The sequence below is a fragment of the Moorena sp. SIO4G3 genome, assembly GCF_010692305.1.
GTDB lineage: Bacteria > Cyanobacteriota > Cyanobacteriia > Cyanobacteriales > Coleofasciculaceae > Moorena > Moorena producens_A.
The window spans coordinates 1-56,242 of the sequence record NZ_JAAHIG010000023.1 but is presented as its reverse complement, the minus strand read 5'-3'; the positions used below and the strand labels follow the sequence as shown (position 1 = coordinate 56,242).

The following is a 56,242-nucleotide window of genomic DNA, read 5'->3' as shown; positions in this document are numbered from 1 at the left end:
CCGATATTTTGGTGTGTGCTGCGCATCCAAGAACGAGGTGCACAGCCTATATTGGGAACTCAGCAGAAAAAGACTGTAGGAACTCTGCTCACCCTAATTGGACCTCTATCATTTTTCTATGGCATTGCTCGGATGATCCCAGTGACTGCCAAATTATTGGGTGCCACTAGCAACCCTGATATCACTGGTATCTTTCTGAGTCTTCTTGGTTTACTAATTACCGTCTTTGGTATAACTCTAATATTTTCTACCCCAGAACCCCACCTGAAACATAGCTCTGCTTTTACAGAGCGCTCTGAAGCTGACACTTCAGCCTCCTTATCCTATTTTGAGCAACTGCGGATTGTATTCAGTAACCAGCCTTTTCTATATGTGATTGGTATTTACCTGTGTTCCTGGTTAGGTGTCCAGTTAATCGGTTCTATCCTGCTTTACTTCGTAGTCAATTGGATGGGATTGCCCGAGTCTACCTTTCCCTTAGTCGCCCTTGCGGTTCAAGGTACTGCGTTATTAATGCTGTTTTTCTGGAAGATGGTCAGTGAGCGATTGGGCAAAAAAACCGCTTACTTTATGGGAACTAGTCTGTGGGTTATCGCTCAAGTTGGTATATTTTTGCTACAACCTGGTCAAGTTATCTTAATGTACTGTTTAGCTATTATGGCTGGTTTTGGGGTTTCTGTGGCTTATCTCATCCCCTGGTCGATGGTGCCCGATGTGATTGAACTTGATGAATTGACAACAGGTCAGCGTCGGGAAGGGGTATTTTACGGCTTCATGGTTTTGCTGCAAAAACTTGGTTTAGCCCTAGGGTTGTTTTTAGTCGGTATTGCCCTAGAGTGGTCAGGATTCATCTCATCTACTGCTGGGCAACCAGTCCCGACCCAACCTGATTCGGCACTGCTAGCCATCCGTATCGCTATTGGACCATTGCCAACCCTATTCTTGATTGGTGGTATAGTACTCGCTTACTTCTATCCCATCACCAAGGAATTTCATGCCCAAATTCTTTTGCAGCTACAAGAGCGTAATGCAACTACTAGGCAAGGGGAATAGGAATTGATCGGTTCTGTTAAGGATCTAGTTTGACTCAGGAGTAGTGTTCTAACTGGGGGAAATTTGCCAATCAATAGACTTCGCCGGAGTTCTCAGGCAAAAGGCTTGCATAAACAACAATTGAGGCAAACAGGATCATAAAACTACTAAGTATAGCAGGTCTAATGCCAATCAATCAATCAATGATGAAAAAGGTAGATGCATTATGGCTTGAGTCGTCGCAATTAGCCTAAGCAGCTCGGGCGTTGCTTAAGACGCCTGCCATTCCAATTCAGGCAGACTCTCCCAGGCTTCGACAAGCAGGTCATTGAGTAATACTCTTTGTGAGTGATCAAGCCAATCGTCTTCTGCTAAGACTTCGGCAGTTAAATCGTCAAGGGACTGTCCCTCTTGACGGGCAATGTGAATGACACCAGCAATCGCCATGACCACCAGTTCTTCATCAACTGGTTGTTGACGTAGGGCGACTATTTCTTGTGGACTAGCTGGAATGGGATAATTCATACCTAACAAACAAGGGCACCCTTGACTATAACTAAACTGAAATCAATGTAAAGTATTTTTACGAATATTAAACAAGTCGATACTTGGAAGCTTAGCGTATTTTCACTACTGATTACCTCCGTCTCTCCTCTTAATGACATTTGTGATCACATAACCCCTATGAAAGAGATTTTGTACGTAGAAATCCCTACACCAGACACCAAGACTGTCTGCCACTGGTTGCAACAGGAATGGCAGCCTAAGCTCGGGGATAAGATAATCACGCCGGATGGTATCCGTCTGCAATGGGAGACTACTCCTGATGAGAATTCTAATCACAAGACTACAGTTGTAGTTTCTTTGATTCCAGAAATCTCGATTTTTGTGTGGTCCGTCCAGCGAACCACCTACCTCAAAGCCTTTCGTTGGTCCGAAAAGCCCCTGAGCGGCGAAACGCTAATTCTAAGACAGCTGACCCAGAGTCTTCGGGATCAATTCCCGTACCACTATCCAGAACCACCGGATGTAGAGTTATCTGAGCAATCTATCTTTGAAGCATTAGCACCCTATTATCCTCAGACTGTGCACTTTTTCCGGAAAATGCCTAGAGGAGAATATGACCTTAATCGAGTTTATTGGTGGGAAAAGCGCTGGCGTGAGGGGGTTCGTAACCCCCAGCAGCCCAAGCAGGTCCTGTTTAAGGAGTTGAAGGTTGAAAGTTCCCAACAGTTGAAGGTTGGCCAGTTGCAGGTTGTTCGCGAAGCGTGGCCTTTTGGCCAAGGTTCCCAAAATAACCTTCAACCTTCAAACCTTCAACCAACTAACCTTCAACCATCTAACCTTCAACCATCTAACCTTCAACCATCTAACCTTCAACCAACTAACCTTGAAACAACTAACCTTGAAACAACTAACCTTCAACCATCTAACCTTCAACCATCTAACCTTCAACCATCTAACCTTCAACCGACTAACCGTCAACCTTCAACCTCTAAGTACGACGTAATCTACATCGGTGGTGCCTTGGGAGTGATCCATGCTGCAACAATGGCGCAGCGGGGTTATCGGGTATTGCTTATTGAGCGGTTAACCTTTGGGCGGATGAACCGGGAATGGAATATTTCACGGGATGAGTTTCAAAGCCTGATTGATTTGGGTTTATTTACTCCAACTGAGTTTGAAGGGATTATTGGTAGGGAATACGTTGATGGATTTAATAAGTTCTTTGATAGCAACAACCCACCCCACTTGAAAGCAGCGATATTGCACACGCCAACGGTGCTCAATATCGCCATTGATTCTGCTAAATTTTTGCAACTGTGTGGGAAAAAGCTCACCAGTGCTGGGGGAGAAATCTGGGATGAGACAGAGTTTATCCAAGCAACTATCACCCCAGAGGACGTTGTGGTGGAAGTGCAACACTTACCGACTAAATCTCACCGACAAGCGAGTGGTCGTCTGTTGGTGGATGCCATGGGAACGGCTTCACCAATTGCTTGGCAGCTCAATGGGGGTAGGGCGTTTAATAGTGTCTGTCCTACGGTGGGGGCTGTGATTGAGGGATTAGAGCCTCAGGTGTGGGATTCCGATTATGGTGATGTTCTCAATAGTCATGGGGATATTTCCCGGGGACGTCAGCTGATTTGGGAGTTGTTCCCTGGTGCAGGTGAGGAATTGACAATTTATTTGTTCCATTACCATCAGATACATCCTGAGAATCCCGGCTCTTTATTAGAAATGTATGAAGATTTCTTTACTATCTTACCGGAATACCGCCGATGTGATATTGAAAAGTTGGTGTGGAAGAAACCAACCTTTGGGTATATTCCCGGACATTTTACGGTCGGAAGTCGCGATCGCATTGTGGCCTTTGACCGACTGGTTGCCATTGGTGATGCTGCTTCCCTTCAGTCCCCCTTGGTGTTCACTGGCTTCGGTTCCTTAGTGCGTAACCTCTATCGCTTAACCGATCTGTTGGACACTGCCTTGCGGCACAATCTTTTGAGTGTTAAGGATTTAAATCAAATTCGCGCCTATCAAAGTAATATTGCTGTGACCTGGCTCTTTTCCCAAGGGATGATGGTACCAACAGGTCGTCATCTACCACCCCAGCGGATTAACGCCATGCTCAATACTTTCTTTGGGTTGCTGGCAGATGAACCACCGGAGGTACCAGATACGTTTATTAAAGACCGTTTCAGTTGGTTAACCTTTAATCGACTGGCACTCAAAGCAGCTCGGCGAAACCCTGCCCTCATCCCCTGGATTTTGGAAATGGCTGGTGCTAAGGATTTCTTGCTTTGGGTAGGCAGTTACTTAAGTTTTACTAGCAATGCCTTTGTCAGCGGGTTGCTCAAAGGTTGGTTTCCCAGTCTAGTTCGACGGTTACAGCCCTGGCTTGAAAAGCGTTATCCACGGCTTTGGTTACAGTTGTTGGCTCAAAGTTATGCCATCACAGCTGGGATGGGGCGTCCTGAGAAAATAAACCGTGAGCTCAAATTCCATTGAATACTTATCATTGAAGGTTATTCGTTAATGGTTAATTAACGAATAACCAAGAAGGAAGATGATAATGAGTCAAAGAAAGAGTTTAGTAATTATCTGTCTAATTTTAATCGCTGTGGTCGGTGTTGTCATTAATGTCAAACTTTTGCAAGTTTGGAACTATAACACTGAAGGACATGATATTTACTATAGCTGGGTAGAAGGGAAGCGAATTTTATCGGGGGAAAATCCCTACGCTAGAGTCTTATCGGGAAATATGAGAGAGAATCAGAAGTATGCTACCTATTTCCCCCTTTTTTATTGGCTTTCAGCATTAACTCAATTATTGGGGTTCCAAGACTACTCAGACTGGATTTCCCTATGGCGACCGATATTTTTAATGGTTAATATCGGTATTGCTGGTTTAATTTTCTATCATTTGTATAACCATAACCTCTTTATATTTGGCTGGTTTGCTGCTTTATTCTGGTTACTGAACCGATGGACAATTTATGTTAGTATCGACGGCAACTTGGATTTCCTAGCTATATTTTTTCTGATTCTTTCCCTGATGTTACTGCCGAAACACAAGTCTACAGCTTTCTTGATGTTTAGCTTGTCTTTAGCGATTAAACAAATTGCTATATTTTTACTACCACTTTATCTGATTTGGGCTTGGCAATCATCAGACGATAATCCTGTAAAGGATACCTTCATCGCTTTGTTGTTAATACTTGTTATCCCTGGGATCACGTCACTACCATTTATCTTATGGAATGCAGAAGGATTCTTTAAATCAATTCTATTTTCAGCCACTAGAAATCCAGACGGACATGTTAATGCTCCTTCCTTAGATGGGTTAATTACATTATCAAATCCTGATTTCATTGGTATCAAAGCTAAGTTGCCAATGGTATTGGTAATGAGTCTAGTATTTCTGAGTGCCATGAAGCGACAAATTGGCATCTATACTAGTGCTTTGCTGACCATGTCGGTATTTATTGAATTCAATTCAGTAATATTTAACCAATATTTTTGTTGGGTTGTACCTTTGTTGCCTCTCGCTAGTTGCGAGATACTTCTTAAGAAGTACGCCAAATGAGATATCCTTCTGTCAAACGCGATGCTCGGTACGAGCCGCTACGCGATTGGCCGTAGGCCACGCTACGCGATGCTCGGTACGAGCCGCTACGCGAACGCATCAAGATCCCAATACAATATATAGACTTTCCCTGTTGAGTGACAAATTTTGGTTTGTCCGTTGGGTCGAACATAGTGAAACCCAACATTGGCAATGGTTTTGTTCGGTTTAGCTACCGCTCCACCGCTACCTAAGTAAAACCGTTGATTTTAGGAGTAAAGTCAGTCAATCACCTCTAGCACTAGTCCCCTGCCCCCTCAAGGATGGAGCTATACAAACTTTCGTCCGCACCTCAAGGACTCAGAGAAAATCATTGGTGTGGTCAGCCTAAGTCTGGAAGCTTAGTTTGTGTAGTCACTACCTATCCGTTACATGCACCCATGCGTTGCCGCATTTATCCATCACCCTGTCAGCCGAAACCCTTACTTATACCGCACTTCGGAGGGATTAGTTATTTTTATACCAGATTTGTTAAGTATTGTGACCTTTCCCATGATATGATTACCTCTGGTTTGTGAAAACAAGCCAGATGACTGGACTAGCATTTGCTGCTACCGGTGAACTTGTCAGATGACCCTCTTGAGAAACCATTGACCATGGAGGAAAACACGCAAAAAAGTTACTTATCCCCTTCAACGAGTTCGTCAATGGAGGAGTATTACCAACTCAAACAAACTCTGTTGTTGGTCACCCTAGTCGCGACAGGGATTATTTTCATCTGTGTGTGGCTGGTTTACTCCCTCAACATTGCCTTAAATTATTTGATCGGGGCGTGTACTGGTATGGTTTACTTGAGAATGTTGGCTAAAGACGTAGAGCGGCTAAGCCAACAAAATAGGCGTCCGAGCATGGCTCGGTTTGCGGTTTTTATTGGGATAATTGTAGTAGCCAGTCAATGGCAAAAATTACAAATACTTCCTATATTTTTAGGGTTTCTGACGTACAAAGCCGCAATTATCGTCTATATCCTGCAAAGCCTAGTAAATCCTACCTCTAAGTAAGATTTATTTAAGTCGGATTTATTGGTAGGATAAACAGACGTTTCACCCTTGACAGAAATCTGGGTAAATCTCCAGAATGGAAATGATAAATGCTTTAAACGTTCTGAATTCTTTACCCCTTGCTTCCTTAGAAGTTGGTGAACACTTTTATTGGCGGATTGGCAATTTAACATTACACGGTCAGGTTTTTCTCACCTCCTGGGTAGTGATTGCTATTCTGGTAGTAGCTTCCCTTGCGGCAACTCGAAATGTCCAAATGGTTCCTGGCGGTATCCAAAATTTAATGGAGTACGCCCTAGAATTTTTGAGGGATTTAGCGAAAAACCAGCTAGGGGAAAAAGAATATCGCCCTTGGGTACCTTTTATCGGTACACTGTTTTTGTTTATCTTCGTGTCAAACTGGTCAGGAGCCCTAATTCCTTGGGGAATTATCGAGCTCCCATCCGGTGAGCTGGCGGCTCCTACCAATGACATCAATACCACCGTTGCTTTAGCCTTACTAACATCCTTGGCGTATTTTTACGCTGGTTTGAGCAAGAAGGGTTTAGGTTACTTCGCTGGCTATATTCAGCCAATACCAATCCTCTTGCCGATCAAGATTTTAGAAGACTTCACCAAGCCCCTCTCCCTAAGCTTCCGTTTATTTGGCAATATTCTGGCAGATGAACTGGTAGTAGCAGTGTTGGTGCTGCTAGTGCCTCTGTTTATCCCGTTGCCAATTATGGCGCTAGGTCTATTTACCAGTGCAATTCAAGCCCTGGTATTCGCTACCTTGGCAGCTGCCTACATTCACGAGGCAATAGAAGTCGAAGGCGAAGAACATTAAGGGATAACCTTAGTCATCGGAATCGCACGGTAGCCTTAAATTAGAAATAGTTGGAATTGATCACTCCTTCGGAGTTTCCTTCTGACTAGTAGCTCTGTATTTTGTTCTTTAATCACGGATAAGAAAAATCATCATGGATCCAATCGTTGCTGCTGCTTCAGTTGTCGCTGCTGCTCTTGCTGTCGGTTTAGCTGCTATCGGCCCTGGTATCGGTCAAGGAAATGCTGCTGGTCAAGCTGTAGAAGGTATTGCTCGTCAGCCGGAAGCTGAAGGAAAAATTCGCGGTACTCTGCTGTTAACCTTGGCATTCATGGAATCCCTGACTATCTATGGTCTGGTAATTTCTCTGGTACTGCTGTTTGCTAACCCATTTTCTTAGAACCTGATACTTTATGTAGAGACGTTGCAGGCAACGTCTCTACATGGTAGGTCTGATACGGTTAATTGTTCGGTTTTATTCCGATTTGGGATTTGTAAAAAATGTTTGATTTTGATGCTACTCTGCCTCTGATGGCATTGCAGTTTCTAGTTTTGACAGTCGTATTAAATGCCATATTCTATAAGCCACTGACAAAAACGCTGGATGAGCGTGACGAATACATCCGGAATCAGGAATCTGATGCCAAAGAACGCTTGTCTAAAGCCGAAAACATGGCTAAAGAGTATGAAGAACAGTTGGGTCAAGCCCGGAAGCAGTCTCAAGCTGTGATCGCTGCTGCTCAAGAAGATGCCAGAAAAATGGCAGCTCAAGCGGTTGCTGAAGCCCAACAAGAAGCTCAGGCTGAACGAGCAAAAGCTCAAGAAGAAATTGATCAACAGAAACAGCAAGCAATGGCTTCCCTCGAACAACAGGTGGATGATCTATCTCGCCAAATCTTAGAAAAATTGTTAGGGCCAGCGTTAGTAAGATAAATGGTGGCGTCTTGACCGCCTCACCCATATATTTACTAAAACTCCTAAGAGATTTGCGATGTGGGAGTACTGTCAAACTATTTCAAACTATTAATTATCTTGAGATAATTGTCTTGAGATAATTGTCTTGAAATAATTGTCTTGAGATAATTATCTTGAGAGTAGGTGGACAGGTCATAGCTTAGCAAGATTATGCGTTCAAAACAATTGTAAACGGATATGATGGGGAATTTAGTATTATTGGCAACAGAAGCTCATGGAGAAGGTGGTTTTGGATTAAACTTTAATATTCTTGAAACCAACCTAATCAACCTGAGTATTTTGTTGGGAGTACTCTACTACTTCGGAAGCAAATTAGTGGGAAACATTTTGAGTGAGCGACGCTCAAAAATTGAACAGGCCATTAAAGAAGTAGAAGCTCGTCAAAGACAAGGAGCCGAAGCCTTAGCAGATCAACAGCAGAAGTTAGCTCAAGCCCAAGTCGAGGCAGAAAACATTCGTGCTGCAGCAGAAGTTAATGCTAAAGCAGCTAAAGAGGCAATTTTGGCCGCTTCGGCTCAAGAGATTGAACGGATGAAAGAATCAGCAGTTCAGGATTTGAACTCGGAAAGGGAACGAGCAATGGCCGAACTACGCCAGCGAGTTGCTACCATGGCAATGGCTAAGGTTGATGCCCAACTCAGAGATACATTAGATAATTCCGCTCAACAACAATTAATTGACCGCAACATCGCTCTGTTGGGAGGTGGCTCATGAAAGGTGGTTTTTTGAGTGGCCAAGTACTCGAACCTTATGCAGAAGCGTTGCTCGATTTGGCTAAGTCCGATAACGAACTCAAAGGCAAACTCAGTGAGGATGTAGATACTCTGCTGAGTCTTTTGAAAGAATCGCCACAATTGCAGGAGTTTTTAGGCTCTCCTGTGGTCAGAGCTGAGGATAAAATCGGGGTCTTGCAACAAATTGCTGGGGACCAACTTCACCCCTACACCATGAATTTTTTAAGGATTCTAGTAGACCGTGGGCGCATTGCGTTTTTGGAAGGCATTTGCCTGAAGTACCAAGAACTTCTCAGGGAGTTAGATCAAACTGTTTTGGCTGAGGTCAGTTCAGCAATAGAACTTTCTGAAGCTCAGCAAGAATCAGTTCGTGAGAAAGTTAAGTCCCTCACGGGAGCCAATCAGGTAGAACTGGATACAAAAATTGACCCGGATGTAATTGGTGGTGTGATCATTAAAGTCGGGTCTCAGATATTTGATGCCAGTCTAAAAGGACAACTCCGTCGCATCGGTATGGCTCTGACGAGTTGAAGTACGTCACGTTGGTTGTTCGCCCCGTAGTCGGTGTAGGGTAAGTTAGTTGGTTCTCTGAGGGTTACCTTTTAGGGTAGGTTAGTTGCTTAAAGATTAACCCCTTGGGACATAACCTTGAACAGTCAACAGTCAACAGTCAACAGTTAATAGTTAACAGTAAACAATTAGTTAGTTAACGATAAAAACACATCATGATTAGCATTAGACCAGACGAAATAAGCAGCATTATTCGGCAGCAAATTCAAGGATATAACCAAGGTTTTGCGGTTTCCAACGTTGGAACGGTTTTGCAAGTTGGTGATGGTATTGCCCGGATTTATGGCTTGGAAAAGTGCATGGCTGGGGAACTGCTGGAGTTTGAAGATGGCACCGTTGGCATTGCCCAGAACTTAGAACAGGACAATGTGGGTGCAGTGCTGATGGGGGATGGTTTAAATATCCAGGAAGGTAGCTCGGTTACTGCTACTGGTAAAATTGCTCAGGTACCCGTCGGAGAGGCACTGATTGGTCGGGTAGTTGATGGCTTGGGTCGTCCCATTGATGGTAAGGGGGACATTCAAAGCACTGAATCCCGTCTGGTGGAATCCATGGCCCCAGGGATTATTGCGCGGCGTTCAGTTTGTGAACCCATGCAAACGGGAATCACCGCTATTGACGCTATGATTCCCGTTGGACGCGGTCAGCGGGAGTTGATTATCGGTGACCGACAAACCGGGAAAACTGCTATTGCTGTAGACACAATCATCAACCAGAAACAGGAAGATGTAATTTGTGTCTATGTTGCTATTGGTCAGAAGGCATCTACCGTAGCCCAAGTGGTGAATACCCTCCAGGAAAAAGGAGCATTAGACTACACTGTGGTCGTGGCAGCGAATGCCAATGACCCAGCTACTCTACAGTTCTTGGCTCCCTACACCGGTGCCTCGATTGCCGAGTACTTTATGTACAACGGTAAGGCAACCCTAGTGATTTATGATGACTTGTCTAAGCAAGCTCAAGCCTATCGCCAGATGTCCCTACTCCTGCGCCGTCCACCAGGACGGGAAGCTTATCCAGGAGATGTGTTCTACGTCCACTCCCGGTTGTTGGAACGGGCAGCTAAACTGAATGATGAACTGGGTGGTGGTAGTATGACCGCTCTGCCTATTATTGAAACTCAGGCTGGTGACGTATCAGCTTACATTCCGACTAATGTAATTTCTATTACTGATGGTCAAATCTTCCTCTCCTCTGACCTATTCAACTCTGGTGTCAGACCAGCGATTAACCCTGGTATCTCAGTGTCACGGGTAGGTTCTGCTGCCCAAACTAAGGCAATGAAGAAAGTGGCTGGTAAGTTGAAGCTAGAACTAGCACAGTTTGACGACTTGCAAGCCTTTGCTCAGTTTGCCTCCGACTTGCTAATTAAGGCACTCACCATCCAGGCTAAGGTTTTTAGATGGCGCAGATCGAGGGTAGCTGCTGTATTGACACAGAAAGTCTAACAGTTGATCATGAATTTGGGTAGAGTTGGACATGCTCCGATCGGCTGGTTGTGTAGTGACTCTAGCCTCGCATATCCCTCTACCCTTTTTGTACGAGTCTTGCCTTCGGTGTAGCGTGAGCAAAGGTCAATCGCTCTTTTCTACCAGTTATCTGGGACCTTCCCCTCAAAACCTGCATCCCATCACCCAGGCATAATCAGGCTTTGAGGCACTTGTGTCCGGCAGTCAGGTTGTCCACTCAGGTGAATTGCTGGACTTTACCCGAGTTCCGGCGAATACTTTACAGGACGTATGTAAAAGAGCAGACCTAGCTTTCAGTCGATTCATCAAAGGCGATTGTAATGGTAGTCGTAGCGGAAAACCTAGATTTAAAAATCAAGCTAGATACAGGACTTTAAAGATAGATGGGAAAGACTGTTTTTCTGTAGCTAGAATCGAGAGGAAATGGATATGGCTAAAGATAAGTAAACTCAAGGGCTGGCTCAAAGTACGACTACATCGTCCGCTGCCCGACGGGTTTAAGATCAAGAATATTCTAATCACCAAGAAAACCGATGGTTGGTACACAACCTTATGCTTAGAAGATTCTACAGTACCAGCGTTTACACCAGAAAGTGTTATTCCCACTTGGGATAATAGCATAGGGTTGGATGCGGTACTTTACGGAGACGATTATCTAGCAACATCTGAAAACACCAAGCTACCTTCACTTAAGTCTTACCGTAATAATCATTCTGATTTAGAAAAGGTACAGACAAAAAAGAATGCCAAGACAAAAGGCAGTAAAGCTAGAAGGAAATTGCAATCGCGTGAAGCGAGAATACATCAACGGATTGCTAGGAGCCGAAAGGATCATGCCTATAAAACAGCTCATGTTCTGGTTAGAACCGGAAAAAAAGTTTTCTATTACGAAAATTTGAACCTTACTGGTTTAAATAAACGAAATAAACCCAAGCCAGATGGGAAGGGTGGATATTTGCCTAATGGACAGTCCGCTAAATCTGGATTAAATAAGTCTTGGTTGGACGCAGGGTTTGGGCAGTTCTTTGAGGTACTGGACTACATAGCTGGAAAAGCTGGAGCAGTAACGAAAAAGTGTAACCCTGCCTATACCTCTCAGCTGTTAAGCTATCGAGACGAGTTTGTATTCACGGATTGCGACCTCCGCGAGTATTGGGATGAGCAAGAAATGTTATTGGTTGATCGCGACGTAAATGCTGCAATTAACCTAAAACGAGTGGGGCTGGGCGTGTTCCCCACTATAAAACGCCGTAAAGGGAATCCGGTTATAAATAGCTCTATAACTAATAGTACCTCAAAGGAAGTTTTAGTAGCTCTAAGGAGTGCTAGAAGCTTACACTTAACGGATAGTGAAGTGTAGGAACGTCACCTATGGCAAACAATTGGATCACCAAATTTAGTGATCATGACCGTAAGGGATACTTCTAGGGAGCTGTTATGAGATACTTCTAGGGAGCTGTTATGGGATTGACCACAGGTCACGCTACGCGAACGCAAAATGGTAATATTTTTATGGGATTGACCAAAAGTCACGCTACGGGATTGACCAAAAGTCACGCTACGGGATTGACCAAAAGTCACGCTACGGGATTGACCAAAAGTCACGCTACGCGATCGCATAAAAGGGATAGGTTTAGGTAGCTGCGTTTGCGATCGCAAAAAAGGGATGAGTCTAGGTAGCTGCTACGCGAACGCTAATTTTTTGTCACTAAGCCTGTTATATAGCTACGAGAAACGCTATAAAACACCACTACCCTTGAAACCTTACTCCTTTACTTGTGCCCTCTACCTTGCTTTCAGGCAAGGGTCTAAGTATTCAACTGGACATGATCTAAATATAGGATTGATTCTAAAAGGAAGCAGGGAGCTGTAGGAAAGAGATCCAAAGAGTTTTTGATGTTATGAGAAATCAGCAATATTGTTCATAACCTATTTATAAATGCTATAGCAATCCTAAATCATTTGTAAAATCACTGGACTTATTAAAAACTAGCTCCAACTCCTGTCCCTTCTGCCTTCTGCCTTAAAGCAGCCCATTTATTTCACGAATCAGATAGGATTGCTATATATACAAGTAGTGATTTTAGCTCCGGTTACCTTCACCAGACCGTAGACAAATCACTACATCTTTCCGACTACCCAAAGTCGAATAAAATGCCACAAAATATTTATGAAATAGTTCTATCGAAAATGTTGTGAGAGGACTCCCGCTCTAATCTCTGGAGGCGCGCTTTCTGTAGGCGAATTAAATTACGGGGTCGCGCCTCAATAAGCGCGGTGATATGAATCACGACCAATAAATTAACAACGCGGTAGCATAAAGAATTGAAAGTATCGTTGTATCTCATCTACCCAGATGATCATGTTTTGATAGACTTGTGTTAAACTAGATTCATGTTGACACTTACTTACGAGTACAAGCTAGTCCCGACAAAAAAACAGATCGCAATCATTGAAGAAATGTTAGTGGTCTGTAGAAAGGTTTGGAATTATGCCTTAAGGGAGAGAAAAGACTGGTACAACAGTAGAAAGTGTTCAATAAATTATTGTTCGTTACAACAAGAATTTATCATCTCAGCAAATGCACCGTATCCAGGATACAAAGAACAGTCAGCAAATTTAACCAAAGCTAAAAAGTCTAATCCTGAACTGAAAAGCGTAAACGCACAGGTTTTACAACAAGTGCTTAAGACGTTAGACAAAGCATTTACAAGTATGAAATCAAAGGGATATGGTTTCCCTCGATTTAAAAATAAGTATCGAATGCGTTCTTTTGTCTTTCCTCAGTTCAAAGCTAATCCAGTTGTTAATGATTGGATTAAACTGCCTCAGATTGGATGGGTCAAGATGAGATTATCACGACCAATTCTAGAAGGGGTCAAAATCAAACAAGTCAGGGTAGTTAGACGGGCTAGCGGTTATTTTGCAATGCTGTCTTTACAAAGTGAGGTCAGTGTTCCTGATATACCAGCACGAGGTCATCCGATAGGGATTGATGTTGGACTAGACAAGTTTCTAGCAACTTCTGATAATGAGCTAATAGAACGACCTAGGTTCTTAACCAAACTGCACAGTAAGCTGAAATTGCTACAACGCAGATTAAAGTTAAAGAAAAAAGGTTCCAAAAATAGACATAAACTCAATCGTAAAATAGCGAGACTTCATCAAAAGATATCAGATACTCGAAAAGATTTTCACTTCAAGTTAGCACATCATTTTTGTGACCAAGCTGGAATGATATTCGTTGAGGACTTAGATTTTAGAACTTGGGCAAAAGGGATGTTAGGTAAACATACCCTTGATGCAGGTTTTGGTCAATTCTTCATTATATTGGCTTGGGTTTGCTGGAAACGAGGAGTATATTTTGGCAAGGTTGACTACAGATATACCAGTCAAATTTGCCCAAATTGTGGGATGCATACAGGCAAAAAAGACTTGTCCGAACGCATTCACAAATGCTCCGAATGTAGTTTTGAAATTAACCGAGATGTTGCAGCGGCTCAAGTAATTTGTCAACGTGGTATCGCTGCGGTCGGGCAGATCGTGGAGAAAATTGACTGTGTAGGCGGGCTGTCGGGGGTTGGTAACAACCTAGATAAGTGCCATAAAAGCAGTAAACCCAGATCGTGAGGTTTGGGAATCCCTCGTTATAATCTCTGATTTAACGAGGGAGGATGTCAATGATCGACCAACGGGCCATAGGGAAGGGGAGAAAAGCTTGGGTCGCTACCATCTTCAAACCAGTAGTGTATATGACCTTCTATAAACTCGTCGCGGCTGATGGAACCGTTGCCATCAACATCAATGCTATCGAAAGCCTGATCGGCGCGGTCAGGGTCCTCTTCCCCGAAATATATTGCCAGATACTTCCGGTACTCTTTACTGGAGATCTCTCCGGAGTTATCGGTGTCGATGAGATCAAAAAAGACCTCGTTCTTGCGCCTAGCCACTTCCCGTGCCGATTCGACCAACGTCACTGCCTTCGCAGCGTTGGCGACGCACTCTTCTTCGCTGATTCTGGTGTTGCCATCGACCGGAGCCCCTCCAGCCATCATGTTCTTAAACAGGGCGCGAAACAGCTCCCGGATTTCTTGAGATCTCGACGGATCACCTCCAAGTTCGACCAACCTGTCTGCGGTATGTTCGTAGTCGGAGAGGGACAAGAATCCATCTCGATCGACATCCATGGCCTGGAAGAAAGTTTTCACCCTGGCAACCCAAACACTGGATGACAAAAACTTTTCTGGAGACATTTTTCCTAAATTCCGTAATAAAGCCGGGGTTATTATACCAGCCTCGACTGGGTTTTGTCAAAATGGTGCAGGTGGCTGGGATTAAACATTGAGGGATTTAGCCAGAGTCTAGGGAATTTTTATGCGATCGCAAAAAAAGGGATGGGTCTACGGAGCTTTGATGGGATTGACCAAAAGTCACCCGGGGCGCGTTCGCAAAAAAGGGATGGGTCTAGGTAGCTGTGATGGGATTGACCAAAAGTCACCCGGGGCGCGTTCGCAAAACCGAAAATCTAGTTTACCTAGCGCTTCTCATAATAATTAAATCCACAGCATTTTGTCCCGACTCCCTACTACCTACTCCCTAAAAGCCAATTGAGACATACTATGTGTCTTTGCTAGGACTATTAAAAGATTGATTATAGGGAAACAGAGTATCCAGTAATCGGTTCAAGCTCCCCTGCCCATGAACAGTAGGTTGAGTCTTCGGGGCTGGTGATTCTGTCTGCGACTCAGCGGTCGTCTCAGCCTCAATAGTCTCTGTTGTGTTAGTCTCTATAGTATTAGTCTCTGTTGTATTTGTCTGTGTATTATTAGTCTGTGTATTATTAGTCTCTATAGTATTCGTCTCTGTAGTCTCTGTAGCCACCGTATTACTAGTGGATGGCACTTGACCATTGACAGATTCCGTGGTAAAGCTGTTTTCAGGTACAGCTGATGACGACTCCTGAGGTTTCTGCTCCAAGGTATCAGGACTTGGTTGAGACTCTTCCGGTAATGGACGCCCCTTATCCCCCAACACCGACGCTGATGGCACAACTTGTAAGGATTCCACAGAATGATTCCAAATTGTCGTCAGGGAGCCAATACTAGCATTAGCGCCAATTTTTCCCTTCCCGACGACCAGAACCCCAGCGCCTAAACTCGCTCCTGATTCCACCTCCACAGTACCTTTGTGAGCATGAATAATTGCTCCCATACCGATACAAACACCGGCTGCAATCGTTATTTTACTATCTCGATCCGCTCGCAAAATTACCCCTGCTGAAATAACAGCACTAGGATCAATGCTCACATTTCCTTCCACGTATATATGAGAATTATTACTCAATTGAAGTTTAGGCAAGTGCATAATTTTTGGCACAGTAGACTTCGCCGCAGTTTTGGGGGTAAAGGGTTTTGGGTAAAGGGTTTTGGGATTAAATTTGACTCTAGCACTATCATTTTTGAGGGCTTCTTTACCGTTGCAAGAAGTCTAATACCTATCAATAAGCTGGTCTTGATTTAAATTAAATGGTTCTCGCAGCAAGGGAGTAGGGGGATAGGGTTTGACGGTTTGTTTTCTAAGGGATGCAGTACGGTATTGGGGCTTCTTCCCATCTCCCCACACTTCCCACACTTCCCACACTTCCCACACTTCCCTATCTGTTCCCTGTTCCCTGTGCTATGCTTATAAATTAAGGCTTTTGAATCAGCGTCTCTAGAACACGCCGTTTAGCTTTCGGATCAATACCAATCAACCGTACATACTCACCCGAATGTTGAACCAAGCAGGTTTCTAGACCTTCAACCACGTCTGAAACCCGAGTAGAGTCAATGGGGGAGCAACTCTGCCAAGAGCTGGTGCGGAATCGACGTTTATCCGCATGTTCAGTACCAATGCGATAACCTTGGGACAACAAGCTACGAATCTTATCAACGATATCTTGAGTCAAGGATGAACCAGAAACGCTGCTGCCATTGAATCCTGAGGATTGGCTTGAACGGGGAGTATAGCTACTACTAGGGGCAGATTTAGCACCAGAGTTTACCGTGTCCCCAGGTTTTTGAATAATCTTTTCCATCACCCGGCGCTTGGCTTTCGGGTCAATCCCAATCAGTCGGACATACTCACCAGCGTGGTCTGCCAAACAAGCCCCTAGGTCTGCCAAAGCCTGTGATAGGTTATCGGAGCTTATGCCAGGGGCACTCTTCCAGGAACTAGTCCGGAAGCGACGCTCATCAGCATACTCAATACCAATCCGATACCCTTGGGACAACAGTTGACGAACTAGATCATCGACTGATGAGTCTAAGCCATTGCTAGAGAAACCCGCAGTAGGTTGAGGAGCAGAGCTGTAGGGGCTGTAGCTTCTTGAACCAGATCCAGTGGAACTTCCAGAAACAGGGCCACCCGGTTTTTGGATAATCTCTTCACACACCCGGCGTTTAGCTTTCGGGTCAATCCCAATTAGTCGGACATACTCACCAGCGTGGTCTGCCAGACAATCACCCAAGGATTGGAGCACTTCTGATTCACGATCGGAGTGTATTCCGGAAGCACTCTTCCAGGAACTAGTACGGAAGCGACGCTCATCAGCATATTCAGCACCAATTCGGTATCCTTGGCCTAACAGTTGACGAACTCGTTGTTGAAGCTCTGAACTTAATCCTGTATTTGAAGACATTGATCTGAAAGATTTATGGGAACTATCAGGGCTACTATGACCATTAGAGTCAGCATTTTCAGCAATTTCCTTGCGGATGGGCATCATGCAGGAATCATCCTCTGCACACTGATAACCCGCCCGCAATGCATCATTGATTGCCACCACATGGTTAGCAAACGTTCTATCTTGCTCTTCTACATCCGGTAGTCGGTCAGCTTGCTGCTGATTAGTAATCACCGCTCCGGAAGGAACATATTTACCGGGAGGAATTTCGACATCCTGAACAAGGGCATGCATCATCACAATACAGCCCTTGCCAACTCTAGCATTAAACACCGTAGAGCGAAAGCCAATAAAGCAATCATCCCCAACATAAGCAGGACCATGAATCAGGCTCATGTGGGTAATCGATGCATCCTTGCCAATCCAAACTGAGTACTCTTCCTGGTCATCCCCAACAACCCGACCGTCTTCAAGACCATGAATCACAACACCATCTTGAATATTGGTACCTTCACCGATGTAAAATGGTCCCCCTTCATCAGCTCGAATCGAGGTTCCCGAGGCAATCAATACATTTGGCCCAATCTCTACATCTCCAATAATGTTGGAAAAAGAATGGACATAAGCTGTGTCATCAATTTTTGGTTCAGCCAGATTCCTTGACCAAGGTGTTGGGGGAGCTGCCTGGGTGCTAAATGCCATAGATGTTTTCCTCCTAATTTTTATTTGAGATACACTGTCATGAAATAGATTTTTGTCAAGCCCCACACTTGAGGATTGGGGGTTAGTTATTTCTGCTGCTCCCACTCGGGAATTGTAATCACGCAGAAATTGCTGGATTGTTAATAGTTAACCTCTACCGTTATGGCTTATCGTTACAAATAACTGCTTTGGAAAGCAAAAGGGTCCAAGTCAGAATCGAGCAATGGATAACAAGCCATAAGCTACTACCCAAAGCTACTACCCAAAGCCACTATTGTCAGAACCTACTCACTAATACTGGTCTTTTTTGCTGTAGAGCATGCTATTGTCCACACTGACCGTGTCAATAATCCCCACCACCATAGCGTCGATGGGACGCTTGTCACTCTCACCAACTTGCCGAGCCGCGCTGCCACGGCTGACTAGCACCCACTCATTTATACCAGCACCGACTATGTCAGCTGCTACCTCATACTTGGGCAGTGGTTCTCCTGCATCATCTAGGTATTGCAGGAAAAGGAATTTAGTTCCTCTAAGACTAGGATCTTTATAAGTACTAACGACCGTGCCTCGGACCTTGGCAATTTGCATTGACCTAACTTATTAACAGGACTTGGGGTGACAGGACTTGGGGGGAGATGGATTAGGGAGCAGTTATATGGCCAAGCCAAAACTAGTGGATCAAGCAATCTCTCCCCTCATGGTAAGCACATCCCCTACTTGACACCGGCATGTCTTGAATCTCAAATTGGCGGACGATTATGGACGGTTCATCGGACGGATGGCGTTAGTACTCTCCCGGAACTGTTCCACATCTTCGGTATAACGAATTGGTAGAACATACTCCAGGTTTTCGTGAGGTCGAGCAATAATATGGGTAGATAATACCTGACCTCCATTAACACGCTTAACGTTATCAACCCCAGCAGATACGGAAGCTTGCACCTCAGACACATCTCCCCGGACAATCACGGTTACACGAGCGCTACCAATTTTTTCATAACCCACAAGGGTGACACGAGCCGCTTTCACCATAGCATCTGCGGCTTCTACAACCGCTGGAAAACCAAGGGTTTCCACCATTCCCACAGCAATTGACATGAATTTTACTCCTAGACGTTTATCAAGATTTTGATCAACCCACGCGCTGACCACACGTGGGATGGTTGTGACGGCATATAAGCCCTTAAGCTAAACCTATAGTCACTGCATACCAACGAGTTCAGCACCCAAGCTTGTGCCAATTGCCTCTAGACTCTCTATGGTTTTTAGGAGCATCTTGGCTAGTAGCTACGGAACTGTTCCACAGCTTCGCTGTAACGAATTGGTAGGACATACTCTAAGTTTTCATGGGGACGAGCGATGATATGGGTGGATACCACCTTACCTCCATTCACCCGGTTTGCTGATTCTATTCCAGCAGATACGGAAGCTTGCACCTCGGAAACATCTCCCCGCACAATCACGGTTACACGAGCGCTACCGATTTTTTCATAACCCACAAGGGTGACGCGAGCGGCTTTAACCATCGCATCAGCTGCTTCTACAACAGCTGGAAAGCCCTCAGTTTCAATCATTCCAACAGCAATTGGCATTTCGCTTTTCTCCTAGTGGATTAGTCAAATAAGAGTGATGAACGCTCCCTAACTAACCTTGCAGTGTAGTTAGGGCAGTGTAGTTAGGGTTTCTATGGCATTGCAGATAACTGCAATGTTGCCGGGTAAATCGGCCTTTTCGATACACCGTCAGAACGTGAGCCGACCAAGCCCATTGCAGGTAGCTAACTCAGGTAGCTAAGTGTATTGGTCGTGCTTCTGTGCTTCCCTTGCTCCTGCCTTAATCCACCTCATGGTTAGTTTGGGGGGGATTAAAGGGTGGAGGGGGGTGTGGGTTTGCCTAACCAAAAGTGATTGTTTCCCTGGCCAATAGGCCACGCTACGCTAACACCCCGGCTGAAACAAAGATAGTAGACGGGGAATGCCCTCAACATCTTTGTTTAAACGACAACCAAAACTAAGCATAGAGAACCTTGGCGTATTTGACAATATAAAATATGATAATACTTCTTAATGAGAGACCTTAACGAAACTTAACACTCCGAGGGGGTCAGCTAGATTAGTTAACGAAAATTCACCGTTTTGGAGAATGGTTGCTTTTGTTTTATAATTTTTTTATAACTTTTAGATAAGTAATCCTCACTCAAGCCAGAATCTGAGTGCGGTCACCGAGTTCCTGGGTTACGACACGGGGAGCTGGGTCGCTCTAACCTGAATAAGCATAAATCGGTGGATAGATGGGTTGTCAAGCCTGATTTGACCTTTAATCCATTAGCTTGATTTGTTGTCAAGCCTGATTTGACCTTTAATCCGTTAGCTTGATCGGTTCTATAAAGGTTACTTGTCATGATGTCAATAACCACGGTTTATGATAAAAGTAAAAAAAATATTCGGTAAAAATATGCCGGGATTATGCCCAAGATAACCCTTAACTGATAAAGTTGTAAAAATACTAATGATTTAGGACAAATCACCATATTATTAGCTGTAAACCAAGGAAAATCGTCACTTTAAAAATCCGTTTGGGCTAATTAGTACCGATTTTTATTTAATTGATTCGATGAAATGATGAGGTCAAGGCGTGATGACTGAGTTGCTTACTCAGACTATTTGGGTAGTTCCTATTTACAGTTGGATTGGGGCATTTTTAACGATCCCCTGGGCAACAGGAATAGTGCGTCGTACAGGACCAAGACCAGCGGCTTACTTTAACCTGTTGATGACACTTTTCGCCTGCATTCATGGCTGGCTGATCTTCCAGGCTTCATTACAGGAAGCAGTCCAAGAGATACAGTTTCACTGGCTAATGGTTGCTGATATTGACATATCCTTTGTTCTGGAAGTCTCACCAGTGAGTACTGCAGCAATGGAGTTTATCACCAGCCTAAGTCTATTGGCTCAACTCTATGCTCTTGGATATATGGAGAAAGATTGGGGATTAGCTCGCTTCTTTGCCCTGATGGGATTTTTTGAAGGGGCATTGATTGGAATTGTCTTGAGTAATTCCTTATTCCTGACTTACGCTCTGTTGGAAATGCTCACGGTCTGTACTTTGTTAATTGTGGGTTTTTGGTATGCTCAGCCTTTAGCACTCAAAGCTGCCCGAGATGCTTTTTTAACTAAGCGTGTAGGAGATATCTTGCTGCTAGTTGGGGTGGTGACCTTAGCGACCTTTGCGGGAAGCTTAACCTTTTCAGACTTGTATACCTGGGCTTATTCAGCTAATCTACCGCCACTGGTGGGTAACTTACTGGGATTGGCTTTGATTGCTGGTCCAATTGGTAAATGTGCCCAATTCCCCTTGAATTTATGGTTGGATGAGGCGATGGAGGGACCTAATCCTGCTTCAGTACTGCGGAATTCTTTGGTGGTGACTTGTGGTACTTATGTGCTGATTAAACTGGTGCCGATCGTGACCATGATCTCACCGTTGACCTTATCAGTGTTAGTAGTTATTGGTACTATCACAGCACTAGGAACCTCACTGGTAGCGATCGCACAAATCGATATTAAGCGATCGCTTTCCCATTCCACCAGCGCTTACATTGGTTTAGTATTTATCGCGGTTGGAATGCAGCGCGCTGATATTGGTGTGATTTTACTGGTTGCCCATGCCTTTGCTAAAGCCCTGATGTTTATGAGCATCGGGGGGATAATCTTCAACACCAATAACCAAAATTTAGCTGAATTGGGGGGCTTAGGGTCAAAAATGCCCGCTACTAGCACTGCCTTTGCCGTGGGTATGGTTGGTCTGATTGGACTTTTACCCCTGGGTGGCTTTTGGGCAATGAGTGAAGGGATTAACGCCTTTTGGTTTGACGCCCCTCTTCTGGTCATACCCTTTCTCTTCGTTAACGCAGTTACTGCCTTAGGTTTAGTCCGAGTGTTTCGGCTAGTTTTCCTAGGGAAACCCCAAGCGAAGACCCGTCGAGCACCAGAAGTACCTTGGGCTATGGCTTTACCAATGGTAGCGTTAACCATACTGACATTGCTGGTACCAGTGCTAATACGTCCGATGGAATTGCTATCGGAATGGAACGATCTCAATCTCCTAGCGGAGGTAAGCTTGATAATCTCTGGTGTCGTAGGTTGCACGGCAGGGGCTTTAATTTACCTACCCAGAACCTGGTCGCGGTCAATTCGGATGCCGTTGAAATTGTTCCAAGACCTATTCGCCTATGACTTTTACCTCGACGAACTGTATCGTTACACCATCGTGTTTGCTGTTCTCTTATTTTCCAACATTACAGCTTGGATCGATAGATATATCGTTGATGGGTTAGTCAATCTGGTTGGTCTAGGAACAGTATTTAGTGGTCAAGGCCTAAAATACAGCGTTTCCGGTAAATCACAGTTTTATGTACTGACTATCCTTTTAGGAATCAGCTTATTAGCAATCTTCATCACTTGGCCCTTGAATCAGTGGTCTTTGAGTCAGTGGTCTTTGGAGCAGTGGTCTTCATTGATAGGTGATTAGTTGAACGCGCACGCGTGGCCAATAGGCCAAGGTTAGCAGGTTGAAGGTTAGCAGGTTGAAGGTTAGCCCGTTGAAAGTTAGCAGGTTGAAAGTTAGCAGGTTGAACGCGCACGCGTGGCCAATAGGCCAAGGTTAGCCCGTTGAAGGTTAGCAGGTTGAAAGTTAGCAGGTTGAACGCGCACGCGTGGCCAATAGGCCAAGGTTAGCCCTTTGACTGTTGAACCTTCAACCCCAAACAACCTTCAACCTTCAACCTTCAACCAAACAACCTTCAACCAAACAACCTTCAACCTTCAACCTTCAACCTTCAACCAAACAACCTTCAACCAAACAACCTTCAACCTTCAACCTTCAACCTTCAACCAAACAACCTTCAACCAAACAACCTGCAAATAAACAACCCCATAAGAACAGTTAGTAAAACAATGATGAGGAGACTGGTCGATTTATGCTGAGTGCCTTGATTTTGGTACCAATACTGAGTGCCGCGATAGTGGGGTTTTGGCCCGGGAATGTCACTGCTAAAGCAGCTCGTCAAGTTGCCTTGGTGGTTACTGGTGGTATTTTCCTCTGGTCAGTAATATTGATGACCATGTTTAACCCCGGTGACGTGAATCTACAATTTCAGGAAAATCTTCCTTGGATTCAGGTGATTGGTTTGACCTATAGTTTAGGGGTAGATGGTCTATCGTTGCCCTTACTGATCCTAAATGGTCTGCTAACCGCAATTGCTCTTTACTGCACAGATTCCAATCTCATTCGCCCTAGGTTGTATTATGCTCTGATGCTCTTGCTAAATGGCGCTGTTGCCGGTGCCTTCCTAGCTCAGGATTTACTGCTGTTTTTTATCTTCTATGAGCTGGAACTGATTCCCCTATATTTGTTGATTGCGATTTGGGGGGGTAAGCGCAGAGGCTATGCTGCAACCAAGTTTCTCCTCTACACAGCCCTTTCCGGAGCCTTGGTTCTAGCGTCATTCCTGGGCTTAGTGTTTTTGAGTGGTTCCTCTAGCTTTAGCTACGCCGAGACCAGGGAGCTAGCATCATTACTACCCGTTGCTCAGCAATTAATTCTCTTAGGAGCGGTTCTAATTGGCTTCGGGATTAAAATTCCCTTTGTGCCATTCCATACCTGGTTGCCAGATGCCCACGTGGAAGCATCAACCCCAGTTTCAATTCTATTAGCTGGTGTACTACTGAAATTAGGTACCTATGGTTTGTTGCGGTTTGGCTTAGGTTTGTTTCCGGAACCTTGGACAATTCTGGCACCTTGGTTGGGAATTTGGGCAGCAGTGAGTTCCCTCTACGGAGCGTTCAATGCCATTGTCCAGAAAGACATGAAAAAAATGGTGGCATATAGTTCTGTCGCTCACATGGCATACATTCTGTTAGCTGCTGCTGCTGCCACTAAGCTAGCGTTGGTATCCTCAGTTTTGCATATGATCAGTCACGGTTTAATATCAGCGCTACTGTTTTTATTAGTCGGTATCATTTATAAAAAAACTGGCTCACGGGATATCACTATCCTCAATGGTTTATTAAATCCGGAACGAGGTCTGCCAGTAGTTGGTAGTTTGATGGTGCTTGGTGTAATGGCTAGTGCTGGTATCCCTGGCATGGTGGGATTTATCTCTGAGTTTCTGGTCTACTGGGGTAGTCTCCAGGTATTACCAATCCCAACTATCCTATGCATGCTCAGCACCGGTTTAACGGTTGTTTACTTTTTACAACTAATTGGTGGAGCCTTCTTTGGTCGCCTGGCTACCCATTTAACTGATTTACCGACCGTTAAGTTCACAGAACAATTACCAGGGCTGGTTTTAGCCCTATTGATTGTGGTTCTGGGACTACAGCCAGGATGGTTACTTAATTTAAGTGAACCGATCACAGCAACTTTGGTAACGACACCACCGAATGTAGCTGTGAATGTATCAACCAATAGTTGAAGGTTAACAGGTTGAAGGTTAACAGGTTGAAGGTTAACAGGTTGAAGGTTAACAGGTTGAAGGTTAGCTGGTTGAAAGTTAGCTGGTTGAAAGTTAGCCCTTTGACTGTTGAACCTTGGCCAAAAGGCCACGCGCTGTCTTGATGCAGTCGCTCATGGCGCATGGGTCTGTGTGCGGAACCTGCGTCCGCACCGCTGTTTGCCCCGTGGAAACACCCTTTGGCGGCGCTGCATCACTTCGCAGCAAAGCGGGACGCGCGTCCATCGCGTTCAACCAAAAAACCTTCAACCCCTAAAAAACCTTCAACCTTCAACCCCTAAAAAACCTTCAACCCCTAAAAAACCTTCACCCTTCAACCCCTTTAAAAACTTCAACCCCTAAAAAACCTTCAACCTTCAACCCGAAACAACATTCAACCCCTAAAAAACCTTCAATCTAATTATTATGGTAGTTAGCCAAAAACCCAAACCAAAGCATCCCCTAGAGGAGTATATAAAGCGACTACAAACTGGTAGTGCCCTGCTATCGGATTCCCCAGAAAACCTGATGGAAGTAGTGGGTATACTTCACAGCTACGGCATTGTTTTAGATGCTTACTCCCGCAATCTTATCTACACTGCAGATCATCAATTTTTAGTATTTTTCCCCTTCTTTAAATACTTTAATGGGGATATTTCATTTTCAAAGCTTTTGCGTCATTGGTGGCACGACCGAATTAACTTTGAGTACGCCGAATACTGTATGCGCTCGATGTTATGGCACGGTGGTGGGGGCTTAGATAGTCATCTCGATACCGATGAATTTAAGCAGCGATGTGCCGAAGCAATTCAGGCAAAGTTTAAGAGCAATCCCTTGATGCTGGGAATGAACAAGCTATTTCCTGAATTCCTGCCCGAACAAGTGCGAATGCTTGCCTATACCAGTGGATTAGGGCAATTCTGGCGGGTGATGAGTGATATATTCATGTCCCTATCTCAGGGCTATGACGAAGGGGAAATTAAGTCGATTCCCCAAGTGGTAGACCATATTAAAGCAGGGTTAGTCGCAGCAGCAAACAAACCGATTACCTATGCCCCTCAGATTGGCGCTCAAAGGTATGAGATTATTCCCGAATCGGTTGGTTTGACTTTCTTGTCTGATACAGGAGTACCCTATGTAGAGGCAATTTTCTTCCGGGGAACACCCTTTCTGGGCACAGTATCTCTGAATGCCCAAGCCTACCAGATTTCCCCAGATCAAACCCGATTTACCTATGGCGCATTGTATGCTGACCCATTGCCGATTGGTGGTGCTGGAATTCCACCGACATTGCTGATGCAGGATATGAGGCATTATCTACCCAAGTATCTCAGCGATTTTTATATGCGATCGCATCGGGGTGAAATTGACTTGCGGGTCAGAATTTGCCAAACTTTCCAGAAATCTATGTTTTGTGTCACTACAGCTGCGATTTTGGGGCTAGCACCTCATCCCATGGATACCACGGATCCTGGTGAACTTGACGAAAATCGAGCCTATTTAGAATACTGGATGGATCGATTGATCCCCTCCCAATTGAGAGCAGCCAATGATCAAATGACCAACGCCTAAAACTGTCCATTACCCTGAACTACGTGTTTAAGGGTAGTGAGAGTCTCCAGGCTAATCATGCCGCGATGATGTCCTTTTTGGTTAGACATACCTAGAAACACGGAGTCTCCTGGTTGCGGATTCCGTGAAAATCTTGGTGAGGAATTAATGTAAACCGATGCACTATCTACACCTAAGGCAAACTGACGGCTTTCCTGATAAGAATCTGTCACCAGGCAGTCAGCATGACCGCTACTATATTGATTAATCCAAGCAATGCCTGACTCTATAGAATCTACCACTTTCAACGCAATAGTTTTGGTCAAATAGGCTTGACCCCACTCGGATTCTGCTGCCAAAGTCAATTGTTCAGGAAACTTAGCCACTAGATTGGCATCACCTCTGAGTTCAAAACCGTTTTCCTTCAGGTTATTCAACAGGGTAACTAAGGCAGAGGTTTTTTGATTCTGATTAATCAGAATCTTCTCAATAGCATTGACCGGATCCGGCTGACTGGTGTGGCTATCTAAAACTATATACCTAACCAGATCGAGGTTACCATTAGCAGACCAGTAAAGGTAGCAGTTACCCATGGCCGATTGCAAAACCGGTGCAGTTGATTGCTGGATCACCTGCTTGAGCAGGGTTGGTCGTCCGTGGGGAATTACCAAATTCAGATATGGATTTTGAGTGACCAAATCCCGAATCGAAGCTCCCTGTCCAGAGGGCAATAGTTCCAAACATCCCGTTGGCAAACCGACCTCATCCAAAGCATTTTGCAACGCTTGAGCAATCACCTGGTTAGACTGACTGGCTTCGCTACTGCCTTTGAGAATCAGGGAGTTACCAGTTTTGACACAAAAGCCTGCGGCAATTGCACCTAGTTCAGGAAATGCCTCATAAATTAGAGCAATCACTCCCAACGGCATTAGCTGACAGTAGGTCTGAGATTGGTCAGTTTGGTAAGAGGCGTTCATCACCCGCCGGATTGGATCAGATGACTTTCCAATCCTTTCCAGGATTGCGATCGCCATCTGTAGCCTTTCTGGTGTTAGCTTCAGCCAGTCCAAAATTAGATCTGGCACTGCCATGTCCCTACTGGTTTCCAGATCTAGGGTGTTAGCTTCCAAAATATCATCAAAGGAGTTTCGCATTCCTTGAGCCATGGCCTCGATGCCACGAGAGCGCTCTTCTCCCTTGGTGTTTGCCAATGCCCAAGAAGCATGGTGGACACTGGCCATTAAATCATGTAACTTCGAGGCCTTGCTCCCAGAGTCTGTGTTCATTGTTAGTTAACGCCGGTAAGCTAGCCAAACCATCATAGCCGGAAGTACTGCTAGGAGTACTGCCAGTAATGCCCAGACTATGATCCCTGGCCCTTTTTGGGAGTGAAGTGCCAAAGGCAACCAGACAATCAGCAGAACTAAGACAATACCCAAGGCTACAGGTAAGTAGCTTTCACCAAGACTACCATGGATTGTATACCAACGATGTCCTGTCCAACGCCAAGCTTTTTTATAGGGGTAGTGGGTGGATAGTTGCTCCATCACATAACCACTTTCGTCTACCACAAAAATTTGCTGACAGCGATTGCAGCCAAGGGCTTCTGTCAGTGTAATTGGCACTAAATGACCCCGACGCCGACAAGGGCAGGGATACTCGGAGTTTAAGTCAATCTTTTGACCCTTTTGAGATTGCACAAGCGTTATTAAAAACCAAAAGACATGTGGTTAGGTTTATCAAAAAACCTGGAATTGGTAGTGCTGCATGATTTAAATATTAGGACACTACAAAGCTAAGCGTGTCCCCATCTATTATATAATCTTATTCTTTAAGGTTATTGATGCACATTGCCACGGTTTGCCTCAAGTGGGATAACTGAGCTGAAGACAGGCTAAGCAAGGAGGTCTCTCTCCAGGCTTTACAGGTTTATTTACTATTCGTAAGCGGGTAACGCGATTCGAACGCGCGACATTCACCTTGGCAAGGTGACGCTCTACCACTGAGCTATACCCGCACCTCAACTTATCTCTTTATAGTATGTCAGATAAGCCAAAATTTGTCAACCCCTTCTACTGAGCTTTCAGATTCAATAAAATTAGGAAAATGTCCCAAAATTAACTCATATGTTAGGAATCAGGGTCAGATTCTGAAGCAATTGTCCAATTTGCCGAGAATGGTAGAGTTTGTTGCCCCAAAGTTCCCTGCTCAGACTCTTCATAGCCTAATATTGAATTTTGACCTCGAAAACTTCGCATCAGGTTAGCCATTTCTATGGCATTCATGGCATAATCCCAACCTTTATTGCTCTTGATTCCCGCCCGTTCTAGAGCTTGCTGCATGGTATCTACAGTTAGAATACCAAAAATAACAGGTACCCCGGTTTGAAAACCTGTGGCAGCAATGCCCTTGGCTACTTCAGCAGCGACATAATCAAAATGGGGAGTTTGACCCCGAATCACTGATCCCAAGCAAATCACTGCATCATAACGACCGCTAAGAGCAGCTTGGCGAGCCATCAATGAAATTTCAAAGCTACCCGGTACCCAAATATAGTCAACTTGAGTACCTTGGGGATTAGGATCAATGCCATGGCGTTTTAAGCAATCTTTACACCCGTCTAAGAGTTTACCTGTCACTAGGTCATTAAAGCGACCAATGATAATCGCAAACCTCAGGGAGGTAGATGATGTTAAATTTCCCTCGAAAACTGCCATGACTATCGCTGTAAAGGTTGGTTAAAGTAATAATTTGGGTCTAGCTGACGGAAATTATAACCTAAACCACCAAAAAGTTGAGGGCACCGACTAAAAGCACTAAAAGCACCCAAACCCCTGAACCAAGCCAAAGCAAGCGTTTTGATTGCTCCCAGTTCTGAGGTGTGGCATAAGCTACTGGTACACCGACTACCAAGACAAATGACAATAGGACTAGGGCAGTGAGTAATAGTTGGAATATAATAGTCATTTTCTGTGCTGATACCTTGACGCTAAACTTCTGTATTTTGATGCAGTCGCTCATCGGTGGAACCCCCAAGGCGGCGCTGCATCCCTAAAACTTGTTTAAAACAGGCTAATGCCTAGCTAAGCACTATAGATTTTACCAGATGGTTTTACCCTTTCTGCCAAAATTTGTTGCAATCAATCCCCTTTGAACTTTCCGATGCAGGTGATGAGTTTGGGGCGGGGGTGCGGGGAGTGTGAGGAGAGGGAATAAAGGGTTAAAAAAGTTTAAACTATTAATAGATGAATAGCCTTAATAAAGTAAATAGGTAAATAGGGGGGGATGGGGAGATGGGGAGATGGGGAGATGGGGAGATGGGGAAATGAAATTGATGTTTAGCTGTAATGGGCGAGATAGGGTACCCTAATGACTATGGATCTGATTTTGTGTCATACCACCGCTGACTTTGATGCCCTAGGAGCAGCTGTAGGACTGACTCGCCTCAAGCCAGGAGCAAAAGCTGTACTAACTGGGGGGACTGATCCGGCTGTAAGAGATTTTTTGGCACTGCATCGGGATGAGTATGCCCTGATCGAGCGCCGCTCTGTACAATTGGCTCAGATTAATTCCGTAATTATCGTAGATACTCAAAAACGCGATCGCTTAGGGAAAGCAGCTGAGTGGTTAGACTTACCACAGTTAAACGCCATTGAAATTTACGACCATCATCCCGTACCCCAAACTGATATCCCGGCTACCTATACACAGATTGAACCTGTGGGAGCAACCACCACGTTAATTGTGGAGCAACTACAGCAATCCCAAATCGAGTTAACTACTGCTGAAGCCACGGTGATGGCATTGGGAATCCATCTCGATACAGGTTCCCTGACCTTTGACCAGACAACACCAAGAGATGGGGCTGCTTTGACCTGGTTAATGGAGCAAGGAGCGAATATGCGTCAGATAGCTCAGTATGTTGATCCAGGGCTATCTCCTCAATTGGAAAAATTATTTAGGCAATCTCTAGACCTTTTGCAGCGACAAACCCACTTGGGTTACACCATTTCTTGGGTATTCCTAAACACTCCTGGGCATGTGCCTGGCTTATCGAGTTTGGCATCACGCTTACTAGAAGTAACTGAAAGCGATGCCCTGCTTTTGGGGGCTGAGTATAAACGAAAGTCAAAAGTAGAAACCCCACAACCGGCAGATTTACCAATTGTAAGGTTTCAGGTTGAAGGTTATTCACCGTTTCCGGTTAGCGGTTTAACGGTTGAAGGTTCTGAAAATTATTATAACCGGCAAAATTCAAAAATACAACCATATAGCCAAAATAACCTTGAAACTCAAACTCAGACTAACTTTGGCCAAAAGGCCACGCTACGCGAACAACCTTCTAACCTTGGCCAAAAGGCCACGCTACGCGAAGGACCTTTACCCCAAACTAAGCTCACTATAATTGGGCGGACCAGAATTGAGGGGACGGATTTGAACCAGTTGTTGCAACCCCTAGGAGGAGGTGGACATTCCCAAGCCGCTGCGGTTACCTTACGAGACTGTGATGCCCAGAAAATCCTAGAGCAGCTGGTAAACCAACTAAAAGACCAAATTCCCCAACCTCTGACGGCTCGGGATTTAATGTCCTCCCCCGTACGCACCATTCGCCCCAATACCAAGATTAACGAAGCCCAGAGAATTTTGTTGCGCTATGGTCATTCGGGGCTTTCAGTAGTAGACCAACAAGACCAGCTGGTGGGAATTATCTCCCGACGAGACCTCGATTTAGCCTTGCACCACGGTTTTGGTCATGCCCCAGTCAAGGGCTACATGACGAAGGATGTTAAGACCATTACTCCGGAAACCTCGATGGCAGACATTCAGTCCTTGATGGTTACTTACGATATTGGGCGTTTACCCGTTCTAGAGGATGGGCAACTAATGGGGATTGTGACCCGCACTGATGTATTGCGGCAACTGTTTCAGGAAGAGTTGAATGAAAAGCCGTTGAAGGTTGACGGGTCAACCCTGAAACCGGCCAACCTGAAACCGGCTAACATAAAACCTCTGTTGGCTTCGAGCTTGTGGGAACTTTTGACCATAGCTGCCGAGAAAGCTCAGGAGCGGGGTTGGCATCTGTACCTAGTTGGGGGAGCTGTCAGAGACTTGTTACTAGCGGATGGGAACAAGCCACTACTCCTAAATGATATAGACTTGGTCGTCGATGGCTTTCACCGCTCAGCGGATGCGATCGCAGGAGTAACCCTGGCCAAGGAACTCCGGAACATTTACCGTAACGTGCGCTTGGAAGTACATGGGTCTTTTCAAACCGCAGCCTTGCTATGGCATAATGACCCAACATTGGGCTCCCTTTGTGTAGATATTGCTACTGCTCGTACCGAGTTCTATCCTTATCCCGCCGCTAATCCTGAAGTCGAAGCTAGTTCCATTCGTCAAGACCTTTACCGCCGAGATTTTACCATCAACGCCATGGCAGCAAGGCTAACAAAGGTTAATCCCCAATCTCAATTGCCCCTGTTGGACTTCTTTGGGGGTATGTTAGATTTGCGATCGCATAAAATTCGAGTCCTACACGCCAATAGCTTCATTGAAGACCCAACCCGAATCTATCGAGCGGTAAGGTTTGCGGTGCGATTGGGATTTGAAATTGAACCCCAAACCAAGGAGTATATCCACTATGCCATTGAAAGTGGGGTATATCAGCGCACCCTAGCCGAAAACGCCAAAGTACCAGCACTCCAAACCCGACTCAAAGCAGAACTTAACTATATGTTGCAAGCCCCCTACTGGCAACCAGCATTGCAGTTATTGTCCTCATTGGGAGCGTTGCGGTGTCTTCATCCTACCCTGACCCTAGATAAACCATTATGGTGGCGAGTGCGTTTGCTTGGGCGCTGGCTACAGAGATTTGACCCCGAGCAAACCTTAAGGCACTGGCAGATGCGTTTGGAAGTATTAATTGCTGATCTAGCACCAGACGAACGGGTTAAGGTAGCCAAGAATTTACAGTTGCCCGTAGACAGTGTTGAGCGTCTTCAAAAACTTGAGGGATGGCAAGCCGATTTCCTAGAATCTCTACCAACATGCCAGCTCAACAGTCAAATCGTCCACATGTTGCGCCAGTATAAATTACCTACCTTAGTATTGATTGGGGTGTATAGTCCTAGAGCGATCCGACGTAACATTTGGCAGTATCTCACCACTTGGAGGCATGTCAAACCGCCACTGGATGGCAATGATCTCAGAAAGTTAGGCTATAAGCCAGGAGCACACTATCGGGAAATTCTGGATGCACTCTTAGACGCCACCCTAGACAGGGTGATTCGGGATCAGGCTGAGGCTAAAGCATTTCTGGCAATACACTATCCACCTCTTGACAAAAAATAAGGTAAAAGGTATAAAGGCAAACCGACAAAAGATAACTGATAATGCTAGAATTCATCCGGTCAGATCTATCCAAATTAACCGCCTACACACCTCATCCTGGGGGCGAGGAAGGGAAAACACCAGAATCAACGGTTCCCCTAGATCACCTCGATACCAATGAATGCCCCTTTGACTTACCAGGAGAGTTAAAGGAAAAATTGGCTTGGAGCTATCAACAGCTGATTGAAGCTAATCGATATCCCGATGGTGGACATGGGAAACTCAAAAATGCGATCGCAGAATACGTTAACGAATCTGCTGCCCTAGAAAAGGTAGTAACAGCAAACCAGATTTCCGTAGGCAACGGTTCCGATGAACTAATTCGTTCTATCTTAATTGCCACCTGCTTAGGAGGAGAAGGCTCGATCCTAATCGCTAATCCCACCTTCTCCATGTATTCTATACTCGCACAGACCTTAGGAATACCAGTAGTGAGTGTCGGGCGTCGGCAAGAAAACTTTGAAATGAAGATCGACGATGCCCAAGCAGCCATTGAACAGACCGTAACAGAAACCTCGACCCAACGACCACCAATACGAGTAGTATTTGTGGTTCATCCTAACTCTCCCACCGCCAACCCCTTGACTCTCCAGGAATTAGAGTGGTTGCGTGGTCTACCAGATAAGATTCTAGTAGTTATTGATGAAGCCTACTTTGAATTCAGCCAAGCATCAGTAGTCCAAGAATTAGCCGACCATCCTAACTGGGTAATATTGAGGACATTTTCCAAAGCATTTCGTTTAGCTACTCACCGTGTTGGTTATAGCATCGCTCATCCAGAACTAATTGCTGCTCTCGAAAAAATTCGCTTACCCTACAACTTACCCAGCTTTTCCCAAGCTGCTGCCATACTCGCTCTCAATCATAGACAAACTCTGCTGGCATCAATTCCCGAGATTATCGCTGAGCGAGATAAGTTACTAAAAGCCCTATCAGAACATTCAGCCTTACAGGTTTGGCCAAGTGCTTCTAACTTCATCTACGTGCGTCTAGCACAATCGGGCAACGAGTCTACTAGCAAAGACCTCAATCAGGTAACTCAGGCCATGAAAGATCAAGGCACCCTAATACGTCATACTGGAGGAGGATTGCGGATCACCGTGGGCTCTCCTGAGGAGAATACTCGTACATTGCAACGATTACAAGCAGTTCTCGTGTGATCTCTTCAAGTGTTTGTTAGAGAATTAAGGGTTTTAGCAATTTCTACCAGCTGAAACCCAGGAGGATAAACCCCCTCAGCTTTGATGCGCTCAATAGCAGCCGGTGGGATAGCCAAATTTAGCTTTCTAGCAACAGCTCTAACTATATCACCCCGGTCAATGACACCTGCCACAGTTCCTGCAGGAGAAAGTACGCTCAGACGCTTAATATTAAGCTCCTCTAAGCTGCTAATCACCTCCACCAAAGGTGTTTTCTCCTCCACTTTGGGAATTTCTGATAAAGGGCGCAGTATAGTTTCCAACGTCTCAGTGTCCCAACGACTACGCTCGACAAAATGTAAATCCTCAATTTTCACTAGCCCACGATAGCGTCCATTAGCTGCAGCGTAGTAGGGCATTGGGTTTTGCCTATCGGTTAAGATATACTCATCAGCAAAAGAACGTAAGGTCTGGTTGGCTTCCACCACCCGAAAGTCACGGGTCATGGCATTAGATGCCATAAGCTTAAGTAAGACTTCTTGTAAGGTGGTTAGCTGGTCATAGGCACTGGCATTGCGAAAAATAAACCAGCCAATCAGAGTTGGCCAAATGAATGACAAAGTACCCGTCAGCAGAGTCATTCCTAATCCCAAGGATAGGGCTACAAGCCCAAACCCCTTACCCGTTCTGGCAGCCCAACGGACACCTGTAAACAGATCCCCAGTTAGTTTCCAGACTGCTGCTTTCAACACTTGTCCACCATCTAAAGGTAGACCAGGAATTAGGTTAAATAATGCCAAGACTAGGTTGATTCTAGCTATCTCATTGGCGATGGTATATGCCCAAGCCGAGGTGGGTAATGTCAGAGTTAGCACATAAAACAGACCAAAGAGGATGAAACTTACTAATGGTCCTGCGATCGCTACTTGAAAGGCTTCTGCTGGAGTCTTCGATTCTCGGTCAATCGACGCAATCCCGCCGAATATAAATAGGGTAATCGAATTAACTTTGATGCCTTGGGAGAGGGCAGCTAGACTGTGACCTAATTCATGTAAAAGTACAGAACTAAATAACAACAGTGCCATCGCCAATCCAGCTACCCAAGCCAAAATCGACCCTAGGCTAGAGTCGAACTCTCGTGCATTAATCATCGTTACCAATAGCAAGATGAAAAACCACGATGGGTCTAAAAACAGTGGGATTCCGAATAGAGAGCCAACTCGCCAACCTGATAGCATCACATTTTCCTTCTCTGAGACCTTCCACCATACCTCTACTATCCAGGATATAGTAACTCCTCTATTCTGGGTTATGGCACTGCCACAGGCATCCGCTCACTCAGACGAGTATTTAGGTCTGCAAGTAGGTCATTGCCACTACGACGAGCTTCCCAAGGACCAGTGTTATATTTATCGATTATCCACTGCCCATTGATGAAATCTTCTGACTCAGCCAGGGTACCAATGTACTGGATGGGAGTCGATGAGCTGGAGATGTAGCGCTTAGTAAATTGGATGCGCCGTCCGATTACCTCACCACTTAGCTGGGCTTCTCCTAAGTAGCCGTCGTCCAAACTATTGCCAGTGATTGTATTCTTGCTTTGAACCAGAGTTGCTTCAAACCGGGTGGGTACTCCCCCTTGCCAGTAAGTTCCGAGCCAAGTGCCAGTTAAGTCTGCCATGAACACCAAGTTTTTGTGAGGAGTTAACTCACTATTATACTATAATTTTGGTATATATAGCAAATTTACATAGGTGCTGAGATTAAGAAGAAACCAAAACAGGGGGAAGGTACAGCTCATGGTAACTAGGAGGCTCTAGACTGAAGGATTGGAAAATATCTTAGGGATTCCCTCCAGCATTGGACAGGTAAAATTCTTCCAGAGTCTTGCTATACAAAGCTCCAGATTTATCATAATTGACGCTTAGTTGTTGTAACTCAGAGGGGGTAATCAGCCAATTAGCAGCAATGCTAAAGTTCTTGCCAATATTGACTTTATCAGGACAACTCAGGGAAATACCATCAGGAAAAAAGAACATTTTGTTTCCTGCCAAGGGCCAGTGTAGTTGAGTTGCTATTGGGTCAGAAACCTTTAAATCTGGGGTCATGGTCACAGAAGTTCCTTGCCAGTTACCACTCAGATTTCTCTCAGGTAATAGATTGATTTCCTTTGACCAATATTTACTGGGTAAGTCTGCTGCATCTTCACGGATACTTACTGTCCGCATCAAACTGCCATTACTATCATAAATAAGGGCAACACTATGTCTTATATCTTCATGTTTGAATAAAAATTCAGCCGGTTGAAACACCGAACCAGTTTCTAACTGTTTAGCTGACCATGTAGCTGCACCTTGTTCAAAGAAAAATGCTCTGATTGAATGTTTATCTAGCCTCCATTTTTTTTATTCTATCCTACCGTCAGCGTATGTATAACGATTAGTCTGATAAATTTCTGTTTGTTCTGGATTGCTGCGGAAGCTTCTCAGACTTTGAAATGATTCTATAATCTCTCCTTCAGGAGAATACCTTGTCCAAATACCATGCCAATCCCGCAAATGGTTGGCCGTGAAATTTTTCCAGTTTTGCTCTTTTAAATCCATTTTTTATCCCTCCACTAAAGTCCAAAAATACCCATCAGGAGCTATAAACGAGAAACTCCTCTCCCCAAACTCGTTATCATATACCTGGGTTACCTCAGTTGCTGCACTACTACTAACGCGCTGGTGGTATAAATTTATCTCCTGCACTCTAATAGTGTACAAAGAAACGCCTAAGCAACCTGGACGGGAGTGGCTATGCTTGTTGGGCAGATCTGACCCTTCAATCCGCATAATGTGCAAGCGCCCAGAACGCACCTGGGATAAATCCGTAGCTGAGGCACCAGGCGGTATGAAGTCAGTAGTGAACAGATGCTCTCCATTTTCTGGACCCTTTAGTTCGAGGATATGACGGGAAGCTTCACCGTATTGGCTTTCTCTACTATTTACCCCAAAAACCAAACCCAGTATCTGTTCGTAAAAGTCCAACTGCTCTTTACCACCTGTTACCACCATTCCTAGGTGAACGAACTCTGAGGCTTTGAAATGAGACTCTGGGTTAACAATTCCAGACAAGGGCATGGTGTAATCATGGCGTTCAAAAATGACTTGCCGTGTCAGGGGCTGGATTAGAACCATTTCATGTACACAAGGATTGGCTTGCATAAAAGGCTGGAATGGATCGGGACGATAAATCAAATTTCTCTGGGGTGGAACATAATATACAGGTAAGCCAGCAGCGATCGCATCTTCGGCATGATTAGCAACATTAAAAACATCCAAAGACAGCATCGCTCCCCAGCGGCTACCCAGCACTTTCAAGGGACTCAACCCTAATCCTTCATTAACCGGCTGCTCCCAAACCATCAAGCGGAGCAAACCCCTGTCTTTAAGTTGATTGTGTAGGCGATGCGATCGCAAACTGGAATTGACGCCATATAACTCATTAGCTTCCGTTGCACTGAGAGTACCAGATTGCCCTACACTAAAGCCAAACTGTTGCCAATACTCGATCAGAGTTGCTTCATCCTCTGCTGTTACACCGATGGCGAGTTCGTATAAACCACTAATGGATCGAGCGTCTTCTACTACCGTTGGTAATGAATTATCAGCCATGTTACTTTGATGTTTTTCCATCTTTTAAGATGTTATCTCATGAAATTCATTAGGGAAAAGTGAGAGAATTTTCCCTCCTGGTTATAGTGACGGATTCCCCTTTTTAAAAGACCGGGATTCACCAACCAATCCGTGATTATAAGAGATTCTCTATCATAGGCAGCCGTTTCTGGGAGACTAACAGTCACTCCATTGGAGAAGCGGACTATAATATTTTCCTGGGCTAATTCATCTATAGGTTTCCACTGACAATCACTGGCACTTGCGATAATTAAGTCTGGGGTTATAGTGGAAATTATACTCCCCTTCCAATTGTCAGAAGAAGTATAGTCTATCTCTTGAGGCTCTCCTCGAAAGAAGTCTAGTGTCTCCCAGATAGAGGTAACATGATGTAACGAGCCATCTTCGAGATACTGACAGGCGCTACTCAGTCCCAACCTTTCGTGTTTGAAACATGTCTCAAAATAATATAACTGACCCCGCTCAATCTTAGGTGTGTATCCCCAAGTCCAGCATGAGTCTAAGAAGGGAGTTGTTAGCTTCCCTTTTTTGTAAGGACCAAATGTTCTAGACTCACTCGTACCATCTTCATATCGATAGTGATTTTTTTGAACTACTGCTTCGCGATCAGGATAGACTACATAGCTCCTGACTCCATGAAAACGTTCTACTAACTCCCCATTCCCTGCCAGCCGAGTCCATATGCCATTCCAATCACCAATAGCCTGAATTTCTAAGAATTTTTCCCAGTTCTGACTTAATAAATCACTCATCTAGAACCTCCTGTGTTCCATTGCCAAAAACCTGAGGATTGCATCCACAAGCATAAGCAAGAGTCCCACCCAGCGCAAATCCGTTGCGCACTCCACTCTGTTTCACCAAAATTCTCCAAGACCGATAATGTCGGTCTAAAATCAGCTGATGTTACAATTATCGCGCTGTTCGCAGCGCTATAGTAAAGTTTGGAGGTGCTTTTGAATAAAATAAGCTGACCGCTGAATGCTGAATGCTTACATATTAGCAGTTATCAATCCTGAGGCTACAAATAATTTAACCACCAATACTTATGCTGACTTTTGAAATTAGCAAACCAATGACATATAGGATAAAGACTTATAATTATAATTAGCCAGATCAGATAAACATGGGGGAGACTATAACCATAATTTGCTGGCATAGCACTTTTATCTATAGCAATTCTACTACTTGTGAGGTACAAATTTCTGGTTTTTAGGGACTTCGGAGCAGGGACTGAGGCCGTAGGCCACGCTACGCGAACGGAGCAGGGAAGAGGGAAGAGGGAAGAGGGAAGAGGGAAGAGGGAAGAGGGAAGAGGGAAGAGGGAAGAGGGAAGAGGGAAGAGGGAAGAGGGAAGAGGTCAAAACTAATGTGTACCTCATGAGTCCTAGAAACGCTATAAGTAAGGTAGCATCACGGCTTTTATACCATACTTAGGTAGCGATAAAACAATGGCAGTAAAATGGATTACCCAAAGGTGAATAATATAAAAAAATAAAGGAACTCGTCCAAACATTATCAAGGGCTTAAGAAATCGAAATCTTTTAACTTCAAACCCATAAAGTATTAACAAGGCTAGACCAATAGTGATTAATAAGTACAGTAATGAAGGCGGATATTTATGGCAATCAACAAATGAAAAGAGTGTTTTAGTAAAATTACCTTGAAATGACCAAGGCTTGGGATCACCGTAAAGATTTATTCCTCGAATTATAAAAAAACTTAAAATTAAGCCAAACCCCAAGTTTCGCAACCAACCTATACGCTGATTTTTCTCGAAACTAACTACTTTTCCAAATGCATAGCCAATCGCCATTACACCAACCCAAGGGATGATAGGATAACCAATATAAAAGTAAATTGCTGGGGATGGCATAAACATTTTACGTTCATGAAGAAACGACCAAAGCCAAGTCAAATTCCCAAAATTGTCAGCCTGGATACCATCCAATAAATTATGTCCAGCTATAAGGATAATCCCAATTATGGCTATACTTCTAATTGGAAGATGAATCAGTGCAGCTAAAATAATCATAGACCAGCCAATTGCCCATAAAACTGCCATACCAAACAAAACTGTATGAAATGTCAATGCCAAACTAATTACTGTTAAGTCTAAGATAATTAGCCAAAGTCCACGAATTACAAGGAATTTAGATAGTTCTTTTGGGCTGTTCCTCCGTTTTAGAGAAAGATAGGCAGCAATACCTGCTAGAAAAATGAATGATGGTGCACATAAGTGCGTCACCCATCTAGTAAAAAATAAAGGAAGGTTTGATTGGTTTATATCTAAGGGATTAAAACCAGGGTTAGACAAAAAAATTCTTACATGGTCTAATGCCATTAAAACCATAACTAACCCACGTAATAAATCGATGGATACTAAACGCTTAGTTATGGGTTTGGCTTTTGTGTTAGGAGTATAATCATTTAAAGTCATGCTTTGCCAGTTTTGAAGGTGTATCCTAGCATGTTATCAAGTTAAACTTGAGCCTTTAAAAATATATCATGAAACCCAGTTCTGATTTATAATAACACCAAAAAATTATCGGATATATTTCCTAGTTTTCCCTATTGCCTATTGCTAGCATGCCTATTCCCTATTCCCTAAAACCCAGAGATTTGTACCTCATGAGTATAGCGTTTATAGGACTGATGAGGTAAACATTATTTTTTCCCTCTTGCCTCTTGCCTCTTGCCTCTTCCCTGCTCCGAAGTCCCTGCTCCGTTCGCGTAGCGTGGCCTACGGCCTCAGTCCCTGCTCCGAAGTCCCTAAAACCCAGATATTTGTACCTCATAAGTCGTAGAATTGCTATATAATAATTGCTATAAGAGTATCAACCCTTAACCGAACCAGCTAAAATCCCCCGCACAAAGTACCGCTGTAGAACAAAAAACACAATCAGTGGTACAATCATGGTGATAAATGCACCAGAGGTAAGAAGATGCCACTGCTGCCCACGATAACCGACTATATTTGTTAATCGGATCGTTAACGGGGCAACGTCTGGTGTAACTCCGAGATAGACTAAAGCAACTAGCAAGTCATTCCATACCCAGAGAAATTGAAACACGGCAAATGATGCGATCGCAGGCATGGATAGAGGTACAATCACCTGGGTAACTATGGTTAGATGAGACGCACCATCCACTGCTGCTGCTTCGATTAACTCCTGAGGCAAACTAGCAATATAATTACGCAATAAATAAATTCCTAAGGGCAAACCATAGCCTGTGTGCGCTAACCAAATACCTAATAATGTCCCGGAAAGTCCTAGATATCCGTAGACTCGCAATACCGGAATCAGAGTCATCTGTAACGGGACTACCAGCAAGCCAACTACTACCATAAACAGGACTTGGCGACCAGGAAATTTCATCCAAGCAAACCCGTAGGCAGCAAAAGTAGCGATCGCAATCGGAATCACTGTAGCGGGAATCGAGATAACCAGACTATTGAGAAATGCCTGTCCCATCCCTTCGGAGGTAATCACATCAATATAGTTACCTAGGTGGTATTGGGTGAAATTGAAGGGGTGTTGGAAGACTGACCACCAACCGCTTTTGAGCACATCATCTCGGTAACGTAGGGAACTAATGAACAAGCCAACAGTAGGTAGAGTCCAGATCAAAGAGATGATAATCAGGGTCAGATGAATCGGGATTTTCCAGAAGAATTGCTGTAGGTGTTGGGATTTTGCTACAAAGAGCGGTTTTGGTGCCATAGCTGGGTTAAAGTCATGTCTGGAATTAGTCTATTTTTTTACAAGATAAGCGCTTTGTGCAACCAATCCCACAACAGCAGTCGTTAAACAAGTGGGCAAAACAACTGGGCAAAACAACTGGGCAAGATGCGTTCGCGAAGCGGCTCCAAAGGAGCATCGCATCTCCCCAAGCCTGATATAATTTCAACCATAGCTATAACAGTTGCTTAACTCGGTAACGGCATCAGACTCGAATGGTAACTTGAGTAAGAATAGCAGCCATGACCCTATTCAGTTTTTACCATCAACGGCTGTTCTCCTGCTCTCGAAACCGACGGATATTGCTAATCATAACCGGAATAATAACTAGTAATAAAATAACTGCGATCGCACTACCTCGTCCAAAGTTCCGATAATTGAACATTTCCTTAATCATACGAGACGCAATCACTTCCGTATTTTGATTACCACCGGTCATCACCCAGACAATATCAAAGACTTTCAGCACCGCTATTACTACAGTAGTCACAACCACAGCAATAGTCCCTCGTATCATCGGAATAGTAATTTTCCAGAAGATTTGCCACTCACTAGCTCCATCTATCCGTGCAGCTTCGATAATATCTTTGGGGATACCTTTGATGGCAGCAGAGAGCAAAATCAAGCAAAACCCTGTCTGCAACCAAATCATAATCACAATCAGAGCATAATTATTAATAGAGCGCTCCACTAACCAACCTACAGGCTCAAATCCTAAACTGGTAATAATGCCATTGAGTAAGCCAATTTGTTCTGAGCCAGCTGGACGAAAAGCATAGATAAATCGCCAAATCACGCTAGCCCCCACAAAGGAAATTGCCATTGGCATAAAGATTATAGACTTGGCTACGGTTTCATAGCGTACCCGATCCACCAGCACCGCAATAATTAAACCCAATGCTACACTAAACCCTGTTACCAATACCAACCAAAGCACATTGTTACGAAAAGCGATTAGCATAGTAGGGTTGGTAAAGGCAAAGATGTAATTGTCCAGTCCCACAAAATTTTGCGATCGCTTATCCAAGAAGCTGATATATATAGTATTGAGGGTCGGCAGAATCAGGTAAGCGGTTAGTAATGCTAAAGCAGGGGCTAAGTATACCCAAGCCATAAAATGCGTTCGCCTAGCGTGACCTTCCGTCAATCGCGTTTTATTGGCTAGCTGATTTACCAAGCCATTCATGCCATATAATAAAGCTATCACCCCACCACAGCCTATGACAACGGCGAGAATGAAAGTAACTATTTTGAGCAATACCATCCTTTATTGCCTCATCACTTCATCACCTGATCACCTGATCACTTTATCACCTCATATATATCTCTCACCGAATCCCGTTTATTGCCATGCTCTAAGTTATAAAATTTATAATTTTTCTGCCACCGTTCTAGATCAGATGTAGATATTGATTTAGCGATAAGGTCAGTGCTTATTGCACGATCAACTACTTGTGGATCCGTTGTAAATACTCCACAATTAATTTGGTTAGTTGATAGCTTCCAATAATCCCTAAATTGATCTTTCCAATCAATGACTTGAGCCACTACCTTATTTCTATGCTTATTTCTTCTAGTTCTTTCGTGCTTTCCTGTCGCTTCAGTATCAATATATTTGGTTTCAATTAAAAATAAACCGTTATCTTGACTAAGATAAGCAAAATCAACTTTTCCTAAATTTGTATAGTCTTGGATTAAGGCTTTTTCAAACAACAGGAGCTTACTACAGTTTGGAAATAATGACTTGATCTTGAAAAATAGATATGCCTGTAAGAGAAGTTCTTTATCATAGGGGAAACCAATAACCCCTACAAAAAAACGTCTGATATCTTCTTCACTTTGTGGCTGTTCACCTTTACAATAGGAAACAAATTTATCAATCTGACTAGTATCCATAGCTTATTTATTCTTTAAACTTTAGTTTGACCTAAAGGTAGAATCCTAAATTTACGGTGTTGCTCAATTGTGGAAGACCCAAAGGTAATCGATAATCGGTAATCGGTAAGTGATCCAACTATACTTGAGTATCCAAACCCTATTCAGCAACGCCAAATTTATAGTAGTTACTGATATCCTACTATATCCTGCCTGCTTACACCCCAAGGGATTGCCGTTACAGCGGAGCGAAGCGCAATTGCTAATATTGTACTCAGAGATTTAATCGTAATTAATAGCTAAACCGCGCTATTGTCCCTTTGAATAAATGGCGACGAATAACTGAAAAGAATATACCAGGACTTTTGACGATATGATGATTAGTAAACTTGATTTGATATCAGTGTCTTATAGTTAAAGAGGGAGCAGGTCTTGCTTTGCTTAAACATTAGTACTATTTTCCAGTAGAGCAAGCAATTACCCATGAGGGGGCTATAGATAATGTACAAATATTCATCCAGGACTAGCTCCCCTGAANACCTCTTCCCTCTTCCCTCTTCCCTCTTCCCTCTTACTTCTTACCTCTTCCCTGCTCCCTGCTCCCTGCTCCCTGCTCCCTAAAAACCAGAAATTTGTACCTCACAAGTCGTAGAATTGCTATAAAAGAATATGTGTTTGTAATTCGTTAATTGACCCTTGGGCAATATTCAAAAATCTGATATATTCAGGTGTTGATCGTCTTCCGTACCCCTCTGCTATATTAGCTGGAATAGATGCTGCAGCTCTTCTTATTTGTTGCACCATACCATATAACTCGTCTTTAGGAAAGAGTTTAGTCAAAAAATAACACTTTTCTGCTATCTCCATACCTTTTTGCCAAATTTTTAAGTCTTTAAAATCATGTATTGCTGACATTTAAAAATCTCTCAATTTACTACTCTGTTCATTGTTACCCGTTCTCTGTTCCCTATGGATAGAGCTTTATAGACTAATAAGGTACACAGGATTTTTTCCCTGTTCCCTGTTCCCTGTTCCCTGTTCTCTCTTCCCTATTCCCTGTTCCCTGTTCCCTGTTCCCTATTCCCTGTTCCCTATTCCAAACTGAATCTCTAGTTAATTTGACTCTCAATAATCTCCTCAATCATTGCCTCTAATTCACCCATAGGAAGATTGAGGTCATCCAGCGTTACCTGAAATTGGACATAACGTTCATCTAGATCGAAAGCTTCTTCTAGGAAACCACCAAATCCACGGGCTCGTTTGTCTATTTCTAGGAAAACTTCTAAGTCTTCTGAGTAGAGAGAAAAAATGATTTCCAATTCATCCAAGTGACCCTGATACTTACCCATCGGTCGAAACTCGAACTCTTGGACGAATGGATATCTACCCCCGAAGTGAGTATTGTACTGACAATCGATTTCATGAAGTTGAAACCCTAGGTTTTCTAATGCATCAAATACCGCTTGCATTAAGGGGTGTGGATGTACCTCAATGTAATCGATGTCTTTTGGGTCAACGGCAATGGGAATATCTAAGCCAGTACGTAAATATACTGGTTGGCTGGTTAATGTCAGTGGTGTTTCCTCTGGCAGGGGAAACGAAAATGGAATAACTATTTCCTCTTTTGCCTCTAAGTTGAAGCGTTCCGAGAGGCGATATTGCATTAATATGCATTCCTCTGTGATTGCGGTATCTTCTTCTTCCCGCAAGTATTCCGTAACCACATAAATATAAATATCATCAATTTTCTGGGAAACATCTCCCCCAGTAATATAAACTTCCCCTTCTACCATTTCCCCAGGCGCTAGGGAATCAAAGTACAAACGTGTATCTACCTTTGCTGCTCCAATGCCAACCTGAGCTAATAGCTTTTTAAACATAGATTCTAGTTTTTTAGCTAACTTTGCTACTAGCTTAATCTATGATTCTGGAGTTTTAGGGAGTAGGGAGTCGGGAATCGGGAGTAGGGAGTGGGGAGATGGGGAGATGGGGAGATGGGGGAAATTTTTATTAAGGGTAATTATCCCGAAATGATATAATAAACTTTAATGTACTTCATCAGTATGATCAACTATATCTAGCAATAAATCATTATAGCGTTTCTAAAACTCATGAGGTACACATAATTGTTTGACTATTGGCTCTTGCCTCTTCTGTATTACCTGCTCCCTGCTCCCTGCTCCCTGCTCCCTAAAACCCAGATATTTGTACCTCACAAGTCGTAGAATTGCTATATCACTAATGCTATACTTTACTCGATATCGAACCCCTTCACCAGTATTTATAGGTCTTAACATACTCTCGAAAAGAAGGGATTGAGCCGCTGAAATTGGTTGGGCTTGAGGCAGATTAATTGGGGTTGGGGACAAATACAGTCAATCCCTTGGGAATACATTCAACTTTGATAGGAGTTATTCCAATCACTTCTCCATCCACAACCACTTTCTGAGGGGGATCTGTGGCTATTTTGATACTGTCGGTTCGGACATGATGAATATTTTCTTGGTTGGGTGCCAGGTTAACCAACGCGGCACCAAAGGCATTGACCATTGATGTGACCGCCTGAAGTTTTGTGTCTACTTTGGCCATGGTGACATCTAGTAACCCATCGTCGTAAATCACTTCACCCATTCCTTGGGCTAACACTGAGGTAGGGGGAGCCGCGTTAGCCACAGTAATAGCCCCCACCTCAACTCGATAGATCTGGTCTTCAATTTCTACAGCCGCATCAAATAGCTCTTGTTCATCGAGTTGTTGCCATCCCGCTACCAGATAGGCCAGTACCCCCCACTGATCCTTGAATTCTCGGCTGGCTTTATCGACCATTTCTGCTTCAAAACCAATTCCGGTTAATAAAATCATGGGGGTGTCGTTACAGCGAGCCGCATCAATCACTTTGGTATAGCCTTCGGAAATGATGCGACAGGCGGCGCGAATGGGCATTACTCTGCCACCAATGCCCAAGGCCTGACAAAAGGCATTAGCGGTTCCTCTGGGAATAATGCCGAGGGGAATATTGGTATCAATTAGCTGACTGGCAACGGCGGATACGGTGCCATCACCGCCAGAGGCAATGATCAGATCGGCGTGGGCTGCGATCGCCCCTTGGGTCAATTCTTCCGCCGTAATTTCTGGAGTAGTTTGATGGATCTCGAGATTGAAATGGCCACCCAGCATGTTTTCAATAATGGTCAATTCATGATCGGAGTCTCCTTGACCGGCCACTGGATTAAAAATAAGGTGAGCCACTTGGGTTCGCGCTAGGGCACTGATGACCAGTTCTGCAGTAGCTAAGTTGGTGGCGATCGCTACATCATGGGCATCACAAATCCGTAACAGAGGCTGAATATCAGGTTCATGGGATTTAGAATAGAGTGCATCGATGAAGAAAAACACAGCACAGACCTTTCCCTCCGCCACCGCTGCAAACAACTGGGCATCTCCACCAATAGGACCAGGGAGTAAGCAATCAACGGGTAAGCCAGTGGAGTTTTGAATTTGTTTCCCTGTGTTCCCTGTAGCAATTAAGGTGTAGCGAGAGAAAACGATTTGGTGGCCCTTGACAAATGCCACTATATCATTTTTCTTGTTGTCGTGGGCAATCAGGGCAATACTTGCAGGCATACTACTGTACCGGAACTCAAAACCGAAATTCTCAAAGGCCAATGGCCAAATGACCTAGTATTTCCGTTATTGTAAAGCGTTTATTCCAGTTGTGTAGTCAAGCTATGGATAACTCGATACTAAGTTGCCGTCAAAGGTAAAACTTTCTCTTTCCCAAATCTCCCTATCTCCCTATCTCCCCATCTCCCTATCTCCCCATCTCCCCATCTCCCCATCTCCCCATCTCCCCATCTCCCTATCTCCCTATCTTTGAATGCAATTTGCTATAAATTTCTTAACATTCCTAGATAAAAGTACAAGCCGCAACATAAAAGTTAACAAAAAAACTATTGACCTTTTCAATCACTTTACGGTATCTTTATAGGTGATCATATTTTTTTGGATATTCTAGTTTTTTCATCTTCTAGTCTTTAGCTTTTCCTTGAGGGGAAGGTTTTTACTAACTTTTTCTTCCCCGTTTTTTTTTGCTTTTTTTTATGGGGAATCGGGAATCGGGAATCGGGAGATGGGAATCGGGAGATGGGAATTGGGGTTAGCCACGATAACACCACACTTACCACACTTTATACACTTTCCACACTGGGTGGATCTCATTAAAGCTGTTTGAGCCGGTGGTGCGTTACGGGGCGGACTATCCCAACCCTGGCGCTCCGTCAAAATAAGCGCAAGTCCGCCCCTGAAGCACCACTAGCACCCTACGCACTCCCCATCACCCCATCACCCTATCTCCCTATCTCCCCATCACCCCATCACCCCATCACCCCATCTCCCTACTCCCTACTCCCTACTCCCTACTCCCTACTCCCTACTTCGGCACTGACCAAGAACGCACGTGACCTAAGGTAACTGGCACCAAATCAATCACATCAATGGTGAAGCGATAGATTTTCTTGGCTCTGCGACCATGATCTGGGTCAAAGAACTTGAGTTTAACATCCCAACAGTTGCTATCGTAACGACAGAAGGGACTCTTCTCTACTTCAATACTATGGAGTTCCATGCCTATAGCTACTGCTTCCGAAATACTTTCGGCGGCTTGAAAGGCATTAATAGCGGCATAGTTGATGGCGCGATCGCGGTCAGCTTGTCCTAAGTTCCGTAGATCATAATAGACCCGATGTAGAAATGCGGTCAAAGACTTCCGGATTGCGGCTTCATCAGCATTTTCTTGTTCCTGACGAACGGCTTCGATGGCATTATCCACTAAGGTGTTGATTGTCCAGCCGTACATTCCCCGGGGACTATAAAGCTTCAACACCGGCAGCTCTTGTCCAGAGAACAGTTTGACGGTTTTCTGGCTCAACCGTCCCGCCATACTCACCCGTTCTATATACTCCTCATCGTTTTCTGGCAATGCCTCACTGGCCAGCATATCCTGCAAGGTGGCGTAAGTATCATCCGCAAATGCCCCCACCGGTTCCAGGGCATAAATGGGGGTCAGTTCTAGGTTCAAGGTCCAAATTAACGACTTGGCTTCATAGAGATTCTGACCCAAATAATCTCCCATTTGCCTGGCATCGTAGGGGTTGGGGGGAACCATTACCCCGTTGACCTCTACCGGTGGCATTAACTGCTTAAAAGAATCCCGCCTTGCTTCCGTGCCGAAATCATACCCCACCGTTCCCATCACATAGACCAGGTTTGACCCAGCACTCGGCACAATATTATTGGCTGCAGTAGTATTAGCAGTGATATTATCAGCGCTAACCCCATCAGAAGAAGATAAGGTTAATTCATTTTCTGTTCCTATTTCCGTTAATTCTTCTCCACTATTCCCGATTCCCTGTTCCCTGTTCCCGATTCCCTGTTCCCTATTCCCGATTCCCTGTTCCCTATTCCCTATTTCCTGTTCCCTGTTCCCTGTTCCCTGTTCCCTGTTCCCTTCTTGAGACGATATAAAAACAATCGTACTTTTATCCTCTGAGCCTTGACTGGTAATCTCTGACTCTTCACCTTTGGCTGCTAATTCTTGTCCGGTAATTAACTCAAAGGCACCGGCAATATTAACCTTGCCCAGCAAACAGCGTTCCGGTTCTTCTACTTCTTCTGGGTCGCAGGGAATGGCACTATTGGTAATAGCAGCACGAATGGCTTCCGCATCGGGAGCTGCCCCTTGTTGTAATTGCAAACTCATTAACAAGGCGGAAATTCCAGTAATTACCGGAGCCGCACAACTGGTTCCTTTTTTCCGTACTGTTTCATCGGTTCCCGGTTGTGCCCCCAGAATATTTTCTCCGGGAGCCAGCACCCCTTGTTTGGCATACTGGCCACCGAAGTTACTGAACTTGGCCGGTTGATCATTATCTTTGTAGGCTCCAACCGTGAGTACTCCAGGCAAAACTGCCGGAATACACCAACATTCCCCTTTATCATTACCACCAGGGGCAACCACCAGAACGTTATTATCCTGGGCTTGACGCACTGCTTTTTCCAACAGTTCATGGGCCACACCGGATTGGGTGGGGTGACAGGCGGCGCAGTGAATAATATTGGCTCCTAGTTCCAAGGCTTGATTAAAGGCATGAACTAGGTTCAGGGGGTTGATGAAGTTATCCCCATCCCGACTAATGGGAATATTAATGCCTCGGCAACCAGGGGCAATGCCTTCAACGGGAGAGCCTGGTTGTCCAAAAATGGTACTGGAAATATGGGTGGCATGGAAATCCAAGCCAATCCGATGACGAATCCGGTCGTCCGGAATAGCGGCTTTGAGCTTATCGTGTTTGGTTTCGTCGTCAAAGTCATCTAACTGATCAATGTCTCGGAAGACTTTAATCAGATCCGGGTCAATCACCAGTTCTTCTGACCAAAAGGGGGTAATTCGACTCAGCTTTGCCCCCTGGAAACAGGCTCGGTCTAAGTCTACTGAACCATCTAATACTGCGATCAGAAGGCGAGAATCACCGGTGGTATGGGATTGGAGTTCGGTGAAGCCGGGGATGGTGGAGAGGTCGGGCATTTTTTTTTCGTTATAGATGGGGAGTGGGGAGATGGGGAGGTGGGGAGATGGGGAGGTGGGGAGATGGGGGGATGGGGTGAATTTTGGTGTTGCTGAATTAAGGGATCAATAGCGGTAGAGTGGGCATCCTGCCCGCGAGAGAATCAATAGCGGTAGAGTGGGCATCCTGCCCGCGAGAGAATCAATAGTAACAGGCAAGATGCCTGTTCCACAAAAGTTTTCCGATATTACAGGCAAGATGCCTGTTCTACAAAAGTTTTCCGATATTACAGGCAAGATGCCTGTTCCACAAAACTTTACCATCATCAAACGGGCCAGATGTTTCCTATCTAACAGGCAAGATGCCCATTCTACAGCAACGGGCAAGATGCCCATTCTACTGAGATTTATGGCAAGACTCCCTCGCAATTTCAAAGATGGCTATTCTTATCACATTACCACCCGTTGCAACAATCGTGAGTTTAAATTATCTAAACGAGTATGCCGAGAGGTCTTTCTATATGCGATTAAAAAGGCACTGTTGAAATATCAGTTCAAACTCTATGGGTTGTGCATCATGTCCAATCATGTGCATTATCTGATTGAACCGGTCTGTGGTGCTGATTTACCGAAAATTATGCACTTTCTTAATTGGTACACTGCCATGTGATCCCCCCGCCTTCGGCTTCCCCCCTTAGTAAGGGGGGCTAGGGGGGATCGTACAGGGCATTTTTGGGAAAAACGGTACTATGCTGATGGGTTTCTTCCCACAGACCGCCAGAGAGCATTAAATACTTTACGTTATATTCACGGCAACCCCAAAGCGGCAAAAATGCGTCAAAGCTTTTTCTATGACTTCAGCAACTACGGCAGCTATGAACAGCTCACTGATGATGGGTTAACTCAATGGCATCCCGCTTTCTTGCAGTTGGGTAATAGCTTAGAGGAATGCGCCAGAAAATATAAGGGATTTTGCTATCGGTACAAACCGAAAAAGAAAACCCCAACTAAGTCCCACTGGGGTAGTAGGCTCCTAGCTGGGGTTTCTCTATCGGAATCACAACATTTGTCAAAAAAGTCTCACCAGGGCAAGCATCGAGCAAAAACCCTACCGTGCCAGGTAACGGAAGACCCCGAAGTAGCTAGGGTTTCCCGCAAATTTATCGCGGCCAATCGACCGCCCAGCAATGAAAAAAAAGACTTTTGACATAATTTCAGAAAACTGTGATAGAGTAGTTTTACTCGTCCCCGTCCCCCGCAAAAGGGTTTCCCTTCCATTGCACAATTTTACCACTCCAGGTTTCTACAGATGGGGTGATTGACCCAGAAACACTGCCATAGCCCTCCGTCAGGGCTGTTTCTTCCAAGCCGGGGATGGGCTTAGCGGTGGTGGAACGTACGATGGGAGATTTCTGGCCTGGCAGTAACTTTTTCTTTCCCATTATCTTTTGCTCCTGTTAGATTTTGTTTGTTACAGGGTTTAGAATACCATTGGGTAAGGGCGGGGAGTCAAGGGGGGTTTACATTTGTTTACTGGGAGTGGGGAGATGGGGAGATGGGGAGATGGGGAGATGGGGAGATGGGGAGATGGGGAGATGGGGAGAATTGTAACAGGAGCAATGGGCAAGATGTCTGTTCTACAAAACTAATAGCAGCCACTAGAAAAAAGACTTTTGATACAATTTGCGGCTTCTTTAGATCGACTGAGTCTTACTCCGCATCGTCTCCGGCGAAAGGTGGACAAGCATAACTATGCACTGTTTGACACTGTTGGGCGGGTTGCAGCCCTTGGCCTTGCCCGGCCCATCCAGTGGTCAGCTCGGTTTCGGTCAAGCCGGGGATGGGCTTAGCAGTGGTGGAACGTAGGATGGGAGATTTTTGGCCAGGAAGTAATTTCTTTTTGCCCACCCATTGTCGTTGACTCCTCTTTATTTTTAGTTATTACTAGTGGTTAGAATACCATCTATTGGGAGATGGGGAGATGGGGAGATGGGGAGATGGGGAGATGGGGAGATGGGGAGTTGGGGAGAATTGTAACAGGAGCAGCCACGGGCAAGATGCCCATTCTACCAAGATGCTAATTCTAAGGCTACGGGCAAGGTGTTGGTGGGCATTGCTATTTAATTGCTCGCCGTTCAATAAAGATCATGTTCAGCAATGCCCACCCTACGAGTATTTATGCGATCGCTTAGCACGATTACGAGCCATTAAATTAAACTGTTATCAAACAAACTGTTAAACCACCTCCCCATCTCCCCATCTCCCCATCTCCCTATCTCCCTACTCCCTACTCCCTACTCCCTACTCCCTACTCCCTCTTGTAAAACCCCTAACACAGTGCCTAGATCTTCGGATAATAAGGCAGATTTCGCCAGCCACAAACCAGGGAAAATTGTTGAAGTGAGAATCCCTGCTTGATCAGGTTGCAAGGGAATATATTTCCCCTCTTGTAGACAGAACCAATCCAATTCTTGGTCATACACTCGCCAGATCAGATACTCCTGTACCTGATTGCGCCGATAGACATTTAACTTTTGGTGTAGATCATACGACGCGCTACTGGCGGCAATTTCAACAATCAGTTCCGGTGCCCCTTCGACATAGTCGTCGTTGCTGATAGTAGATTGTCCATTTTCCTCAATCCGAAGCAGAGCATCCGGTTGGACTTCGTTGTCAGCATCTAGATGCACCGTAGGATTATCCAAAACTTCTACACCAGTAGTGACAGCTTCGTAGGCAACCAGCCATCCCATAATGTGAGCGTGGGGTTTACCATGAGCTTTAGCATGAACAGCAGGAGTCATATAAACACATCTTTCTATTAATTCAGCTTTTTTGATCTCGGGCATGGCGGCGTAGCGCTGCTCAAATTCAAAACGGGTGAGTTTGTCACCGTTTTCCAGGGGGGGTAGGGTTAAGGGTAGGGTAGAAATAGTCATACAGGGGTTTGCAATCCAGTTAAGTACAAAGTTTTGGGTTTTTAGGGAGCAGGGAGCAGGGAGCAGGGAGCAGGCAAGAGGCAAGAGGCAAGAGGCAAAAGTGCGATCGCGTAGCGTGACCTACGGTCAATCGCTTTTTGAGCTTGTAGGGTGGGCAAAAAAAGTTGGGTTCTTTTGACTATTCTAGATAATATAATTTTGCCCACCTTACGATTAATTATATGGAAACACTAGCTAACTGCATAGTCAGTGAATTTTCGTTTAAAAGGAGAATGGAAGCCAATCACAATATCTGTTTTAGGCACTCCCAATTCTACTAAACGTTGAGCGATCACTTGTTCTGTATTATTCTGTTGAATGTAGATTTTGCCATCAATAATATCCAGGTGAAGGATAGACCCATAGACCCAATGGTCTTTGACCCAACCCACTTGTAGCAACAGGTAGTGATGGCGTTCGATATCTAGAATTGTTTCTATGGGAACTTGACACTCCCCGCTCTAAAGAGACGGGGATTCTTGGTTCAACGAGGCAACTTGCTTTGACAGGTTTTCACCAGCCAAAGTAGAGGCCGCCTCTCCCCAAGCGTTTGGATCATTTAAGATCAGAGTTCCGGTGTGCCCCACCGTACTCAAGGCTATTTCTAATATGTTAATGGCAGCGTTGTGGTCTCTATCAAGTTTGCAACCACACTGACAAACATGGGTTCTAGTTGATAGAGACTTCTTGACTAATTCACCACAATTAGAACAATTCTGGCTAGTATAGGCAGGGTTTACTGCGACTGTTACTTTTCCAAATTTAGTGCCAAAGTGCTCCACCCATTTCCGGAATTGGTACCAACCTGCATCATTAATAGACTTGGCAAGACAGTGGTTTTTAACCATATTCTTAACCCTTAAATTTTCATAGGCTACCAGATCGTTTGACCGGACTACGCAACGTGCCAGTCTCTTGGCATGTTCTTCACGCTGCCTACTTATTTTCAGGTGTGTCCTACCCAGTTTATTAATTGCATTCTTGCGGTTATTAGAGCCTTTCTTCTTCCGGGATACCCGACGTTGATAAAACTTTAGGCGCTTTTCTCCTTTTCGATAAAACCGAGGATTAGATTCAGTAGTTCCATTAGAATCGGTGTAGAAATCCTTTAGTCCAACATCTAAGCCAATAGTAGTACCTGTTGCTGGAACAGACTCATTAATATCAATCTGAATGCAAAACTGAACATAATACCCATCAGCACGACGGACTATTCTGACCCTTTTGATTAGCTTTTTGTCAAAGCGCCATAAATCCCACGTACCCTTAAGCTTGAGTTTTCCTATTTCTTTTTTGTCACTAAAAATGATTGACTTCTTGTCTGGACATAGTTTCCAGCCCGTGGTCTTGTATTCTACTGAGTGACAATGCTTTTTGAATCTAGGAAACCCCTTCTTTCCAGGAACTTTCTTTTTGCAGTTATCGTAGAAACGGACGATTGATGACCAAGCTCGTTCAGCACTAGCTTGACGAGCCATAGAGTTCAATTCATTAGCAAACGGGAACTGCTTCGCTAAAACAGCACAATATTTGTTAAGGTCTAATTTTCCAATACCTTTATTGTCCATCCAATAACGAATACAACTATTGCGAACAAACTTAGCTGTTCTAATCGCTTCGTATATTGCTAAAAATTGCCTTTGTTTTCCGTATGCTTTGAACTCTAAAACAATCATTATTATCGACCTTTAACTACTACTTTAGTATACCCTAATCAGGGTAAAATTTCGTAAATCTAAGAATATTTATTTTCACGGCGGCTAAAGCCGCTAATAGCCTTCATCCCCGGTCTTTAGACACGGGGTTTTCGGCTTGTGGGAATTTTATAACCCGACTGGTGTAGCTCGGCTTGCTCACGAATAACGGTTTGGATGATTTCACTGTAGTTGTTTATTGCCATTTTATAAGGGAATAGGGAATCGGGAATCGGAACCCACCCCTAACCCCTCCCAGGAGGGGAACGGGAATCGGAACCCACCCCTAACCCCTCCCAGGAGGGGAACGGGAATCGGGAATCGGGAACACGGAAAAAATCATGTGTACCTCATTAGGTTAGCTTGTAGGGTGGGCAAAAAAAGTTTGGTTGAAATCAGTATTGTAGAGAATGAAACTTTGCCCACCCTACTTGAATTATGTGTACTGATAACTGATAGCTGTTCGCGTAGCGTGCGCGTAGCGCAATCGCTCAGATTAAACGGGTGCATTTCATATTTGCTGTTTGGGTGGTGCGTTACGGGACGGGCGGTTCGAACCCCGGCGTTGAGGCGCAAAATTAGGGTGAGCCCGTCCCTAACACACCCTACTGGACGGACTGGCACTACTGGACTGGCACTGGTGCGTTACGGGACGGGCGGTTCGAACCCCGGCGTTGAGGCGCAAAATTAGGGTGAGCCCGTCCCTAACACACCCTACGCAGCTGAATGCTTAAAATTCTTCTTCTATAGGCTCGCCGTGATCAAAAATAATAATAAATTCGGCATCCGGCATCAACCGTTTCAGCGCCTGCAAATGGCCCTCCGCATCTGAACGCTTGCGGAAACGAGCAACAACCACCCGTTGCATCTTCGATAACAGCCGAATAACCACCCATGGGTGTAGGCGTTGATGGTAAGTCATAATCTATGTATCTCCTTGTACTGGGGACCAAGAGCCAGCCACACCGGCCTCGCAAAATCCGTTGGCTGGCTCTTCCCGTGGACGTTTAACGACCACAGTTTTACTATAGCACAAATAATCTTTAATTATAACATATTTTTAAAAGTTTTGTAACAAATTGGAAGTAGGGAGTAGGGAATAGGGAGTAGGGAGTAGGGAGTAGGGAATAGGGAATAGGGAACAGGGAACAGGGAACAGGGAATAAAAATCACAATTTATTTAGGTATTCTTTTAATAAATAAATTAATTAACTTTAGGGGAAGTAGTGCGATGCTCCTTTGGAGCCGCTCGCGATTGACCGTAGGTCAAGGCGATGAAGCGAAGCTTCCGCGCTTGTGCGATTAGCCCGAAGGGCTACGCTACGCGATCGCATTTCTCGATTCCCGATTCCCAATTATCTATTCTGGTCTTGGTCACTGATCCTGGAAACCACACCACTTGCTCCCCACCCTCCCCACACCTCCCACACCTCCCACACTTTCCCCCTGTTCCCTGTTCCCAGATCCGCTGTTCCCTATTCCCCATTCCCCAAAATTGCCAATTCTCTTTTTTCCTATTAAACTAGTATTATCGGAATAGTTAAGGGGGAGTCCACTGATGAACAAGTGTGTTGGTACTACTGAAGCCGCATCTTTATTAGGAATTTCGTCTCGGCGATTGCGCCAACTCCTAGAGAAGGGTAGGGTCAGGGGTGCCTATAAAAGTGGAAAATTCTGGATTATTCCTCTGTTCAACCATTTGCCACAAATTACCAAAGGCTCCCGTGGACCGAAGGGCAAATGGCTTACCAGTCGTCCCCCGGCTTTAGCTAAGATTAATGTCAACCGCAATCACATTGGCTCGAATATGAAGAAAAGTCCCAAAGACCGGAAGCCAGTGATTTCAGTAAAACGAAAGGGCACCAATCTCTACGGCAACGAAGTCGAAATCCTCGGTCCTTGTAAGATTGTCTATAATCCCGATCATCCCCTCGATTGTGGCGCTCGTCTGTGGATCGAAACCTTCAGTGATATTCACTTCATTGGTGGCAGTTTCCCCGCTACTAGCTGAGATGGGGAGATGGGGAGATGGGGAGATGGGGTGATGGGGAGGTGGGAG

General features: G+C 44.6%; 63 protein-coding genes, 1 tRNA gene and 2 pseudogenes (1 of these 66 cut by a window edge). 30 read left to right on the top strand and 36 right to left on the bottom strand.

Annotated features, from left to right (window positions below; genetic code table 11):
* Positions 1 to 1,053, top strand: the 3' portion of a protein-coding gene (locus F6J99_RS06550; protein ID WP_293112223.1) for an MFS transporter. It extends 648 nt beyond the left edge of the window; 1,053 of the gene's 1,701 nt are visible here — the last part of the coding sequence; the start codon falls outside the window, past its left edge; its stop codon occupies positions 1,051 to 1,053.
* Between the two features lie 249 nt (positions 1,054 to 1,302).
* Here the strand turns inward: F6J99_RS06550 and F6J99_RS06545 are convergent, their stop codons facing one another.
* Positions 1,303 to 1,557, bottom strand: coding sequence for a hypothetical protein (locus F6J99_RS06545; protein WP_293112222.1), 255 nt, complete (start codon positions 1,555 to 1,557; stop codon positions 1,303 to 1,305).
* A 715-nt stretch (positions 1,558 to 2,272) separates the two neighbouring features.
* Here F6J99_RS06545 and F6J99_RS45460 point away from each other — a divergent pair.
* The 14 genes and pseudogenes from F6J99_RS45460 (at position 2,273) to F6J99_RS06480 (ending at position 14,345) form a co-directional block, all read left to right on the top strand.
* Positions 2,273 to 2,542 carry a pentapeptide repeat-containing protein gene (locus tag F6J99_RS45460; protein WP_365972751.1) on the top strand — a complete coding sequence of 90 codons (270 nt, stop codon included), beginning with the start codon at positions 2,273 to 2,275 and terminating at the stop codon, positions 2,540 to 2,542.
* Between the two features lie 41 nt (positions 2,543 to 2,583).
* On the top strand, positions 2,584 to 4,044 hold the full coding sequence (locus F6J99_RS45455) for a flavin-dependent dehydrogenase (RefSeq protein ID WP_365972749.1): 1,461 nt from the start codon (positions 2,584 to 2,586) through the stop codon (positions 4,042 to 4,044).
* A gap of 64 nt (positions 4,045 to 4,108) precedes the next feature.
* Positions 4,109 to 5,122, top strand: coding sequence for a hypothetical protein (locus tag F6J99_RS06535; RefSeq protein ID WP_293112220.1), 1,014 nt, complete (start codon positions 4,109 to 4,111; stop codon positions 5,120 to 5,122).
* 46 nt (positions 5,123 to 5,168) lie between these two features.
* The gene (locus F6J99_RS06530; protein WP_293112219.1) at positions 5,169 to 5,333 is read left to right on the top strand and encodes a hypothetical protein; all 165 of its coding nucleotides are present in this window, start codon (positions 5,169 to 5,171) and stop codon (positions 5,331 to 5,333) included.
* Between the two features lie 475 nt (positions 5,334 to 5,808).
* On the top strand, positions 5,809 to 6,162 hold the full coding sequence (locus tag F6J99_RS06525; protein WP_293112331.1) for an ATP synthase subunit I: 354 nt from the start codon (positions 5,809 to 5,811) through the stop codon (positions 6,160 to 6,162).
* Positions 6,163 to 6,238: 76 nt separating this feature from the next.
* Complete coding sequence (atpB, locus tag F6J99_RS06520) at positions 6,239 to 6,988, top strand: F0F1 ATP synthase subunit A (RefSeq protein WP_070392128.1); 750 nt, start codon at positions 6,239 to 6,241, stop codon at positions 6,986 to 6,988.
* 133 nt (positions 6,989 to 7,121) lie between these two features.
* A complete protein-coding gene (gene atpE / locus F6J99_RS06515) occupies positions 7,122 to 7,367 on the top strand; it encodes an ATP synthase F0 subunit C (protein ID WP_008181101.1) in 246 nt (81 codons plus the stop codon).
* Positions 7,368 to 7,468: 101 nt separating this feature from the next.
* Positions 7,469 to 7,900: a F0F1 ATP synthase subunit B' gene (locus F6J99_RS06510; protein ID WP_293112218.1), complete on the top strand. Its 432-nt coding sequence runs from the start codon at positions 7,469 to 7,471 to the stop codon at positions 7,898 to 7,900.
* A 222-nt stretch (positions 7,901 to 8,122) separates the two neighbouring features.
* The gene (locus F6J99_RS06505) at positions 8,123 to 8,656 is read left to right on the top strand and encodes a F0F1 ATP synthase subunit B (protein WP_293112217.1); all 534 of its coding nucleotides are present in this window, start codon (positions 8,123 to 8,125) and stop codon (positions 8,654 to 8,656) included.
* On the top strand, positions 8,653 to 9,207 hold the full coding sequence (atpH, locus tag F6J99_RS06500) for an ATP synthase F1 subunit delta (RefSeq protein WP_075898226.1): 555 nt from the start codon (positions 8,653 to 8,655) through the stop codon (positions 9,205 to 9,207). The genes F6J99_RS06505 and atpH overlap by 4 nt, the downstream gene beginning before the upstream one ends.
* Before the next feature lie 194 nt (positions 9,208 to 9,401).
* Positions 9,402 to 10,610: pseudogene (atpA, locus tag F6J99_RS06495) on the top strand (F0F1 ATP synthase subunit alpha); the annotation flags it as partial.
* 298 nt (positions 10,611 to 10,908) lie between these two features.
* Entirely contained in the window at positions 10,909 to 12,075 is a 1,167-nt protein-coding gene (locus tag F6J99_RS06490) for a transposase (protein ID WP_293112216.1), read from the top strand.
* A gap of 101 nt (positions 12,076 to 12,176) precedes the next feature.
* Entirely contained in the window at positions 12,177 to 12,356 is a 180-nt protein-coding gene (locus F6J99_RS06485; protein WP_293112215.1) for a hypothetical protein, read from the top strand.
* Positions 12,357 to 13,109: 753 nt separating this feature from the next.
* Complete coding sequence (locus F6J99_RS06480; protein WP_293112214.1) at positions 13,110 to 14,345, top strand: transposase; 1,236 nt, start codon at positions 13,110 to 13,112, stop codon at positions 14,343 to 14,345.
* 47 nt (positions 14,346 to 14,392) lie between these two features.
* Here the strand turns inward: F6J99_RS06480 and F6J99_RS06475 are convergent, their stop codons facing one another.
* From F6J99_RS06475 to F6J99_RS06445, 7 genes are all read right to left on the bottom strand, one after another.
* On the bottom strand, positions 14,393 to 14,968 hold the full coding sequence (locus F6J99_RS06475) for an EF-hand domain-containing protein (RefSeq protein ID WP_293112213.1): 576 nt from the start codon (positions 14,966 to 14,968) through the stop codon (positions 14,393 to 14,395).
* A gap of 364 nt (positions 14,969 to 15,332) precedes the next feature.
* A complete protein-coding gene (locus tag F6J99_RS06470; protein WP_293112212.1) occupies positions 15,333 to 16,058 on the bottom strand; it encodes a hypothetical protein in 726 nt (241 codons plus the stop codon).
* Positions 16,059 to 16,202: 144 nt separating this feature from the next.
* A complete protein-coding gene (locus F6J99_RS06465; RefSeq protein WP_293112211.1) occupies positions 16,203 to 16,364 on the bottom strand; it encodes a hypothetical protein in 162 nt (53 codons plus the stop codon).
* A gap of 40 nt (positions 16,365 to 16,404) precedes the next feature.
* Positions 16,405 to 18,081 carry a ribulose bisphosphate carboxylase small subunit gene (locus F6J99_RS06460; protein ID WP_293112210.1) on the bottom strand — a complete coding sequence of 559 codons (1,677 nt, stop codon included), beginning with the start codon at positions 18,079 to 18,081 and terminating at the stop codon, positions 16,405 to 16,407.
* 291 nt (positions 18,082 to 18,372) lie between these two features.
* Positions 18,373 to 18,672: a EutN/CcmL family microcompartment protein gene (locus F6J99_RS06455; protein ID WP_008185074.1), complete on the bottom strand. Its 300-nt coding sequence runs from the start codon at positions 18,670 to 18,672 to the stop codon at positions 18,373 to 18,375.
* Between the two features lie 168 nt (positions 18,673 to 18,840).
* Complete coding sequence (locus F6J99_RS06450; protein ID WP_044493402.1) at positions 18,841 to 19,182, bottom strand: carbon dioxide-concentrating mechanism protein CcmK; 342 nt, start codon at positions 19,180 to 19,182, stop codon at positions 18,841 to 18,843.
* A gap of 182 nt (positions 19,183 to 19,364) precedes the next feature.
* The gene (locus tag F6J99_RS06445) at positions 19,365 to 19,676 is read right to left on the bottom strand and encodes a carbon dioxide-concentrating mechanism protein CcmK (RefSeq protein ID WP_008185070.1); all 312 of its coding nucleotides are present in this window, start codon (positions 19,674 to 19,676) and stop codon (positions 19,365 to 19,367) included.
* Between the two features lie 1,045 nt (positions 19,677 to 20,721).
* On the opposite strand from F6J99_RS06445, the gene F6J99_RS06440 reads away from it, so the two are divergent.
* From F6J99_RS06440 to F6J99_RS06420, 5 genes are all read left to right on the top strand, one after another.
* Positions 20,722 to 22,614, top strand: coding sequence for an NAD(P)H-quinone oxidoreductase subunit F (locus F6J99_RS06440; protein WP_293112209.1), 1,893 nt, complete (start codon positions 20,722 to 20,724; stop codon positions 22,612 to 22,614).
* Between the two features lie 217 nt (positions 22,615 to 22,831).
* Positions 22,832 to 23,032 (top strand): hypothetical protein, encoded by a 201-nt coding sequence (locus F6J99_RS06435; RefSeq protein ID WP_293112208.1) that lies wholly within the window; start codon positions 22,832 to 22,834, stop codon positions 23,030 to 23,032.
* Positions 23,033 to 23,062: 30 nt separating this feature from the next.
* On the top strand, positions 23,063 to 24,559 hold the full coding sequence (locus F6J99_RS06430) for an NADH-quinone oxidoreductase subunit M (RefSeq protein WP_293112207.1): 1,497 nt from the start codon (positions 23,063 to 23,065) through the stop codon (positions 24,557 to 24,559).
* Between the two features lie 108 nt (positions 24,560 to 24,667).
* Entirely contained in the window at positions 24,668 to 24,940 is a 273-nt protein-coding gene (locus F6J99_RS06425) for a hypothetical protein (RefSeq protein ID WP_293112206.1), read from the top strand.
* Between the two features lie 63 nt (positions 24,941 to 25,003).
* Positions 25,004 to 26,149 carry a CO2 hydration protein gene (locus F6J99_RS06420; RefSeq protein ID WP_293112205.1) on the top strand — a complete coding sequence of 382 codons (1,146 nt, stop codon included), beginning with the start codon at positions 25,004 to 25,006 and terminating at the stop codon, positions 26,147 to 26,149.
* Here the strand turns inward: F6J99_RS06420 and F6J99_RS06415 are convergent.
* From F6J99_RS06415 to psbZ, 5 genes are all read right to left on the bottom strand, one after another.
* Entirely contained in the window at positions 26,146 to 27,414 is a 1,269-nt protein-coding gene (locus F6J99_RS06415) for a glutamate-5-semialdehyde dehydrogenase (RefSeq protein WP_293112204.1), read from the bottom strand. The genes F6J99_RS06420 and F6J99_RS06415 overlap by 4 nt on opposite strands.
* A 6-nt stretch (positions 27,415 to 27,420) precedes the next feature.
* Positions 27,421 to 27,828, bottom strand: a complete 408-nt coding sequence (locus F6J99_RS06410; RefSeq protein WP_070394764.1) for a hypothetical protein — start codon at positions 27,826 to 27,828, stop codon at positions 27,421 to 27,423.
* A 245-nt stretch (positions 27,829 to 28,073) separates the two neighbouring features.
* A tRNA-Gly gene (locus F6J99_RS06405) sits at positions 28,074 to 28,145 on the bottom strand.
* A gap of 112 nt (positions 28,146 to 28,257) precedes the next feature.
* Positions 28,258 to 28,845, bottom strand: a complete 588-nt coding sequence (gene ribH, locus F6J99_RS06400) for a 6,7-dimethyl-8-ribityllumazine synthase (protein WP_293112203.1) — start codon at positions 28,843 to 28,845, stop codon at positions 28,258 to 28,260.
* A gap of 61 nt (positions 28,846 to 28,906) precedes the next feature.
* Positions 28,907 to 29,095, bottom strand: a complete 189-nt coding sequence (psbZ, locus tag F6J99_RS06395; RefSeq protein WP_070394766.1) for a photosystem II reaction center protein PsbZ — start codon at positions 29,093 to 29,095, stop codon at positions 28,907 to 28,909.
* A gap of 408 nt (positions 29,096 to 29,503) precedes the next feature.
* On the opposite strand from psbZ, the gene F6J99_RS06390 reads away from it, so the two are divergent.
* Both F6J99_RS06390 and F6J99_RS06385 read left to right on the top strand, forming a co-directional pair.
* Positions 29,504 to 32,479, top strand: a complete 2,976-nt coding sequence (locus F6J99_RS06390) for a CBS domain-containing protein (protein ID WP_293112330.1) — start codon at positions 29,504 to 29,506, stop codon at positions 32,477 to 32,479.
* Positions 32,480 to 32,520: 41 nt separating this feature from the next.
* Positions 32,521 to 33,678 carry a histidinol-phosphate transaminase gene (locus F6J99_RS06385; protein ID WP_293112202.1) on the top strand — a complete coding sequence of 386 codons (1,158 nt, stop codon included), beginning with the start codon at positions 32,521 to 32,523 and terminating at the stop codon, positions 33,676 to 33,678.
* Positions 33,679 to 33,683: 5 nt separating this feature from the next.
* Here F6J99_RS06385 and F6J99_RS06380 read toward each other — a convergent pair whose 3' ends face one another.
* The 13 genes and pseudogenes from F6J99_RS06380 to F6J99_RS06325 all read right to left on the bottom strand — a co-directional run bounded on the left by F6J99_RS06380 (position 33,684) and on the right by F6J99_RS06325 (position 43,864).
* On the bottom strand, positions 33,684 to 34,895 hold the full coding sequence (locus tag F6J99_RS06380; RefSeq protein ID WP_293112201.1) for a site-2 protease family protein: 1,212 nt from the start codon (positions 34,893 to 34,895) through the stop codon (positions 33,684 to 33,686).
* A gap of 71 nt (positions 34,896 to 34,966) precedes the next feature.
* Positions 34,967 to 35,338 (bottom strand): hypothetical protein, encoded by a 372-nt coding sequence (locus F6J99_RS06375; RefSeq protein ID WP_293112200.1) that lies wholly within the window; start codon positions 35,336 to 35,338, stop codon positions 34,967 to 34,969.
* 160 nt (positions 35,339 to 35,498) lie between these two features.
* Positions 35,499 to 35,696, bottom strand: a complete 198-nt coding sequence (locus F6J99_RS45450; protein WP_365972792.1) for a hypothetical protein — start codon at positions 35,694 to 35,696, stop codon at positions 35,499 to 35,501.
* A gap of 168 nt (positions 35,697 to 35,864) precedes the next feature.
* Positions 35,865 to 36,260 (bottom strand): annotated as a pseudogene (locus F6J99_RS45445) (DUF3598 family protein); the annotation flags it as partial.
* Positions 36,261 to 36,263: 3 nt separating this feature from the next.
* Entirely contained in the window at positions 36,264 to 37,334 is a 1,071-nt protein-coding gene (locus tag F6J99_RS06365; protein ID WP_293112199.1) for a hypothetical protein, read from the bottom strand.
* Between the two features lie 11 nt (positions 37,335 to 37,345).
* Positions 37,346 to 38,086: a DUF3598 family protein gene (locus F6J99_RS06360; protein ID WP_293112198.1), complete on the bottom strand. Its 741-nt coding sequence runs from the start codon at positions 38,084 to 38,086 to the stop codon at positions 37,346 to 37,348.
* A 429-nt stretch (positions 38,087 to 38,515) separates the two neighbouring features.
* Positions 38,516 to 38,713 (bottom strand): hypothetical protein, encoded by a 198-nt coding sequence (locus F6J99_RS06355; RefSeq protein WP_293112197.1) that lies wholly within the window; start codon positions 38,711 to 38,713, stop codon positions 38,516 to 38,518.
* A 14-nt stretch (positions 38,714 to 38,727) separates the two neighbouring features.
* Entirely contained in the window at positions 38,728 to 39,771 is a 1,044-nt protein-coding gene (locus F6J99_RS06350; RefSeq protein WP_293112196.1) for a heparan-alpha-glucosaminide N-acetyltransferase domain-containing protein, read from the bottom strand.
* Between the two features lie 160 nt (positions 39,772 to 39,931).
* Positions 39,932 to 40,129 carry a hypothetical protein gene (locus F6J99_RS06345; protein WP_293112195.1) on the bottom strand — a complete coding sequence of 66 codons (198 nt, stop codon included), beginning with the start codon at positions 40,127 to 40,129 and terminating at the stop codon, positions 39,932 to 39,934.
* 39 nt (positions 40,130 to 40,168) lie between these two features.
* Entirely contained in the window at positions 40,169 to 41,056 is an 888-nt protein-coding gene (locus tag F6J99_RS06340) for a carbohydrate ABC transporter permease (protein ID WP_293112194.1), read from the bottom strand.
* Positions 41,057 to 41,339: 283 nt separating this feature from the next.
* Positions 41,340 to 42,338, bottom strand: a complete 999-nt coding sequence (locus tag F6J99_RS06335; RefSeq protein ID WP_293112193.1) for a sugar ABC transporter permease — start codon at positions 42,336 to 42,338, stop codon at positions 41,340 to 41,342.
* A gap of 38 nt (positions 42,339 to 42,376) precedes the next feature.
* A complete protein-coding gene (locus F6J99_RS06330) occupies positions 42,377 to 42,970 on the bottom strand; it encodes a hypothetical protein (RefSeq protein ID WP_293112192.1) in 594 nt (197 codons plus the stop codon).
* Between the two features lie 636 nt (positions 42,971 to 43,606).
* Positions 43,607 to 43,864: a four helix bundle protein gene (locus tag F6J99_RS06325; RefSeq protein WP_293112191.1), complete on the bottom strand. Its 258-nt coding sequence runs from the start codon at positions 43,862 to 43,864 to the stop codon at positions 43,607 to 43,609.
* A gap of 31 nt (positions 43,865 to 43,895) precedes the next feature.
* Here F6J99_RS06325 and F6J99_RS06320 point away from each other — a divergent pair, with 31 nt between their 5' ends.
* Positions 43,896 to 44,054 carry a hypothetical protein gene (locus F6J99_RS06320; RefSeq protein WP_293112190.1) on the top strand — a complete coding sequence of 53 codons (159 nt, stop codon included), beginning with the start codon at positions 43,896 to 43,898 and terminating at the stop codon, positions 44,052 to 44,054.
* Positions 44,055 to 44,058: 4 nt separating this feature from the next.
* Here F6J99_RS06320 and F6J99_RS06315 read toward each other — a convergent pair whose 3' ends face one another.
* Entirely contained in the window at positions 44,059 to 44,829 is a 771-nt protein-coding gene (locus F6J99_RS06315) for a sporulation protein (protein ID WP_293068338.1), read from the bottom strand.
* A 469-nt stretch (positions 44,830 to 45,298) separates the two neighbouring features.
* Positions 45,299 to 46,573: a methylglyoxal synthase gene (gene mgsA / locus F6J99_RS06310; protein ID WP_293112189.1), complete on the bottom strand. Its 1,275-nt coding sequence runs from the start codon at positions 46,571 to 46,573 to the stop codon at positions 45,299 to 45,301.
* A gap of 603 nt (positions 46,574 to 47,176) precedes the next feature.
* On the opposite strand from mgsA, the gene F6J99_RS06305 reads away from it, so the two are divergent.
* The gene (locus tag F6J99_RS06305; RefSeq protein ID WP_293112188.1) at positions 47,177 to 47,419 is read left to right on the top strand and encodes a hypothetical protein; all 243 of its coding nucleotides are present in this window, start codon (positions 47,177 to 47,179) and stop codon (positions 47,417 to 47,419) included.
* On the opposite strand, the gene F6J99_RS06300 is transcribed toward F6J99_RS06305, so the two are convergent.
* Entirely contained in the window at positions 47,379 to 49,532 is a 2,154-nt protein-coding gene (locus F6J99_RS06300) for a PatA/PatG family cyanobactin maturation protease (RefSeq protein ID WP_293112187.1), read from the bottom strand. The genes F6J99_RS06305 and F6J99_RS06300 overlap by 41 nt on opposite strands.
* Positions 49,533 to 49,731: 199 nt before the next feature.
* Between F6J99_RS06300 and F6J99_RS45440 the strand changes: the two genes are divergently transcribed.
* Positions 49,732 to 50,181, top strand: coding sequence for a transposase (locus F6J99_RS45440; RefSeq protein WP_365972733.1), 450 nt, complete (start codon positions 49,732 to 49,734; stop codon positions 50,179 to 50,181).
* Positions 50,182 to 50,343: 162 nt separating this feature from the next.
* Positions 50,344 to 50,718, top strand: a complete 375-nt coding sequence (locus tag F6J99_RS45435; RefSeq protein WP_365972730.1) for a hypothetical protein — start codon at positions 50,344 to 50,346, stop codon at positions 50,716 to 50,718.
* Positions 50,719 to 50,749: 31 nt separating this feature from the next.
* On the opposite strand, the gene F6J99_RS06290 is transcribed toward F6J99_RS45435, so the two are convergent.
* Positions 50,750 to 50,953, bottom strand: coding sequence for a cyanobactin class RiPP (locus F6J99_RS06290; protein ID WP_293112186.1), 204 nt, complete (start codon positions 50,951 to 50,953; stop codon positions 50,750 to 50,752).
* A 113-nt stretch (positions 50,954 to 51,066) separates the two neighbouring features.
* Between F6J99_RS06290 and F6J99_RS06285 the strand changes: the two genes are divergently transcribed.
* A complete protein-coding gene (locus F6J99_RS06285) occupies positions 51,067 to 51,261 on the top strand; it encodes a hypothetical protein (protein WP_293112185.1) in 195 nt (64 codons plus the stop codon).
* On the opposite strand, the gene F6J99_RS45430 is transcribed toward F6J99_RS06285, so the two are convergent.
* On the bottom strand, positions 51,222 to 51,419 hold the full coding sequence (locus F6J99_RS45430) for a cyanobactin class RiPP (RefSeq protein WP_365972727.1): 198 nt from the start codon (positions 51,417 to 51,419) through the stop codon (positions 51,222 to 51,224). The two genes, F6J99_RS06285 and F6J99_RS45430, sit on opposite strands and share 40 nt — an antisense overlap.
* Before the next feature lie 73 nt (positions 51,420 to 51,492).
* Here F6J99_RS45430 and F6J99_RS06280 point away from each other — a divergent pair, with 73 nt between their 5' ends.
* Positions 51,493 to 51,750 carry a hypothetical protein gene (locus F6J99_RS06280; RefSeq protein WP_293112184.1) on the top strand — a complete coding sequence of 86 codons (258 nt, stop codon included), beginning with the start codon at positions 51,493 to 51,495 and terminating at the stop codon, positions 51,748 to 51,750.
* Positions 51,751 to 51,805: 55 nt separating this feature from the next.
* On the opposite strand, the gene F6J99_RS06275 is transcribed toward F6J99_RS06280, so the two are convergent.
* The 5 genes from F6J99_RS06275 to F6J99_RS06255 form a co-directional block, all read right to left on the bottom strand.
* On the bottom strand, positions 51,806 to 52,450 hold the full coding sequence (locus F6J99_RS06275; protein WP_293112329.1) for a Uma2 family endonuclease: 645 nt from the start codon (positions 52,448 to 52,450) through the stop codon (positions 51,806 to 51,808).
* A gap of 230 nt (positions 52,451 to 52,680) precedes the next feature.
* A complete protein-coding gene (locus F6J99_RS06270; RefSeq protein WP_293112328.1) occupies positions 52,681 to 52,929 on the bottom strand; it encodes a XisI protein in 249 nt (82 codons plus the stop codon).
* Positions 52,930 to 52,950: 21 nt separating this feature from the next.
* On the bottom strand, positions 52,951 to 54,165 hold the full coding sequence (locus F6J99_RS06265; protein WP_293112183.1) for a transposase: 1,215 nt from the start codon (positions 54,163 to 54,165) through the stop codon (positions 52,951 to 52,953).
* Between the two features lie 748 nt (positions 54,166 to 54,913).
* On the bottom strand, positions 54,914 to 55,105 hold the full coding sequence (locus F6J99_RS06260) for a hypothetical protein (protein ID WP_293112182.1): 192 nt from the start codon (positions 55,103 to 55,105) through the stop codon (positions 54,914 to 54,916).
* 125 nt (positions 55,106 to 55,230) lie between these two features.
* On the bottom strand, positions 55,231 to 55,356 hold the full coding sequence (locus F6J99_RS06255) for a hypothetical protein (protein WP_293112181.1): 126 nt from the start codon (positions 55,354 to 55,356) through the stop codon (positions 55,231 to 55,233).
* Between the two features lie 123 nt (positions 55,357 to 55,479).
* Between F6J99_RS06255 and F6J99_RS06250 the strand changes: the two genes are divergently transcribed.
* Both F6J99_RS06250 and F6J99_RS06245 read left to right on the top strand, forming a co-directional pair.
* The gene (locus F6J99_RS06250) at positions 55,480 to 55,704 is read left to right on the top strand and encodes a hypothetical protein (RefSeq protein WP_293112180.1); all 225 of its coding nucleotides are present in this window, start codon (positions 55,480 to 55,482) and stop codon (positions 55,702 to 55,704) included.
* Between the two features lie 37 nt (positions 55,705 to 55,741).
* On the top strand, positions 55,742 to 56,194 hold the full coding sequence (locus F6J99_RS06245; RefSeq protein WP_293112179.1) for a helix-turn-helix domain-containing protein: 453 nt from the start codon (positions 55,742 to 55,744) through the stop codon (positions 56,192 to 56,194).
* Positions 56,195 to 56,242 lie beyond the last annotated feature (48 nt).

What these genes read in the sequence shown, in the direction of transcription:
- F6J99_RS06350 (WP_293112196.1), bottom strand. Translation starts at nt 39,771, where the DNA reads ATGACTTTAAATGATTATACTCCTAACACAAAAGCCAAACCCATAACT.
- F6J99_RS06285 (WP_293112185.1), top strand. Translation starts at nt 51,067, where the DNA reads ATGGGGAGATGGGGAGATGGGGAGATGGGGAGATGGGGAGATGGGGAG.
- F6J99_RS06485 (WP_293112215.1), top strand. Translation starts at nt 12,177, where the DNA reads ATGGGATTGACCACAGGTCACGCTACGCGAACGCAAAATGGTAATATT.
- psbZ (WP_070394766.1), bottom strand. Translation starts at nt 29,095, where the DNA reads ATGACTATTATATTCCAACTATTACTCACTGCCCTAGTCCTATTGTCA.
- F6J99_RS45435 (WP_365972730.1), top strand. Translation starts at nt 50,344, where the DNA reads ATGCGTCAAAGCTTTTTCTATGACTTCAGCAACTACGGCAGCTATGAA.
- F6J99_RS06390 (WP_293112330.1), top strand. Translation starts at nt 29,504, where the DNA reads ATGGATCTGATTTTGTGTCATACCACCGCTGACTTTGATGCCCTAGGA.
- F6J99_RS06525 (WP_293112331.1), top strand. Translation starts at nt 5,809, where the DNA reads ATGGAGGAGTATTACCAACTCAAACAAACTCTGTTGTTGGTCACCCTA.
- F6J99_RS06360 (WP_293112198.1), bottom strand. Translation starts at nt 38,086, where the DNA reads ATGAGTGATTTATTAAGTCAGAACTGGGAAAAATTCTTAGAAATTCAG.
- F6J99_RS06440 (WP_293112209.1), top strand. Translation starts at nt 20,722, where the DNA reads ATGACTGAGTTGCTTACTCAGACTATTTGGGTAGTTCCTATTTACAGT.
- F6J99_RS06380 (WP_293112201.1), bottom strand. Translation starts at nt 34,895, where the DNA reads ATGCTATCAGGTTGGCGAGTTGGCTCTCTATTCGGAATCCCACTGTTT.
- F6J99_RS06335 (WP_293112193.1), bottom strand. Translation starts at nt 42,338, where the DNA reads ATGGTATTGCTCAAAATAGTTACTTTCATTCTCGCCGTTGTCATAGGC.
- F6J99_RS06450 (WP_044493402.1), bottom strand. Translation starts at nt 19,182, where the DNA reads ATGTCAATTGCTGTGGGAATGGTGGAAACCCTTGGTTTTCCAGCGGTT.
- F6J99_RS06475 (WP_293112213.1), bottom strand. Translation starts at nt 14,968, where the DNA reads ATGTCTCCAGAAAAGTTTTTGTCATCCAGTGTTTGGGTTGCCAGGGTG.
- F6J99_RS06325 (WP_293112191.1), bottom strand. Translation starts at nt 43,864, where the DNA reads ATGTCAGCAATACATGATTTTAAAGACTTAAAAATTTGGCAAAAAGGT.
- atpH (WP_075898226.1), top strand. Translation starts at nt 8,653, where the DNA reads ATGAAAGGTGGTTTTTTGAGTGGCCAAGTACTCGAACCTTATGCAGAA.
- F6J99_RS06300 (WP_293112187.1), bottom strand. Translation starts at nt 49,532, where the DNA reads ATGCCCGACCTCTCCACCATCCCCGGCTTCACCGAACTCCAATCCCAT.
- F6J99_RS06290 (WP_293112186.1), bottom strand. Translation starts at nt 50,953, where the DNA reads ATGGGAAAGAAAAAGTTACTGCCAGGCCAGAAATCTCCCATCGTACGT.
- F6J99_RS06275 (WP_293112329.1), bottom strand. Translation starts at nt 52,450, where the DNA reads ATGACTATTTCTACCCTACCCTTAACCCTACCCCCCCTGGAAAACGGT.
- atpE (WP_008181101.1), top strand. Translation starts at nt 7,122, where the DNA reads ATGGATCCAATCGTTGCTGCTGCTTCAGTTGTCGCTGCTGCTCTTGCT.
- F6J99_RS06355 (WP_293112197.1), bottom strand. Translation starts at nt 38,713, where the DNA reads ATGAGGTACACATTAGTTTTGACCTCTTCCCTCTTCCCTCTTCCCTCT.
- F6J99_RS06480 (WP_293112214.1), top strand. Translation starts at nt 13,110, where the DNA reads ATGTTGACACTTACTTACGAGTACAAGCTAGTCCCGACAAAAAAACAG.
- atpB (WP_070392128.1), top strand. Translation starts at nt 6,239, where the DNA reads ATGGAAATGATAAATGCTTTAAACGTTCTGAATTCTTTACCCCTTGCT.
- F6J99_RS06430 (WP_293112207.1), top strand. Translation starts at nt 23,063, where the DNA reads ATGCTGAGTGCCTTGATTTTGGTACCAATACTGAGTGCCGCGATAGTG.
- F6J99_RS06280 (WP_293112184.1), top strand. Translation starts at nt 51,493, where the DNA reads ATGGGGAGATGGGGAGATGGGGAGATGGGGAGATGGGGAGTTGGGGAG.
- F6J99_RS06340 (WP_293112194.1), bottom strand. Translation starts at nt 41,056, where the DNA reads ATGGCACCAAAACCGCTCTTTGTAGCAAAATCCCAACACCTACAGCAA.
- F6J99_RS06315 (WP_293068338.1), bottom strand. Translation starts at nt 44,829, where the DNA reads ATGTTTAAAAAGCTATTAGCTCAGGTTGGCATTGGAGCAGCAAAGGTA.
- F6J99_RS06265 (WP_293112183.1), bottom strand. Translation starts at nt 54,165, where the DNA reads ATGATTGTTTTAGAGTTCAAAGCATACGGAAAACAAAGGCAATTTTTA.
- F6J99_RS06345 (WP_293112195.1), bottom strand. Translation starts at nt 40,129, where the DNA reads ATGAGGTACAAATATCTGGGTTTTAGGGACTTCGGAGCAGGGACTGAG.
- F6J99_RS06510 (WP_293112218.1), top strand. Translation starts at nt 7,469, where the DNA reads ATGTTTGATTTTGATGCTACTCTGCCTCTGATGGCATTGCAGTTTCTA.
- F6J99_RS06505 (WP_293112217.1), top strand. Translation starts at nt 8,123, where the DNA reads ATGGGGAATTTAGTATTATTGGCAACAGAAGCTCATGGAGAAGGTGGT.
- F6J99_RS45455 (WP_365972749.1), top strand. Translation starts at nt 2,584, where the DNA reads ATGGCGCAGCGGGGTTATCGGGTATTGCTTATTGAGCGGTTAACCTTT.
- F6J99_RS06455 (WP_008185074.1), bottom strand. Translation starts at nt 18,672, where the DNA reads ATGCAAATTGCCAAGGTCCGAGGCACGGTCGTTAGTACTTATAAAGAT.
- F6J99_RS06445 (WP_008185070.1), bottom strand. Translation starts at nt 19,676, where the DNA reads ATGCCAATTGCTGTTGGAATGATTGAAACTGAGGGCTTTCCAGCTGTT.
- F6J99_RS06260 (WP_293112182.1), bottom strand. Translation starts at nt 55,105, where the DNA reads ATGACTTACCATCAACGCCTACACCCATGGGTGGTTATTCGGCTGTTA.
- F6J99_RS06385 (WP_293112202.1), top strand. Translation starts at nt 32,521, where the DNA reads ATGCTAGAATTCATCCGGTCAGATCTATCCAAATTAACCGCCTACACA.
- F6J99_RS06535 (WP_293112220.1), top strand. Translation starts at nt 4,109, where the DNA reads ATGAGTCAAAGAAAGAGTTTAGTAATTATCTGTCTAATTTTAATCGCT.
- F6J99_RS06375 (WP_293112200.1), bottom strand. Translation starts at nt 35,338, where the DNA reads ATGGCAGACTTAACTGGCACTTGGCTCGGAACTTACTGGCAAGGGGGA.
- F6J99_RS06420 (WP_293112205.1), top strand. Translation starts at nt 25,004, where the DNA reads ATGGTAGTTAGCCAAAAACCCAAACCAAAGCATCCCCTAGAGGAGTAT.
- F6J99_RS06365 (WP_293112199.1), bottom strand. Translation starts at nt 37,334, where the DNA reads ATGGAAAAACATCAAAGTAACATGGCTGATAATTCATTACCAACGGTA.
- F6J99_RS45440 (WP_365972733.1), top strand. Translation starts at nt 49,732, where the DNA reads ATGCCTGTTCCACAAAAGTTTTCCGATATTACAGGCAAGATGCCTGTT.
- F6J99_RS45450 (WP_365972792.1), bottom strand. Translation starts at nt 35,696, where the DNA reads ATGTTCTTTTTTCCTGATGGTATTTCCCTGAGTTGTCCTGATAAAGTC.
- F6J99_RS06330 (WP_293112192.1), bottom strand. Translation starts at nt 42,970, where the DNA reads ATGGATACTAGTCAGATTGATAAATTTGTTTCCTATTGTAAAGGTGAA.
- F6J99_RS06415 (WP_293112204.1), bottom strand. Translation starts at nt 27,414, where the DNA reads ATGAACACAGACTCTGGGAGCAAGGCCTCGAAGTTACATGATTTAATG.
- F6J99_RS06545 (WP_293112222.1), bottom strand. Translation starts at nt 1,557, where the DNA reads ATGAATTATCCCATTCCAGCTAGTCCACAAGAAATAGTCGCCCTACGT.
- ribH (WP_293112203.1), bottom strand. Translation starts at nt 28,845, where the DNA reads ATGGCAGTTTTCGAGGGAAATTTAACATCATCTACCTCCCTGAGGTTT.
- F6J99_RS06245 (WP_293112179.1), top strand. Translation starts at nt 55,742, where the DNA reads ATGAACAAGTGTGTTGGTACTACTGAAGCCGCATCTTTATTAGGAATT.
- mgsA (WP_293112189.1), bottom strand. Translation starts at nt 46,573, where the DNA reads ATGCCTGCAAGTATTGCCCTGATTGCCCACGACAACAAGAAAAATGAT.
- F6J99_RS06460 (WP_293112210.1), bottom strand. Translation starts at nt 18,081, where the DNA reads ATGGCATTTAGCACCCAGGCAGCTCCCCCAACACCTTGGTCAAGGAAT.